Here is a 57671-nt window from a genome sequence, read left to right as displayed (position 1 = left end):
CGCCCACTTCACTACCCCGATCATTGCGCCAGCGGCTGCCGGAACCTGCGCGGCCATCGCGTCGACCGAGCCGTGCACCTGTGGTTTCGCGCCGGCCGCCCGGGCGGCGAGCTCCAGGCCCAAACCCTGCTTGGCCACATCCGGGCCAAACGCTGGCAACAGGCTCAGGTCGATCGGCAAGTTCAGCTCATCGGCGCCGAAGTGCAGGCCGGCCAACCCGCAGTTGCCGAAATCATCGACCACCACCCGCTGGTAACCGACAGTCGCATCGCTGCTGGCTTCCCCCGGCTCCGGCAAGTCGGAATCGGTGGGCAGCACGTCTCCGGCGTGATTCGGGTCGGGGAACAGTCGCAGCACCCGGCCCTTTCTGGTGATCGCAAGGACCTCTTTGAGGCCGGCGATCGGGGAGCGGTGCAGCGCCGCGCGAAGCTCTTCGATATCGAAACTGGTAGCGGCCAGGTTCAATACAATCCGGTCGGCCTGCTGCTTGGCCACCACCTTCCGATGAATATTGCGGAGAACGGTTCTGAGGGTGCTGTCCGCCCCGGGCGAAGCGATGTCAAAGACTCGCCCCTCCGCCGCGGGGCCGAGTCGCAGATCCGGATTACGGTTACCCGGCACCTCCGGGTTCTGGAAGACCTCGAACCCGTACTCGGCGAGGCGGTCAGCCGCTTGCCGCTCGCGCCGCAGCGCCAGGCGCTTGGTCTCGTCGAAATTCCTGTGGACCGGAGCCGGCCGGCCGGCCGGTCTCGCATCCCGGTTGTACGCAAAGGAACGCTTGGTCGGTTCCAATGCTGCCTTGGCCGCCGCCAGACGCTCGGTATGGGACCGCGGTTCCGGTTCGACCCGAACCTGGTGGCGCGGCATCGAATACGGCGCGCCCTCAGCGATCTTCGGCGGCACTGTGTCCGGCTGAGCACCGTCCGCCGACTCGCCGGCGAGATCCGCCTCGTTGTCGCCCAGCAAGGTGTGGACCATCCCCCGGACCACAACCGCCTCGCCGGGCGCGATCTCCTCGACCATGTCCCGCAACGCATCCGGATCGCCGTCCAGCACATAGGTCGACTCCGATGCCGGATCACCGTTTTCCGCAGCCCCATCACCTACTGCCGGAATCGGGTCGGAATCACCGTCCCGGCCGCCGTCGGGCCCGGTCTGCGCCAACATCGCTACCAGCGGCAGCGCGATGATCGCGCTCATCAGGCTGCCGAATCCGCTGCCGCGCGTTTTCGGGCCGGGTTCGGAGCCTGGGTAGGCGGCCAAGCGGATCACGTCGAGTACTCGCACGCCGTCGCGGGAACGGGCGGAGCTGCGGCCGTCGAGCACCTTCTCGACCTGCTTCGGCTGCACCCTTGCCTCGGCGGTGAGAGCCGCGACGAGGTTCGGGTTGGTCAATATCTTGCGCAGCGCGGTGGGCGCTGCTTCCCAGCCCAATTGCACTGCGGCGGCCAGGATCGCCGAATCGTCCTGGTCCGGATTTCCGCTCAACTTCTCCTGTGCGAGCACCTCGGCGACCCGATCGGAGGAAACGCCTGCGGCCGTGGCCACCTGCTCGACGGTCACGGTGAACGCAGCACCTGTGGTCAGCACGGTTTCCGGCAGCGGCAGGCCGAACTGCTGGGCAGCGGTCCGGGCCTTCTGCAGCAGTTCTGGTGCCAGCGGCCCACCTTCGACCGCAGAGAGCACCACGTGGACCGGCACATCGGCCTTGGCGGCGATCGCGGTCCACAGCGGCAGCTGTGGCAACTCGAAGCCGAGCACCCGGGCCGCCGCGTAGATCCGCGTCTGCTTTTCCTGGAACTGGATGGTGTTGCCCCGATTCGCCGTGCTGACCGACTTGTCGTCGACGCCTGCCACCGCGGCCACCGCGGCCTGAGTCGCCTCGGTCCCGAACCGCGGCAACGGCAGCGGGTATTCGAGGTCAATGGCCGCCTGCACAATCTGCTGCTTGGCCGCTTCAACGACCGGGCGGCCGGCGAACAGGTCGCAGACAACCGCCAGGGACACCCCGGCCCGGGCGGCGACCTGATTCGCCTTGGCTGTCTCCGGGAAAAACACGACCTCGAAGTTCGGATCCGGTTGGGACGATTCGACTCCCGCGGTGCCATCGCCCACCACGGGCAGCTCGCTGCCATCCCGGCCCACGAAGGCATCCGTGCCTGCGGCGGCCGGTTTAGCTTGCCCGGCACGGTCGGCGAGACGGCGCCTTGTGATGATGTCTGTGATCGCGTCGAGCACCGGGCGGCCCTGCTGCGACAACGGCGAAATCTCACCCCGCAGCACCTCGGTGGCCAGCTCCGGAAGCACACCGGCCGCCCGGGCGAGCTCATCGACTCCGACGTGCAGCCCGCGCAACAACCCGGGGAGGACCTTGTGTCGCAGCTGTAGTTCGGCCGCAAGGATCAGCCATTCCCGCTGATTCGCGGGTAGCTCGTTGCCGGTCAGCACCCGCCGCACCAGCTCGAGATCATCGATACCGGCCGCCAGAGCCACATCCGCGACGGTGATGTGGTCCGGCCCGGCCTCCGGCGCCGTCTCGGACTCCACGACCGCAGGCAGTTCCAGGCCGAATTCCGCTGCCGCCACGAGCACCGGCCCAAGCATCTGCGGGTGCACCGGGCGGCCTGCGACCGCCGCCGCGACCACATCCGCGGGTGCTCCGGCGGCATCTCCGACCACGGTCCACAGTGGCAGCTGCGGCAATTCGATTCCGGCCGCCGTGGCCGCGTCGTGTACATCCTTCGCATTCGCCGGGTCCAGCAACACGTCGTGCGCAAAGGGTGGCAGGGCCTGCCAGGCCGCCGCATCGACCGGCCCCGGCCGACCGATCCATGCCATCGCCGCCGCAACCACCTGCCCTGGGGCGCCGGGCCACGGCGAGTCGGCGGCTTCGCGGTTGTCCAATACCGGGCGCACCCGCCGGTTGCGCAGCCGGGGATCGCGCACCGCGTCCTCAACCTGCCGGATCGCGCCACGACGCGCACTCAACAAGACGTCCGGCCTGAAAACCGGATCGGCATGTCCGGCAACGAACTTCGCGACATCATCGGCCAGTGTCTCGGCCGGGCCGAAGCGCAACACCGACAACCCGCCCAGCCCCTGGTTCAGGCGATGCGCCGCCATGGTCATCATCCGGGCCAGATCCGGGTCGACCGGCGAGAACCGCGCCTTGTTGCGATGCACCGAGTCAGCCGCGGGCCCGGCGGCATCATGCATATCGATCCAGTGCCGGGCCATCCCGTCCCCGACTACCAGGATCGTCGAGCCCGCCTCTCCAGGCAGCGCGAAGCGGATCAGCCGCACCGGCGGGCGCCCAGACATCGGCGGACGCGCGGTCAGCTGCGCCGCCCACCGCTGCGCCACGGTCAGCCGGTTGTGCCACGCATCCAGCTCCGCCGACACAGCCAGGTTCTCCGGCGTAGGCTCGGCCTGCTGCAGTTGCGCCAGCGCCAGCGCCAGCCGGGCCCGATTCACCTGGTCGGCCTGCGCATCGGACATGTCCTCGATGCGCACCCCGGCCACCTGGTCGAGGACGGCCTGCGGATCGGCGGGCAAGGTCGGGCGCGCCGGAACGACGGGCCGCTCGGTGTGGGCACTGCCATCGCCGACGCCCGCCGGAATCGGCCCGGGTCGGCGGCCCCGCCTGCCACCGCCGGCCCGATTCTCGAACAGCAGCGTCGTAGCCAGCACGGTCATGCCGAACGTCAGGCCGAGAGGGCCAGGCGGCTTGCGGGGCGGCTCGGTCGGCGATTTGTCCGGTGCCTGCCCCGGGTCCGGCAATGGGTAGCCGACGATCCGGGCCGCCAGGCGAACCCGCTGTTCCATGTTCGCGCTCACCCGCTGGCCATGACGCACATCGGCGACCGACTTGGTCGTGCATCCGGCCAGCCAGGCCGCCGCTTCTTGCGTCCCCGGCCCCGGAATGCGGTGGTGGCCCAGCTCGTCGGCAACTGCCCGGATCCGCTGCTCTGGCTGCGCAGCGTCCGCCTCTTCCACGGTAGTCACCAGGCGGCCGGCCAGGACGTTTGCGACCTGCTCAACCTGCACCTTCGCGGCAGTCGCCACCTGCTGCGCCACGGATGTCTTGGACTTACCGAGCAGTCGCTGTATCTCCTGCAGCCCCTCCCGAACTTCGGCCGCCGTGAGCTCCGGCGCGGGCACCTCGACCGCACCATCGCCGTGATCGACCGCCGGCGCGGATACCGAGTCGCCGGTGCTGCTGCGCGCCAGCCCGGTGAACATCCGCCCGGCACCGATCATCGCGGCCAGCCCGTCGAGCGAAGCCGGAGCCCAGTTCGCTGTTTCCTGGATCGCCTCGAAAACCTTCCCGCCGTTCGGGGTTTCCAAGCCGATATGCCCGTCCAGGAACAGCCGGACCGTCGCGGCGCTCACAACGGCCGCAGCGGCCACCCGCGCCACCCGATCCCCGTTTCCGACCCCACCCGGGTCGGCGGACCGCTCCCGGTAGCCCAGCTGCAGCATCGCGGTCAGCGCACGACGGTGCGACAGGTCGCGCACCGGCCGCTGCCGGGACACCACCTCTTGCACCGTCGCGACCGAAACCCCAGCCGCGGCAGCCACTTCCTGCGGCGTGGCATACGGGTACGGGGCCTTCGCCGCCTCCGGGTCCACCACGACCGCCGTCGGCAAGCTCAGCCCGTGCTGCTCTGCTGCCTCGGTGACCGCGGCAGCGATCTCCGGCTGCACCGCAATGCCTTTCTGCACGCACAGCACCGTCTGCACCGGCACCCCGGCATCCACGGCCACTGCCTGCCACAACGGCAGCTGCGGCACCCGGTCATAACCGAATTCCTCAGCCGCAGCCTGCAATTGCGCTGCGGCCTCGAGATCCACTCCACCACCGGCCAGCCAGCGCACGACGACATCGGGCGCGATGTCCCGTGCCGCCGCTCGCAATTCGACCCGCGAACGTATGGCCGCCACTTCGCGCGGATCCACCGGCGTCACGGTTTCCAGCGACCGGGTATCGCCGCGTGGGCTGCCGAACAGTTCGGCGATCAGGTCTTGGTCGCCGACTTCGGTAACGACATTCTGCGTCGCACCGAGGGAGACCGGCGTGATCGGTGCGCTGTTGACCTGGACACTGATCGCGCCACTGCGCTCGGTATAGGTGAACTCGGTCTTGTCGGGTCTGTGGACAGCCGGAGTGAATGTCAGCGTCATCGATCGGTCGCCCACCTCGCCGGTCAGCTCGATATCCACGTCGAGCTCGCCGTACTCCGGCGCCGTCAGTTCCTCGAGCTTGCCCAACATGGCCGCGACCGCAACGTCGCGATCCCCGAAGTCTCGCCAGCCGCCGACCATCTCGATCAGTCGCACCACCGCGCGCAGGCGAACCTGGTCTGCATCGGCCAGTTTCAGCATGATCTTGGCTCTGCCGTCGTGCGGATCCACCTCGAACACCAGCTCGTTGCCGATAGCGACGGACACGACGCCGAGAACGTCGAGCTGCCAGGAGGCGTCGTTGGGCAGCGCCGAGAAAAGCTCCCGCAGCCAATCCCGGGTGTCCTGGTCGAAATGCGTCTGACGGTCGAGCCACACAGTCCGCCTGGCGGCCACCACGCGGGACCGGTCGAAACCGAGTTGCTCGGCCACCCGCCGCAGCTGCTGTGCGAGTTCGGCATCCACTTCGCCACCGACCAGCCAGGTCGCGACCACCTCGGCGGGCACCTCATCCGCCCGGGCTCGCGCCTGGAACTGCTCCAGCAGCGATATCACCGCATTGGCATCGCCGTCCCGTGCCTTCGCGACGAGCTCCTCCGGTCGCACGAACTGCGGCTCATCGGTCGTGGCATTGAACAGACCGAGCAGATCGGAGTGAACCGTGACCGACCCCCGCGAGCTACCGCGGCGCGAACTGGACGAGTCCAGCTCGGTCATCTTCGCTGCACGCTCGCCGTAGCGGAGCTTCCTGGTAGTGCCGCCGTCGACCTGGATCCCCAGTTCCAGCCGACGGTTGCCCATCGTGTTCGTCGCGTCAATCGCTTCCGGGCCGCGCACCTCGACGGTCACCGTGGCCGTGCCGAAGTCCGTCTCCTGCAGCGTATCCAGCTCGCCCAGCAGGGCTTGCCGGGATTCCTCGTGCTCCCCGTAGCGCGCCCAGGCATCCATCAGCCGGATCACCCGGCGCGCCATGTCCATCCGGGCCGGGTCTACGCCGGACAGCTCCAGTCTGAATTCGATCGACGAGCTACCGGGATGCATGGCCACCGTCAGCAACTTCGCGCCCTGCGAATCCACGATGTGCAGGGTGCCCTTGCCCTCGTCGGTGACCATGGTGGACACCTCGGGCCGCCCGCCCTGGGCCACCAGGTTCTCGGCCAACCTCCGCGCGAGTGACCGGGCGGCCGAGTCGATACTCCACACCAGCGGCACCGGTCGCACGTTTTCTGGCAGCAACCCATTTGTTTCGGTTAGTAGCCGACCCTCCTCGTCCCGCTTGGGCCGGGCGAAGAATTCGCCGAGCACATATCCCGGCTCACCGGTGACCGCCGGAACGGGAACCTGCAGTCGCGGCGGGCCGACCGGTCCCCGTTCCGGCGGCTGCTGCGGCCCGGTCACCTCGTCGTAATAGGTCCACTCGCGTTGGGAGTTCACCTGAATCATCATGGCCAGTCGCCGCTTCGCCTCGGCACCAGATACCTTGGCTTCCACGGTGATTCGGTCATATCCCGACGGCAACCTGCTCTGGATCCGGTTCATCAGGGCACCGTGCACACCGTCCCGGTTCTCGTGCTCGTTCCACCCGGCGAGCAGCCCGGCCACCCGCAACCCGGCATCCACCCGCACCGCAGCCTCGGCCTCGGCCGTCTCCGCATTCAGGTTCGCCAAAAGCGTGATCTGGTTGCTGTTTTCGTCCAAGTATGCCGAGAACACCACCCGATTGAACTGGTCGGAAACACTCAGGTACTTGTCGGAAACCTTCAGTCCCAACCCGGTGGCAGTCAATATCGGGACAACCTCGGCCACAATGCCCCGAGCCACCGGATCGACCCCCGGGAACTTCGCCAGGAACTCCGCAACTCCGGGCGGCACCGGTTCGACCGGCGGACCATCAGCCGCCGCATCCTGCGGTCCGGCGCGCGGAGCGCGACTGCCGCGGGCCGGGCCTTCCGCGCCGATATTCGGCAACTGCTCGCTGCTCGGCGCCACGGCGGTGGTGGCAGTGTAGGGCACCGTCGGCTCGCCGTTGCCGTGGCGGAAGAGGACGACGGTTTCCAGGACGCCTTCCCGGAGCCGCTCGGCGACCTCCGGGGTGTAGAGCTCGTCGTGCCCAGTGACGGCGGGAGGCTCGAGTGCGGCGCTGTCGGTCGATTCGTCTCGGCCCCAGGAGCGGACCCGTACCTCGCCGTCGCGGTCGACGTACATCTCGTAGGCATGCGAGCCGACCTCGAACGGGTCGGCCGGATTAAAATGGGCGGAACGGTCGACGACCGCGGCAGTGGCGAAGGCGCCCGTTTCTCGATACAGGGCGCGCAGCTCGTCGGCAATCCGGTCATGCGCGGTGTGCCCGTCGATCACCTCAGGACCGAACGACTCCGGGTGATAGCCGGCGCGCAGCAGGTCGGCGAATTGAGTATCGGTACGCCCGGCCGCCCCGGCGTCCGTCGGCTCGGGCAGGTCCAACCCCAGCCAGGTCGCGCGCTGGGAGTTGACGACATGGGTGGTGCAGTTGGCCGAGAAACCCTCGAGTTCCTGCTCCAACAAGGCCAGGTCGACAGTGTCCGGCAATTCGTATGCCGTCTCGCCTTCGTCGGTGAAGACCCGAGCGAGTCCCCATTCCACATCGAGGACGGTCGGCTGCAGGATCGACCTGTAGTTCAGCGCGGCATCGAAAATGTCCTGGCCTGCGGGCAGCGTGTCTACTTCGAGTCCGGCTACGCTCCGGCCGAATTCGAGCTTCCGATGCTCGGCTTGCACCGTCATCATCCTGGCGAGGTTGCGCGCCAGCATGCGGCCCGCCGTCTCACTCGATTCGACCACGCTCGGGTCGAACGAGCTCAGGTAGGCGACCGAGGCCTGTCCCGGGACGAAAATGCTTCCGGCGTGCTCCAGAACCCTCAGCAGCTGCTGTTCGTTGTCCGGGTCGACTTGCCCGCCCACGGTCAGCTTGACTCGTTCGGCGATATCGACGTCACCGAAGGTCACGACCGCTTCCCCGGTGCCGAAGTTCCCGTCCGTACCGGGTCCCGCACCCAGTCCCAGACTCAGCACATGCACCGGCGGGTGACCAGGCAGCTGCGCGGCCATCTGCTCGGCACCACGCAGCTGCATCACCCGGTTTTTCAGCTGTAGCCACCGGGCACGCAGTTGCGGATCCGGATCGCCGTCCTGTTCCCAGACGGCCAGTTCCCATTCCAGGGCAGCGAGTTCCTGCGCCAGGATCATCCGGTTGGCACGGTTACGCCACCGCGCCGGAATCCCGGGCTGTTCAGCGATTCTCCAGGGCAGTCCCCGCGCCAGCAGCCACCGGTCTTCTCGGCTCAGCGCGGTCCACTTGGGCGCCAGGTCGGTGGCACGGACGACGGTCGCATCGCCGAACATGTCGTGCCACAACGCTGCGGCCTGGTCTGCCACATCCGGGTCGTTCAGCAGTTGCGGCAACACCTGCTCCCGTGGCATCACCGGGTCGATGCGGGCCGAGGAAGGGACCTCCGGTACCGACGGATCGGCAGTGACTTCGCCTTCGCCGATCTCGAACCGACCCGCAGAGTCGCCGAGCCACTCGTCTTCCAGCGCCTCGTGGATCAGCCGAGCGTCCGCGCCATCCTCGGAAGCCGGGGCGAGTCGGATCGTCATCCCGGGGTACGCCATCGCCAACCTGGCCAGATCCCCGGCCAGCTGGCCGCTGTCGGTTCCGTGCCATAGCCCGACCGCATGGGGTGCGCCGAGCATCTGCACGATTGCCCGCTCGAATGTTCCTAGCGCGTCTGCCCGCAGTATCTCCGGAGTCGGCGGAGTATCGGTGACGAACACCGTGATCTCGGTCAGGAGGGTCTCCTGCTCACCAGCCAGCAGGAAGGTCCGGCTGCCGGAACTTGCCCGCAACGGCAGCGCCATCGGATGCAGCCGCAAGCCGAAACCCTCGACGACGCCGGTGGTGATATCCAGGCTCCGTCGCAGCGCCGCCAGCCGTAATGCGTCGACCCGTCCACGTGGCTCCGCCAGCACCGCCGCGAACCATTGCAGCAGCGCCCGCTCCCGGTCGCTCTCGGCGACACCGTCGAGCTCGGCAACGAACTCAGCTGCCCCCGCGATCAGCAAGTCCGTCTGACCGGCCTCCTGCCACAGGCGCATCACATCGGACGGAGTAAGACCGAACCTCTCGAATTCCCGACGCAATTCGTCGGCTGCCGTCTGCGCCGCCGGGGCGAGCGGCTGATGTGGCGGCACCGGGAATTCGATATTCGGGACGGAGAAAATAGACGGGATGGGCTCCACGGCCGGCAGCTCCCGAGCAGCTGCGACCGCCTCCGCCAACATCTCTTGTGCGCCGCGCGTGACCTCGACACCATCGCCGTAGCCGACGAGCTCGAACCGGGGTGGCGTATCCCGGCGCAACTGCCGCACCTGTTCCAGCTCTCGGAACAGGACACCCGCATCCGCGGCAACCAGGTCGTCGGTGTGCGGCGCGCGCCCGCGGACGCCAGTCGTGTCGTCGTGGCGGAACATCACGACCAAAGCCACCGAACCGGGTGGCTGGGCGGCTGCCTGCAGGTCGAGCATCATCTCGGCCTGCTGATACAGCGGACCCACTTCGGTCGTGTTGTCGACCACGACGCCGATCACCGTGGCCGCGGTGGCCGTATCACCGTATTCGAAGACGACCCGGCCGCGGTCGATGTCGTCGTCCTGCTGGTTGAACTCCAGCAACCGCACCGGCCCGAGCCCCCGGTCCTCGGCATAGCGGGCAGTCTGCTCCCGGAGCCGGTCGACTGTGCCCAGTTCACGCAGGTGTTGCGAACCATACTGCGTCCCGAGCAACTCCAGTTTCTCCCGCAATACCGCCTGGTTGCGGATATCGCGTTCGATATTCGGGTTCTGCGGGCCCAGGTCGTCGCGGGAAAACATGGGCATTCCGGCCAGCGGGACATCGGGGCGGGCGTCGGATACGGACAACCGGTCATCAGTGATGGTCGACGGGTCGTTCGCCACATACGGGACTGCGGCATCGCCGTTTTCGTCGACGCGGATGGCGTGCACCCGTAGCGCGACCTTCTTGCGGGCCAGCACCCACCGCCACACGTTGGTGTCGCCGCGGATGATCCGCTCTTCGCCGTCGACCCATTCGTGGACAACCATCTGGCTGCCTTCGTATTCCATCTCGAAGGTGTGTCCGCCATATCGGGATACGACGGCCCCGAGTGCAGCGCCATGGTTCTTCTTGATTTCCCAGTAGAGCCGCTCCAGCGCGGGGACTTCCTCCCAGTCCGCATCGACCGCCTCGGCGGTGACCAGTTCCGATGTTCCGGCCAAGCCGGAGTCGGTGATCTCGGCCATCAACGGCCAACTCTCGGGCAGCTTTCCGCGACGCTGCCGTAAGCGGATCAGCCGGTTCGCCGCGGTCGGAACACAGTTGGGCACACCGTCGTGCCGCGGGCGATCCGGCGCCGCCGTGCCATCCGGGGCGAACCGGGCGGTGATCTCGTCCAGCACGGTGCGGATCTGCTCGTCGGTACTCGCCCGAGCCGCGGGATCGGGGGCGTCTGTGCGCTGCTGCGCCAGGGCCTGCAACCGGTCGACGTACCCCCGCAGCTGCTGGTGACGGCCCTCGGTCTGCAGGTACTGGTCGATCGCTGCGGTGCGGCTGCGCTGGCGCAGGTATCGACCGATCAGATCCGCCGCCATCTGCTCCGATAGATCAGCGGTGGTCAGCAGCCGCTCCTGCTCGTTCTCCAGGTAGCTCACGGTCAACTGTGACTGCGGCACCTGCAAGGCCATGGCCACGTCCCGGTGCAGCGCGGCGCGGCGGTGACGTTCCCGGCGCAGGGTTTTCGCATCGACCTGTCCCGAGGTCAGCTCCTCGGCGACGAGATTCATCTGCGCTGCCGCTGCTTCCAGTGGCATCGCCCGGAACTGGTCGAACAGCGTGTCGAGAGCCGAGACTCGAGCCGAGCGAGCGAAATGCCGGGCTTCGATATCGGCGATCACCAAATCCGGGATCACCTTCAGCAACGCTGCGGCCCGTTCTTGCTGCTGCTGCGAGCGCGCCTGCCATACCAATGTGGACAGGATCTCGGCCAGGGCTGGGCGCCCGGTGCGTTCCCGTTTCTCGGCAGCAGACAGCGTGTCCAGGTGGTCGAGAGTCAACGGCAGATCCAGTGCCCGCCGCAGGTTTTCCCGGTCTTCCTGAGTCCCGGATTCCGCGGCGGCGAGTGCCTCGATCATGTCCATGGTCTGCAACCGCCAGTGCAGTTGCCGAGCCTGGGCGGCAACCAGTTCCGCGGTCGCATCCGCATCGGCCGGAGTCCAGTGGCCGGGTCGGTGCGCCTCGTCGAGGTAGTGCGAGTACTGACGCACCGCCGCGTCAGCAATCACCACCTGGGGGGCGAGTGCAAACAGGTGGTCGATGATCCCCGCTTCCAGATCGGTCACGCGCCACAACAGCTCGTGCACCGTCTGCAGCACCCGGTCCGGTGCCAGTTGTGCCAGGTCGACCGGCTCACCAATGCCCGAGAACACATCGGCGATTCGGCCGATATATTCCTGGCGCAGGTCGCGCGCGAGCTCGAGTTCTTCTCGCAGCTGCAGCTCGGGGGTCCGATACCAGGCATCATCACCGTCGTATGCCACGTCGAGGTCCTCGGACATCCACGCCAGCCGCACCGATACCTGGGGATCGGTGACCGCGTCCCCGCCGACTATCGCGTAGTTCTCCAGGTGGTTCTCCGGCCGCCGATCGTACGGATCGCGTTGCTGCCGGGTGGCATTGCGTTCGGCGATCAGCCGTTCCAGCTCCGTTGCGGCCCCGGTGCGGAGATCCGCGGCAGGCGGGGTGGGGTTGAGGCCGTAGGCCCGCACCACCGCGACCAACGCGTCGCCTTCATCCAGACCCAGGAACATGCTCCGAGCCTCGGCCAGTCCCCCGTCCAGCTCGACAACGTCGAATACCATGTAGTGCACCCGCTGCGCGGTCTCGGGGGCGCCGAATGCCACGGTCAATTCCCGGGTATCACCGTCCACCCGATGTGACAACCGTTGCGCCGACGGGATTTCCGCTGTTGTGGCCAAGAGCACCCGGAGGATTTCCTGATGGCCGGTAGCCCACCGACTGTCCCGGTCGGGTCGACTGGTGTCCACCCCTTCGCCGGTCAGAACGAGTTGGCCGGCCAGGTTGCGCACGGCATCGGGCAACCCGGGTGCGTCGGCCAGCACCTCCGGGTACTCCCCGATCAGCGCCTCGTGCACATAGGACGGCCAGGTGTGCCAGAGGTGGGAGTTGACCGCGGCCCGGTGGCGCATCTGCGCCAGATCCGCATCCAGCGGCAACGCCAGGTCGTAGACGCCGTCCAACCCGGCCCAGTGCACGGCCGCAGCCACCACCGCCAGCGGGCCTTGTAACTGCACCTCGACGTCGAATTTCGGCTGGAGGGCTTTGGTTTGCGGTTCGACACCGATGGCTTCGAGTCCGAAGGGCAGCCAGCCGTCATGGTCCGGTTGCATCAGCTGGTGCGCTTGATCCGCCAATTGCCTGGTCGGCTCGTCGTTTCCGACCAGGTGGATGTTGCGCGGATTCTTGGTTGCTGGGGACCGGGTCTCGAATAGCCCGGTGACCGCAGCAACCAGGGCATCGGCATCCGTCGGGTAGCACAACACCACCGCGGCCGAGCCGTTCTCGGGGTCCGTCACCACGTTCATGGTGCGCACCAGATCCGGGTCGGTGATCGGGAAACCGTCTGCCGCGGTAGCAGTCTCGGCGTGTACCGGCCCGGACCCGACCTGCACATACAGCTCGGCAGCAGTGCGCACATCGCCGACCGCGAGTTTCACGGTGCCCGGTTCCCCGGCCCGCGGGAACTCCAACAGCTGTACCAGCGGGTGCCCAGGCAGCTGGGTGGCCCACCGCTCCGCGATGTCCAACCGGTCGGCCCAAACATCCAACTCCGCCAGCCGGGCGACGTTCTCCGGAGTGGGGTTTTCGATCCCACGCAGCTTGTCGCGCTCTTGCGCCAGCCGCATCCGGTTCACCTGGTCGGCCATCGCAGGCGGCAGGTCCTGCGTGGCCATTTCCTCGGCAATGGTGTTCAGGATCAGATCATGGTTGACCGTGAACCTGGGCGTGCTCCAGCGCGCTTCGAGGTGTTCCAGCCGAAACCGGCGACGGGCAAGCGCCCGGTCGTCGGGGGCCAGCCCGTCGAATTGCTCGTCGGCCTCGGCGGCAGCGAGCGCCACGTCTGTCTTCAGCCCCAGCGACTGCCACGCCGTACCGGCAATATCCCGGTGCTCGTCGAAGCGCGGGTTGATCGTCGGCAATCCTGGCCGCGGCTCGACATACCCGGGCAGCTGCCGACGCTGTGCCCCGATCCGGACGTTCTTGAAGTCCAGCCCGGCCACCGCCTGTGACTTTCCGTCCGGGGCGAGTGGCCGGGCCGCGTCGCCATCGGCTTTCAGCGCCATCAGCGACAGCGTGTCGATATCGGCATGGTTTCTGGCGACCCATCTCCAGTACTCGGTCACCTCACCGTCGTCGTCCACCATGACGGCGTTGCCTTCGCGGTATATGGCCACCGCATGGGCACCGATTTCATTCGAGTTGTCGAGCCCGTGCAGGCCGAATACCGCGAGCACCACGTCCCGGATGTGCCACACCCGGCTGTACAACGCGTCGAACGACTCCGTGCCCTCTTGTTCCCAGTCGGAACCGAAGACCTCCGGTGCCAGCCTGGGGTCGTTGCCGGGCAGGCCGGAAGTGTCGACGGGCCGGCCCGGGGGTTGCTTGCCCACCTTCGCATAGGCAGCGTCGGTGGCCCGGAACAGACAGGCTCCATCCGCCGCTTTCACGTGCCTGCGAGCGAGCGTGTCCGGGTGCAGATACCGGGCCAGATCCCGCGGCCGGGGTGCCTCGGCAAGCAACGCTTCCAAATCCACCTCGAGGCCATGACGCAAGGCCGCGTCGATCCTGGCCACGTTCTCGGTCATGGTGTCGAAGCTCGCCGAGCCCGGCATGGTCTGGGTCAGTTCCGCCCGTACCCGCCGGTATTCGTGGGCGAGGGTGTCCATTCGCGCGGCCAGCGAGGCCAACCGATTGTTCCGCGCCTGCCACCCGTTTTTCTCCAGCACCCGGGCCTCTTCCTGCCGCACCCGCCGTCCGGCGACATGCACCAGCTGCCCCACATCCGACAGCTGCGCACGATCCAGCGCATGTTGGATCTGGGCCTGCCGCGCGGCCGAGGCGCCCGGATCCGGATCCCCGGCCACGGTCGCCTCGACCAGCCGCCCCTGCTCGTCCACCACCCCCGGCATGTCCTCGCCGACCGCACCGACGAACCCGTCTTCGCCCACCGGCCGGTGCGGCACCCAACGCGTGTTGCCGTCCGCATCTTCAACCGAGACCAATCGGATTCCGTGCTTCTCCCCGCTCGGCTGCTCCCACTTCGCGAATCGGACATCGATGACCTCGTGGCCCTTACGTTCGTGCACCCACACCATGTCGTCTTCGCCGCGGTAGAGCACGAACATATGTGCGCCGGCATCGCCGTGGGTGACCGAACCCAGCACGATCTCGCCGCTCGCGGCCAGCGCGCGCATCTGCTCGATACCAGTGCGGCCGTTTTCGGCATCCGGGAAGCCGTTCTTTTCCCACCTCGCGCCCAGGCGCTTGCCGATGTCGCTCGGTAACATGCCATCGGCCCAGATCCCGGAGTCCAACAGCGACGGCAGGTCACCGGGGATCCCGACGCCGAGTACCTCCCGGATGAACCACAGTGAGTCGAGGGCACAGATCTTCGGTACCCCGGCCAGGTTCGCTTGCCGTTCCCCGCCCAACTCCCTGAACTCCGCGAGCCACTCGGTGTCTCCCTCCACCAGCGCCTCGAGCGAATCGGGCACCGTCAATCCATCGGGCAGCGGCGGCAATTCAGGTTGCTCAGCCACCTCCCGAATACCGTCGGTGCGGGCGGCCGACGGTAGATTCCAGCGCTCACCCGGTTCGCTGAACGGGATTTCACCTGCTTGGAACAGGGCGGAGTCGATCTGGCCGTCGAGGTCGGCGGCCAAGGCGGCATCATCGGCGAGTGTGGCCGCATGACGCCGGCCGGCGAGGTCGTCCAACTGTTCGGCGGCAGCGGCCAAGTTGTAGAACTGCTGCCGCTCGCGGTTGTGATTTTCGACAAAGCTGATCAGTTCCCGCAGCATGCCGATCCGCCACTGGGCACCGCGGGCCGTCTCGACAGCGGCCTCGAGCCGGCCCTGCAACTGCGTCAGGGTGTCCGGCCCCCAACCCAGATATTCGGCATCGCCGAGGGATTCCGCAACCAGGTACGTTCGGATTTCGAGGAAATTCCGCTTGGCGGCCAGCATCTGCGCGCGAGCTTGTTTCAGGTGGTTCGACAGTTGCTCGAGTCGATTGCTGCGGGTCGTGAAAGGCTGGAAGTATTGCCCCGTTTCCTGGTTGCGCATCGCATCGGCTTCGACCCGCAGCACATGCAGGTTGCTGCCGAACTCGACCCCCGGCTCGGCGGGCGGGCGGCGCCCCGCTTGCTGGGCCAGTTCGACCAGCCGCTGGTCGAACAGGTTGCGCAACAGGTGCATCCGGGTTTCGCGCCCAGCTCCCCGCTCTGCGAGCGCCATCAGTCGCTCGAGACCGGATACCAGCTGGCCGTTCTGTGTTCCGCCGAAGACGTCCCGCTCGAGCCGGGCCGCCTCGAGCTGCTGCGCCCATCGATCCATGGACTTCCAGATCAGGCGCGGGTCATCCGGATCCAGGCCATATGCTTCCACCAGGGCACGGTCGGACTCCGCCAGTTCATCCAGCTCATGTCGGGCCGCGACGAACCGCTGAGACAGCTTGTGCAGCTCCACCGTCTGCGCGGCGAGCCGGTCGAACTCGTCGCGGGTATCGCGGCCCTCATCGAACCGAGTCTTGGCGGCCCGCATGCCCCGGTCCACACCGACCAGATGCCGAATCCAACGGTCGACCCAGTCGTATTCCGCTAGAGCGAAATTCAATGTGTGGTACTGCAGCAGCGTGTAATGCGCCGCCGACAGCTCTGAATCCACTGCCAGTCGGTCCCGCTGCAACGCCGGCCAATGCAATATCTGTTCGGCCAACAAAGGGTCGTCCAAAGCCGCGGACAACCGCTGCGTCTCGGCGCTGATATCCGCCACGGTGGCATTCGCGCCGAGCCGGTCGGTGGCCAACAAGGCGGCCATCGCGTCCCGCGCGATCCGGTGCAGCTCAGCCAGCTTCGCCCGTTCCGGCTGCAGGCGTCTCGAGCCCTCGCGCAACAACTCGGCCCAGTCAAGCGCCGCTTCCCCGCTGGTGTTGTCCTCGTCGACTTCCGTGACCAGAGTGCGCACGTTCGTGGTCAGATCAACACGATCCCGTGCCCAGAAAACAGCCTGTTGCACCAATCCCTGGTCGAGCGCAGTCGGCGCATCGGGAGCAACCACCTGCACCGACCACGAGCTGTCCGCCTGGATTTCCATCGGCGGCTGCGCCTCGAAAACCTGAGTGACGGCACCGATCATCTGCTGCAGGTCGGCGCCCACACTCGACAACGACAGTCGCCGCGGTGGCTCCGGGTTTTTCGCCGCTGCCACCAATGCCGCATGATGCGACTGGACGACGAACTGCATCTCCTGGTCGGCGGAAACCTTGTTCTCGGGAACTACCGCCGGGTAGATGACGATCTCCGTGGGCTCTTCGACTGCCCCCAGGGCGAACACCGAACCGTCGTCCGCCAATACCGATATCTCGTTCGCGCCCGGCAGCCGGGCCACCGACCGCTGCAACCGCCGCAGTAGCTCATAGGTGGCGTCGAGTTGCCGAGCTCGCGGGGTGTCCGCACCGGACACCTGGGCCTGCAAGAGCTCGGCGGCGAACAACAGCTTGCCGGCGATGTGCCGGGCACGCAGCGGCGCGCCGCGTAGGTTCGCGATCAGTTCCGGGTCGCAGCGCGCCACATCGACGAGGTCCTCGGGGCCGAGGCCGAGGTCCAGGAGCAGCTTCCGGACCTGCCATACCGTGTGATTTATCGGCAGCTTCCGCAACTGCGCAGCCAATGCCTCGGCCGTGGCCCGGCGGGTGGCGTCGATTTCGACATCCGCCGGACGGGGCAGCGGGTTCCACGGATCGTCGATGTCGATGTCGACGAACCCGCCGAGCTCGATGGTCATGCCCGGCAGCTGGGTGACGGCATCGACGACGGCACTGCCCTCGCCTCGACCGACCAACACCATGGTTGGCTGATTCCCGTCGCTACGGGAATTGATCATGGTCACGATATGTTGAGCCAGGTGTCCAGCGTCCCGGGACTCCCGGTTTGCCAACACCGTGGCCCAGGTGGTGAAGGGTCCTTCGGCAGTGGCGAAGTCGTAGTCGACCGTCACAATCATCGCCACTGTGCGCGGCGGCTTACCCGCTCCTTCGACCCGCTGCCGCTCCCGCAGCACGCCGGTCGCTTCCGCGACGGCCTGCTCGATCCCCTTCGAATCGGATACTGCGCCTGCTTGATACCACAGCACCACGTCGGCGTTCGCCAGGTCACCGACACTCGCCCGCGTCTGGTAACGGCCCCCGGGCGACAGTCTTTCGACCGACGACCAGTCCGGCAGGTGTTCGCCCGACAGCAAATGCACCGGCATGCCAGGCATCGCCTGGGCGAGACCCTCCAACAGGGTCGGCACAATCTCCGCATCGGCCCTGGCCAAGTGCCGCGCCAGCTGATCCTGGCCCGCGTTGCGCCCGTCCTCGGGCAGCGCTCGCAGCCGCGCCGCCGCTTCCCGCAGTGCCTGCTCGACCATCGGGTGCACGACGCCCGCTGGGAGCACTCCGAACACTCGACGTAATTGCGGGTACTGCCGCAGCAGTTCCGTCGTCAGACCGGCGTCGACCGCTGCCTGCCACAGCTGTCCGATCCCGTGGGCAAGGGCGCGGGCTTCCGTTACCTTTGCCGCATTGCCCAGGAACGGGGCCAACAGCTGCTCCACCCAGCGGCTTTCGGTGTTCCGCAGTACGGCACGCACCAACGGGATCAGCTCCGGATCGGGCGCGGCAAACTCGATCCGGACATCCCGCCCGGTTTTCGATCGACGTACTTCGGAGCGATACTCGCCTCTCGCTTTCGCGCCGGGAGCGGGAACCAGCTCGGTCCCCTTGTCCAACAGCATTATTCGTACCGCTGTGTCGGTCGCTTGCAGTTCTATCCGGATATCGGCGCCACCGGTTGCGCGCATGCTGTCGAGCGCGACCTCCAATTCGTTGTTGGCGCCGACGCGATATTGCTCAGGCCAGCCGAACATCTGCTCGGCCAGCCATTTCCGAGCCTCGTGTCGAGCGGCCCGGTATTCGTCGGCGTCAGCGGTCATCGTCACCATGAGACGGAGGTGCGGATCAAATTCCGGTGACTGCTCGACGACGCGCCCGCGGCGCGGGGTCGGCACCTCCGCACTGTCCTCGGCCCAGGCCGCGCCCGACCGAGTCAGCCAGTCGGTGATCCCGCCGTGCAGTTTCTGCAGTGCCTGCGTGAATCGCTCAGCACCCCAGCTCACGTCGACCAGCCGATAACGCGCGACGACCCGGCCGTCGACGTGGTCCAGTTCCACGATGACCCGGGCCGTTCGCAACTTCCCGAGGCGGAGCAGCAACTCCACCGCCACGCCGGTCTCCGTGCTCTGCACCCCGGCCACCGACACCTGGAAACGCTTGCCGTCCACCATGTCCGAGCCGGCAAACACCAGATCGGCATTCGCGCCGCGCGATGCCAGCACCTTGGCGGGCTGTGCATCCGGCAGCACAACCCCGTCATTGCGCCAGATCGCACCCACCCCGCCGGGCGGCAAGGCGCCGATCCGGGTGTCCTTGAAGTCCAACTCCGCCACCGCCAGCGAGGCATGGGTGTCGTCCACCCGGAACTCGGGTTCCCCGGCCTGGCCGACGGTACCGGCTTTCAGCCACATGCCGTCTACCCGTTCGATATCCGCCGGGGTGACGCCGCGCTCGGCGAGTTTCGCAAGCCATTCTTCGTAGGGGATGCCCTCGTCGTCCGGATCGACGTCCGCATCGGCTATCGCACTGTCGACGACTCGCACTTGACCGTCGACCAGCTTCGCGGCGATCGCGTGCTGACCGACCTCCCTTGTGCCATCGATGCCTTTGAAGGCCAGCATCGCGATCACCGCGCCACCGTTGTTCTGCACGAACGCGTGCAGCCCGGCCAGGTCCCCGAAGCCGTCGGTGTGCCAGTCCACACCGACCAGAGCCGCCGCTTCCCGGGCATCCACGCCCTTCGACCCGGCAATAAAATCGACCAACTGTCCCGGTATTTCTCCGCCCACCGCACGCCATGCCGCTCGCGCCGCCCGCGGCAGGCAGTTGAGCGGTTGCTTGGCCGGGACGGTCCAGTGCAGCTGCATGTTCAAGGGCGCGCTCGGGGCCGGACTCGCCGCGGGTCGGGTCAGATCGGTGGAACCCAGCTCCAAGCCTGCGGTCAGTCGCTGCCGGACGAGATCGGCCGGGACCAACCGCAGCCCGTCGGTCAGCTCCTTCTCGATGCGGGCCAGCTGCCGGGCCAGGCGGGCCTGATCGGCCCGGACGCCCGGCGACTGCAACCGTTCGTATTCGGCGGCCAGTTCGGCGAACCGAGCGGCGGAACGTTCGATCCGATCGATGCGAAGTTGTTGTCTACGAGCGTGTTTGACGGATCCGGACAGCTGCTCCCAGGTGTACGCCTGTTCCCGTTGGTTCGGGTGCGGGGTGAATCGAGACCGGTAGCCGAGTACCCGGACCTGGACATCCAGGTCAGCCAGGTTGTCGACGAACTGGAGACGTTCACCCTGGTACAGCAAGATCAGAAAGCGCTGGTGCCGGGCGATAATTTCCCGATCGAAGCGCAAGCGAGCGTGCGCGGCCCGATATTCGCGGTGCAGGGCAGCGATGCCCTCGGCCCGATGCCCGGCCGCGAGGTACTTCTCGGCCAAGTCGATCACCGAGTCCACCGCCGGACCGGGCAGCTGCCCACGCAGCCGGTACAGCCGCTTCAGCTCGCTGTTGTTCAGCGTCACCGGGTCGATGTCGAACTCCGGGTCCACCCGATCCAACGCGTCGGCCAGCCGATCCAGCTCCGCCCGGGTGTCCAGTTCGAGGTAACGCAACCCCTCCGGCAGCGTTTTCGGCGGCAGCAACGCCATCGTGTTGAGCTCATGCGCCTCGAACGCCACGGCCGCCGACCCCAGTTCGGCTGGCTGCCCACCGGTTTCGGCCTTGTTGAGCGTGCCCGCCAAGACCTCGAGGCCGGCCAGCTGCGACTGGCGTTTCCGGAATTCCGCCTGCTGCTTGCGGTCGTTTTCCTGATCGGCGAACGCTGAATAGAGCAACTGCTCTTGGGCGTCGATGCGCTCGACGCGTCGCATCAGTTGCTGGGCCTGCTCATCAGTCAGCTCGGCGATCCGGGTCCGGTAGTCCGCCAGCGCACGACGGCGCAACAGCTGCAGCTGTGGTCCCAACTCCGGGAGCGCGGACCCGCTCACCCGGACCAGCGACTGCCAGACCGCGGCAGGCAGCCGGTCGGCCGCCTGCAACAACCGCTCCCGCATCGGCGGTCCCCGCCTCATCGGCAACTGTCCCAACAGGGTCTGCGGGATGTCGTCACCGGTGGCCAACCGGCCGGAGCCTTCGACGTACGGGATCACCACATTGCCCTCGGCATCGGCGACAATGCCGTGCACGCTGAGCAGGTTGCTCTCCGTCGGGCCGTCGTCGTCCGGCCTGCCTTCCCGCTCCTCGACCCACGCGTCCACCTCGGCGCGGGTGCTGAGCACGATCTCCTCGTTGTCGACCCATTCCCGGACCGTCACATTGCCCGCTGCGTCGGCTTCGACGTGGAACATGTGCCCGCCGATCGGGCCGGCATGACGGAACACCATCGCGCCCGCGACCGCCCCACCGAATTCCCGGACATGCGCCACCAATTCGGCCAGCGACGCGAACCGCTGCCAGTCACCGCCCAGCGCACGGGCCACCAGGCGTTCGGGCACCCCGTCCAATATCCGACGGGTGATCTCGGCGGGCATGGCCGGAACGGATGCCAGCGCACCGTTGTTCACCTGGAACTGCCAGAAGTTGTCGATCGTCGTCGGCGCACAGTACGGCTGATCCGAATTATGCAGTCGGACAAACATGTCCGAGGGCACTTCGGCGGTCGGCACGACCTCCTCATAACGCTCGACAACCCTGGCGAGAGTCTTGTCGATCGCGATGTCGATGTCGGACGCAGTAGCCAAACCCAGCTCCTGCTGCTGGAAATATCCTTCGAGCTCGCTGACCCGATCGCGCAGCCAGGTGTAGTCGCGGTCCACCTGGTGGTATGCCTCGACCGCATCGACCAACCGCCAACTGACCCGGTACCGATCGGCCAGGTCGCGCTGCTCGGCAGACAGATTCCGGTACTCCGCCGTCCCCGGTTCCACCGGCGTCAACCCTGCCGCAGGCTTACCGATCGCCTCGGCCAATTCTCGGTGCAGCGCTGCCCGTTCCACCCGCAGCGCCCGCAGTCGGCGGGCACGATCCCGACGTGGACCGACCACCTCGTCGAACTGTGCCAACTGGGAAATTTGCTGCCGGAGCCCGACGAGAACCCGATCTTCGGCCCGCAGCTCCCGCTCCAGAATGCTCAGCCCGGGTGCCTGAATCGGGTTTGCCGTCAAGCCGGCGGTATACGCGGCATCCTCCAGGAAACGGCGCTCGATGACCCGGATCGACCACTGCATCTGGGCACCGAGCAGCCCGGTGATCCGATGGATAGCGTCGGCTTCGGCATGGAAGGCCAACCGTGCCGGCAAGATATCCGCCTGGGGAGCCGAATCCTGCAGCAGGTCCAACCGCAGGTTCTTGAAGTCCTCGAGCTCCACTGAATTGTCAGCCCCGAGTATGTGCTCGGCCAACTGGACCAACTCGGACCGGAATCGGAATGCGGCCATCAGGTTGTCGATGACCCGGGTGACCAATTCCTGCTTCGCCGTTGTCGGCGAGGCGATCAGCCGCTCGGGCTGCCGGTCGCTGTCCAGGTATTGCCGCAATAGCTGTTCCAGCGCGGCCTGCTGCACGTAGACCGTGGCCATTCCGAACAGACCCCGCACAGCATCCGAGATCCCGGGATTCTCCATGGCCGGGCCCAAAACCACGATCAGCTGGCGCAGCGTGGACAGCACCTCGTTCGGGCGCAGCTGCTGCGAGGTCAGCTCGACCGGATCACCCGTGGGCAAGCGCAGCGTCGCGACAATTCGAGTCATGTCGCTCTCGACCGCGGCCAAGCCACGCCGGATCGGCGGCAGCATCGCGCGGATCTGCGCCTGCGGGGTCCGGAACCAGGATTGATTGGCAGTCGGCATGGCGATCGAATCGGCCTCCCGACGTAATCCGGCCATGAAGACTTCGCGGCCGACCTGTTCGTGGGCGGATCTGATATTCACATCCGTCTGCGGGCGACGTCGAAGGGGATCGCGTTGTTCCCGAACGGCATTGTCCGCGGCAACGACGCGGGTCAGATCATTGCCGTCGACCTTGCCGTGAGTCATGGTTCGGCGGAAGGGCGGCTCGCGCACCAGCACCACTACGGCGGCTTCGGGATCGGCCAGTTGTAACTGGTGGACCGTGTCGCGCAACGTGTTCCCCGCCGCCCGCAGACCGGCCCGGTAGAGCGTTTCGTTCAGCGAGTAGGTCAGGCCAGTCCGGTCGATGCTCGGCGGCAGGATCAGCCCGTCCAGTTCCACTATCGTGTATTGCACCCGCGGCGCCCGGTCCGGGTCGCCGAACGCGAAGCTCAGCTGCAACCGGCCGTCCGTGGTCTGTCCATAGCCGAGCCGATAGGCTGGTCCGACCTCAGCCTGGAATCGCGGTGTATCGACCCAATTCGACAGGTCGGCTACCCGGCGCACATCTATTTCCGGCAATCGCACTGCACCGGAATGCAGTTCTCCGGACTGTGCCCACTGCAGTGTCTCTTTGCTCGCGGCGTCCCGGACCGCAGCCGGGATACCGGGTGCCGCGGCGAGCACATCCGGATACCGATTCTGCAGATGCCGGCGCACATAGGGCGGCCACTGCTGCCAAGCCCGATAGTTCCGTTCCCCGATCCGACGCGCAGCGGCCGGCATGATATTCACCGGCACCAACATTTCCTCGATACTGGTGAATCCGGCCCAGGACAACGCGGCATCCAGCACATCCCACGACGATCCGGCCTGCGCCGGACGTCGACCGGCATCCGTCTGCTCCTCGTTTACGGGTTGCGGCGGCGGAAGCTGACCGTCCGACACCCGGCTACCTGCCGCCGCGGTGGCCAGGGTCGCGCCGTCGCCCAGGCCGAGGGTGAACTGCGCCAGTTGCACCGGCTCCGACCGGCCGAACAGCACCCGGCTGAACAGGTCTGCGGCCAGCTGCTCCCCGGCCGCCTGAAGATCGCCGGTCTCCGGGGCACCGGCCGATTCCACCCACAACACCGCAGCGACCGCACCGGCGGGGGCATCGGCCAACTCGTTCATCAGCCGAACCAGGTCGGTTTCCGCCACCTCACCCATGCCTGTCTCCGAGGCCGCGGTGACATGAGTGACCAAATTCGGTGCGGTGCGGGTATTGCCGACCGAGATCATGGTGGCCGCAGGTCGCCCAGGCAGATCGATCGACAGCAGGTGGATCGGCGGATGCCCGGGCAGTTGGCTCGCCCAGTTCTCCAGCATGGTCAACCGGTCCACCACCGCGTCCAGCTCGGCCAGAGCCGCCACGTTCTCCGGCGTGGGCGCCATGGTCAGCAAAGCGCGCCGCGCCAGTTCCAGCCGGGTCCGGTTCGCCTGGTCCACCAGCGAATCCGGCATCCCGATCTCGAGCATCAGATCATGCGCGGCAAACAACAGCTCCCGCTGGTTGCGCTCGTCGAGGTCATTCCACCACTGCTCGATCGCCGCTGCCCGGTCCAGCTCGCCCGCGACCTCATCCAGCAGGTCGCCCCACTGCCGTCCCTGCTCTGCGCGCCGCGCCTCGGACAGCTCCAGCGGCAGTCTCGGCATCCCCGGTCGTGGCGAGATATACGGCAGCGGCTCCGGGGTGGCACCGACCTTGAAGTCCTGGTCACCGCGGAAGGCTGGGACGGACCCATCCGCGTGCTTCGCCACCTCCGGGTAGCCCTGTTCGTCCAGGAACAGCGCCAACACCGGGCGGTTGCGCTCCTCCGGTCCGATCACGAAATCGGGTTCCACCAGACCAGTTCCGACATCGCGGCGGTCGAAGTGCTCGTCGCCATTGTCGTCGACCCAGCGCACGACCCAGTACATATGGCCGAGGTCGCCGTTGCCCTCGACTCCCGCCACCGTAGGCACGAACACAAAGGCACCGATTCCGTCGCTGCTGCCGGGCAGACGCTCCGCTCGAGCCCGAAGCAGATCCACCACCTCGGCGATATCGTGCATCTGTTGCGCGGGTAGCGCCTGGTCGGTGCGGCCGCCGGCCGCCTGCTCCACCCTGCTGACATACCGCCCGTTCCCGTCGGCCGGTCCCAGATCCCCGTAATCACGGTGGTAGAACCGCCCGGCATCGTCGAGCACCGCATCGGCACACCGGTTGAGCCGGTGTGCGAGCAACACATCCGGTGGGGCGATCAATTGCCCGGTGTCCGGAAGCGCGTATTCCGTCACGCCGTGGCCCGGTCGCGTGACCACCGCCGCGAGCGCCGCCTCCGCGGTCGGGTTGCCCAGCAGCAGGTCCAGCTGAGTTTCGACGTGTTCGAGATGTTCTGTCGCGCGCAGGAATTCGTTGACAGCCAACCGGGTTTCCCGCAACAGTCGCAACTCGTCGACGGTGATGTTGTCCTGGGCGGCAATCCGCAACAACAGGGTTTCCTCGGCGGCCACCTGGTCACGTAGCGCGAACACCTGCTGTTGCCACCGCGTCGGGTCCACAATGTCGAAGGCCGACAAACCGGCATTATGGGCCGCAGCGATCAGCGCACGGTAGGCGTGTTCCCGCCGCGCGATCGCCGCCGGGTACTCCCGTGCGTAACCATCCACCCACTGCGACCAGGTTTCCAGCTGCGTCGCCCACCGAGTCCAATCCCGTTGCTGCTGCGCCGTAGCCACCATTTCGGTCAGCACCTGGTAGCGATGCTTCGCTGTTCCGATGTCCAAGAACCGTGACGGATATTCGACAAAATCGCGTCCCAGCCTGGTGCGCAACTTGTCCAAGTGCCCCAATGGGCCCTCGGCCCCGGAATAGGTGGGATCCGGAGGCAGCAGAAAATTTTCCACAGCATCCGGGAACAGCCTGCGGTAGGCACCGCGAACTATGGCATAGCGGTCGGTGGCTTCCTGCTGTCGATCGGATGCCTGCGCCAGTGCCTGACTCAGCGCATCCAACCCGGTCGACCAAGCCGTCTGTCTGTGTACTGTGGCTATCCGAGCCAACAGCCGCTCGAGCACCAGATAGGTCTCGGCCGCTGTTTCAGCTGCACCTGGCTGCTCCCGATCCAGGATATCCCGGGCCAGCAGGGCATCGACCTTGGTCGGCGCAACGTTTTCCGCTTCGGCGATCTCCATTTGCGCGCGTAGCATCCGCGCTGTCGCCCACCGCACCGCGGCCGGGCTGGTGTCCGCCGAATTCGGCCGCAATTGTCCATCGGGCAACTCGGCAAGCTCTCGGGCCGTTTCGCTCAGCGCCGCGACCGCCGCGGCCTGTCGCGATACGAGATCCGTAGCGAATGCGACAGTTTGTTCACTCGGCGTGAACTCGGATTGTGTCGGAAAGGACTGCGCCGCGGTCAAAGCCCGATCGAATGCCGCGATCGCCGTCTGCCGGTATACCGCACGGTTGGAGGCACGCTGATCGTTTTCCTGGAAGATCTGGGCAATGGTCCACAACTCAGCGAGCTCATGTGCCGTCGCCCGTACTTCGGGGGACAACTTCGCGACTGCCTGTTCCAACTGCTCGATTCGCGGCACTGGTCCATGAAGCAGATCGCGCAGGGTCAGATAGGTCCGGACCAAATCCTGCTCTATCCGGTCTCGCAACTGCCGCCCAGGTACGGCGACCAGATCCTCGGGCGTCAGCTCGTGCAGCTTCAGGCGAAGTGGAACTCCGAAAACCGTGGGGATCGAGGGGCTCCGAGCAGGTTGCACCCCAGGCAGATTCACGCGCGCTGCCAAGTCGTTCAGCCGCACGACCTGAGCCGCCGATACCAGGTAGGTCTGGGCGGATCCCGGGTCGTCATTCCGGTGGCGGTACGCGGTCTGTAGCGCCTGCGCCAGCGTTCCCAGTTGTTGGTCCCAAGCAAAGAGCCGACGTGCTTCGTCATCATCCGGATCCTCGATGGAATTCGAGACTTCTTCCACCAGTTCCCGGTACCGGGCCCGAGCCTGTTCGCGCAGCGCCGACAACCTTGGGCCCAACTCCGGCAGCAGATGGACGGCACTTGGCCCCTGCGGTTGCGACTGCTCATCGCGGCCCCTCCCGAACCGCGCCCCCAGGTTGCGTTCCGGGTGATCCTTGCCCGGGTTGCGCGGCGGGGTTTCGCCTGGCCGCAGCGGGTGCAGCGGTCGGAAATTCCCATTCTGGCCTTTGTCGAAAACGATGCCGTACAGCGGGCCTTCGGGCCGGTCCCAGTCGTCGAACGGAATATCGGCGACTCGATTGTCGACGAATTCGTGCACCCGCACTTCGCCGTCGGCGCCCTGATACACCACGAATAGATGCGCGCCGACATCGCCGAAGTCCACCGCACCGAACACCACACCGCCCTCGGCGGCGATCGCATACATCTCGTCGAGCGATTCGAAGCCGTCCGGTTGCCATTTCGCCCGGGCCGCGAACGCGACCTCGGCCGGGGTCATACCGTGTAATTGGCGCATGCGGTCCTGCACCGGCGGCGGGTCCACTGGCAGCCCGAGGAATTTCCCGAACCACAGGTCTTCGACCGCACACAGCTTCGGGGTGTCGCCGCGCAGGTGCAGCACCTGCGGCATGGTCGGTGGCCGCGCCGGGACCGCGCCGTCGGCGAATTCCGTGGATACCGGAGTCCGGGAGCTCGATGGTGTCCCCACGGTCGGGCCCGCGGGCGGACGCACCATGTCGGGCGGGCGAAGCGGGCCGTCGGCGAATTGGGTCAGCTCGGCTTCGACCTGCGTCAGCTGCTCGGTCAGCTCGCGGTCGAGGGTGTCGACCTGTCGCGCCAGCTCCCGGCGACGGGCGACCGGGTCTTCGACCTCCGGCCCGGCCGGGGTGGCGAGTTCCTGGCGAGCCCGGCGCAGATTCCCGGCCGTTTCGTCCAGTCGCCGGGTATGCCGGTCGAGGATGTCGAGCTGCTGGGCCCACTGTGTGCGAGCATCGGCGGCATCGGCGAGTTCCCGCAGTAGCTGGGCCACCCGCTGTTGCTCAGGGCCCGACGTCGACTCGCCGACGACCTCGGCGTGAGTTCGCAGCATCTGCCGCCACGAGTAATTCGACCAGTTCGGCCGTTCCCCTCCCCTGAGGGTGAGTTCCGGCGCCAGATCGGCGGTGATCGTCCGCAGCAGATCGTCGAATCGAACTGCTGCACCGGCATTTTCCGTTTCCACCCGGCGGCGCGCCGCGGACAGCGCTTCGATTCGACCGATTCGCTCGCCGAGCGCCAGATACTGTTCCAGCTCTCCGACCTCGCGGGCTTGCTGTTGCAATGCCTCGAGCTGTTGCCGTTCTCGGACATTCGGTTGCCACTCGTCGCGCCCCTGCTCGGCAAGCAGGCCACGGATCCAACCGGTCAATTGCCGGAAACTGCCCCGCAACTGCGCGTCGGTGGGCATGCCCAAACCCATGTCCGCCAGCCACGCCTCGACCGGCGCGGCGAGCTGCTGTTGGCGCGCCTGCAACTCGGTCAACTGTCGCGGTCCCAGCGGTCCGGGACTCGCATTGTTGTTGCGCGCGATCAGGTCCTGCCGATATCCCACCTGATCCCCGGCCGCCCCGCGACGGATCCGGACCAGTTCCGGGCCCACCTCGCCGCGGCGCGCAACCGGGGTCCGCCGCGGGTCGCGCACCACCTCGGCCAGCCCGCTGTCGATCAGCTCGTCGAGCACCCGAATGGTCATGGCGTGCCCGTCAACTTCCCGGTCCCATTCCAGCAGGTCCCGCAGTTCCCGGAATTGCGTTGCCAACCGGGCCCGTTCGACCGCGGTTTGTTCTTCCAGGGTCAGCGGTTCCCGGTCGACGAGGTCTGCAGACGGCCGCGAGAGCTCCGACAACTCGGCGCGCGAGAGCCACTCCGGTGGAGTATCGGTCTCCAGCAGCGCGCCCAATGCGGTGCTGATGTTGTCGTAGTCACTGCCCAGCCGAGCCTGCATCCGCTGTTGCGCGGCCCGGCTCAGGTGCAAGCCCCCGGCCATGGCCGCGCCGTCCAGTCGGTCTCGATCCGCGACCAGCTCCGCGATCTGCTCCGCCTTGGCCGTCAACCGCGCCACCGTGGCGCCGTCGCCGTGCTCGCTCGCGATCCGCAGCTGCCGGTTCAGTTCGACGACCTGCTGTTCCCGCCATTGCATCCGGTCGAGTCGGTGCAGCGTCCGAGTGATGTCGTAGCGCCACCGGAATTCCTGCTCCGCTTCGGCGAGTACCCGGGATTTGTCGCCGCGCTCGCGCAGATCGACCAGCTCCTGATCAACCAACACCGGATCGGCCAAGGTCATCGCCGGGATCTGCAACAGCCCGGCCAGCCGTTCCCGCTCCCTGGCGAGTTGGGCGTCCCACTCGGCGCGCGTGTCGGATTTCGGTTGCAGCAACTCCGGATTCAGCTTCAGCTGCGAATCCAGTGTCCCGTGCCTGTTTCTTTCGCGCCGAACGAGTGGGTCCCTGCGTGCCTGCAATTGCAGCCGAACGCCGGCCACCAAGCCCCGGCGGCGCAGCACATCCTCGTCCATCATCCTGGTCAATGCTTCGGGAAGCTCAGAAGACGCGAGATCGAGTCGAGCACCCATATTACCCACCGCGTACGCCCTGCCCGCGATGCCGTGTGAGCGACCGTCCGAGCGGAGCCGGTGCAGCGGGTTGCCGTGCTCGTCATAGCCTGCGCCGTGGAACGACACCACCCCGGACAAGCCTCGCCGCCAGGCCCCCAGAGTCTGCGGCCTCAGGTTGCCGTGGCTCACCATGATCTGACCGTGTTCTCGGTAGACCGCCACTGCGTGCGCGCCGACCACACCCTCGCGCTGGAAACCGTCGAAGCCCACCGACACGAACAACGTCCCGCCCTCGGCAGGCACCGCCGCGGCCAGCTCGTCGAGGTTACGGAATCCGACCGGATCCCAGTCCGCACCCAGCAAGTTCGCGCCGAGTTGACCGTCCACCCCGTTCTCCGGCGCGGACATCGACCGCAGGACCTGGAGTCGCCACCACAAATCACGGACGATCGTGTCGGTCCTGGGGTTCACCCCCGACACCCGTAGCCGGGCCGCCAGCGCGCGCTCCACCACGATCCGCGATGCTTGCGGATAGCAGTTGTTGGCAACACCTTCCACTCGGTGCGAGTCGATCCAGGCCGTGTTGCCCTGGTCCGGGAACTCGACCGTGATCTGGTCGCGCCCGGCCAGGGTTTCGTGGCCGCGGGCTCGTTCGACCAGGTGCATATCCGCGACTCGCGCCGTCTCGGCATCCGCGGCATGGTGGCCGACCAGCCGCACGGCCTGCGCAGGTCGCGCGTCCTTCAGCTCGGCCACCGCCCGGGCCAGGTCCGCGTGCTCCTTGCCGATCCACACCACGGCCGCCGTCGGCCGCTCCTGGGCGGTGACCCCGTGCACCGCTGCCGCCGCGGCCCGCCGCACGGCCGCTTCCAGATCAGGCGAATTCTCGGACACTACATGGATATTCACCACTTCGGCGGTATCCAGGTCGCCGATCACCAACATCGATCCGGTGGTGCCGAGCATCTGCACATCCGGGTGACCGGGCACCTGCGCGGTCCACCGCTGGGTGGCGGCCAACAAGTCGATCCGGGAGTTCACGAGCGCGGCTTGCTGCAGCTGCTCCGGGACCCGCGGATCCGGGCGGTGCCACTTTTCCCGCTCGCGCAACAGCAGCAACCGGGTCGCCTGGTCCCGGGCGGCACGTGGGAAACCTTCGGACTCGGCGACTTCTCGGGGCATCGAGCGGATCATCGCCTGCTGCGTCACCGGATCGGTCCAGTCCCACGCGATCGCGTGGTCACGCGCGGTCACCGCCCAGAACTTGATGCTGCGCATCCGCGCCTGCGCCCGCTGGTACCCGAAGGCTTGCTCGTCCACCGGCAAGGTCGGACGCGGCTCGGCTTGCAGCGAGTCCACGGGTGCGGGTTCGGGTGCGGGTTCGGTCGCCGCACACGACACCGCGACACCGGCCAAAGCCCGGTCTTGCGGGGAGTTGTCGGCCAGCGCGGTCATCGCCGTGCTCAGATCATCCGGATGCCTAGCGAACTCCCCGGCCAGCGACGCCACCGAACGCGAGGTCCCCCCCAACCCGGCGGTACGCGCCAACAGTATGTGGGACTCGGTGACCGCACCACTACTGATGTATCGACCCGGATCGGTCGGCGGCCCACCCGCAGTCACAACACCAGCACCAGCACCGGTGTCGGTGTTGTTGAGGTCCGGCACACTGAAGCCGAGGGTGTGACCGACCCCGGAAACATCGGTGTCGGTGTCGGTGTCGGTGGTGATGGTGTGGGAGTTGTCCGGGTTGTTCGGGTCGAGTACATCGACCCGGTCACCGCCGACCGAGCCCGCGGTGAACTGTCCCGGCTGGCCATCGATCCCGGTATCCAACACGACCACCGCGATACTGGCCTGTGGTGGCCGAACACCCTCGAGTAGTTCGGTGTCGATCTGGCGGCGCACCCGCGCACGGATCTGCGCTTGGGCGGGTTCACTCAACGGGTCAGCGTCTTCGGGCAGTTGTGCTTGCGCCGCGGCCAGCGCCTCACTGATCCGGCGGGTGTGATCTCGGCGGGTCAAACGCACGACCGCGGCCTGCGCGGCATCGATCGCGGCACGCACCATCTCGGCCCGATCGGCTTCGGTGACCGGTGTCGCGGGGTCATGCTCCTGCAACGAGGTCCGCAGACTGTCCCGCGCCGCCGCGGCCGCGACCGGCGCCGCCCGATACCCCTCCACACTGTCGGGCACCCCCGCCGAAGTGACCGCCAACCGGAACGGGCGACCAGCCACCATGACGACCTCACCGACCATCACACCCCGATCGGCGTCACGCTGCTGGTTCGTGTCGGTGACCCCGGCCACCGAACCCAGATCCAGCTGCTCACGCTCCAGCTTCTGCCACGAATCCCCCAACGCATCAGAACAATCGAAAACCCGACGGATCAGCTTGCCCATCTCCGCCTCCGACACCCGCCCACCCCACGCCCGCAGCCCACCATCACGGTCGGTATCAGGGCCGGCAGCCGTATCAGGGCCGGAATCGGGGTCGGTGGCCGTATCGGGGCCGGTGGCCGTATCAGGGCCGGAATCGGGGTCGGTGGCCGGGGTCGGGGGTGGTTGGACGGGTAGTTGTGCTTGGAGCTGGCCGATCCGGTGTCCGAGTTCGTTGATCTGTTGCTGGGTTTCTGATTCTTCCAGTGCACGCAGTTGCGTGGTCAGCCGCTGTCTGGAGCGGGCAAGGCTATCCCGCTGCCGTTGCAGCATCCGCTGGCGTTCACCCAGCTGCTGCTGCTGGCGGGCCAACTGCCCCTCTCGCCGGGCCAGCTCTTGCGGCGACAACGCCGGCCCGTCGCGCCACCGGGGCCCCCCTGCCGCGAGGTCACGTTCGGCCTGTAACCGGCGATGCTGGGTAGCCGACACGGTCCGGTCGGAATCCAGCGCGGCCAGGTCGGATTCCCGCTGCGTGATCTGCGCGGCGGCCTGAGCGATCGCGGTTCCCAACCTTTCCTGCTCGGTCTGCAGCCGCGCGCGCGCCTGCTCCCGCAGCTCACCCAACCGCGCGATCTCCGCACGAAGCGCTTGCGGGGTGCGGGCCTGCCCCCGCGCATCAGGCAGCCCGTCGGGACCGGTCACATCCGGAGTCGCGTCCGGGGTGGGTTGGGGTCTGCCGTAGGTCGTGGCCTCGTGCATGGCCTGTACTGCCGCAGCCCATGCCAGTGCCTGCGTCGCGTAGGTGGTGGTATCGGTCAGCCATTGCGGGGAATGCCGGGTGCGGTCGTTGATCCGCGACAGCAGCCCGGTGCATTGGTCGGCGATAGCGGAAAGCTCGTGGTAGTAGTGCGCGTTCGCCGACACCACCCGCCACTGCGAGGAATCCGGTGACCGGGCCAGCGTGGTCTCGAATTCCGGGGACAGCAACCCCGCGTGGGTGTCCTCGTCCACACCCAACCCTGCTGCCGCGGTATTCAATTGCCTACGGGCGGTATCCAACTGCTGGTTCAACCGCGCCAGCACAAAACCCACCTGCCGGCTCACCTGACTCTGCAATCCAGCCCCAGCCCCAGCCCCGGCCCCGGCCCCGGCCTGCCCGGCCCCGGCCTGCCTGGTGGGGGTCGGGTTCGCGAACCTGGCCAGCAACTCCTGGGCGGTCTGCAGGTTCTCGGCCATCACCGGGGCGCGGCGCACCACCGCCGCCAACCTACCCAACCGCTCACCGGGCCTGGTCTCGTCGGGCCTGGTCTCGTCGGGCCTGGTCTCGTTCAGCCAGGCCAGTTCTGCTTCGAAGTCTCCGGCCAGCAACCGGTGTAGTTGGGCTTGTGGCACGCCCGCGGCCAAGGTCCGGATATCCTCGAGCGCTCCGACCCAGTCGGTGACCGCGCCCAGCAGCCCCACCACCCGCTGCTGGTGGCGGGACTGCTGGGCAGGGGTCGCTGTCGGGTCCGGTGGCTGCCCCAACGCTTCCTGTAACGAGTCCATGGTCTGCTCGACCTTGTGCAGGTGAGCGACGCTGTCACGCAACCGGTCCCGTGCCTCGAGCAGACGCACCTGCTCCGCGACGGTCATTGTCTCGGTGAGCGCGGGCGCGGGAAGCCGGGCCAGCGCATCGGTGTAGCGGTCGGGGTCGCGTAACGCATCCAGCACGTCCGGGTCGCTGACTCCCGCCGCCCGCGCGAGGTCATCGAATTGCGTACGGGTATCGCGATGCTCGGCGCGTAACCGGTCCAACGCGTAATCCAGTTGCCGTTTCAACCGGTCTTGTTCATCCGCGTCGAGGAACCGCCGCACCCGGTCACGCTCGTCTTCGTCGTCGGCGCCGTTGACGACATTCACGGTGTAAGGGGTCAGCTTCGAGCCGTCGAACCGGATCGCGGTCACCCAGATCTTGTCGGTGACCTCCGGGATCGCCTCCGGAGTGAAAACCTTCTTCAACCCGGTCTCCGGGTCGTAGATCATCACCACACCATGCTCAACAGATAAATGGACCACATGCCCACCGACGGTGTTGTCCCCGGAGGTATCGAAAGCCAGCACCGTCACCAAGGTGGCGCCCTCACCCAGAACCATCGTCTGGTGTTCGAGCTGATCGAACCGCGACATCCGCCGCCACCGCTCACCAGTGACCTGCCCGGTATCCCGAGACAGTTTCAGCAGCCGGTCTCTTTCCGTACCGGCCTTGGTCTCCAGCTCTTGTTCACGCTCCCGGGTCCGCTGCCCCTCGACCCGCTCACGGCTCTGGGCACGGTCCTGCAGTTGCTGGATACGCTGTGTCAACACCTGCTCGGTGGTTCGACCCGTACGCGCGGACACCCGATCCAACTGCTGCCGCAAACCCGCAGCGATCGGCTGCCCGTCCCGCACCCGCGCCAACGCGGTCTCCAACCGCCCCTGCACACGCCCGACCCGCCTCGTGCGTTTCTTCTGACGCGTACGCTGCTGCCCTTTGACCCGCTCGGCTTCCTCCCGCAACCGGTTACGCTCAGCCGCAGCCTCGCTATACAACCGTTTCGACTCCAACGACGCACTCGGCGCCAACCCACTCCCCGACCGGACCAACTCCGCACCGATCTGCCTCTGATACACATCCGAACCCACACCAGCAGGATCCGACGACCCCACCGGCCGAATACCCGCAGTCGGATACTGCGCAGCCAACACATTCGTCGACCGAGCAGCACACTGCCCCGTCAAATCGACACTGCCCACCTCCGGACCCGGACCAACCCCATCACCCCGACCACCCGAACCCGAATCACCATCCGAACCAGCCCGAGACCCACCATCAGACTCCGGCCCGACCTCACCATCAGACTCCGGCCCGACCTCACCATCGGACTGTGCGTCATCCGGAGTGCGCGAATCCGAATCCGAATCACCATCCGGATCAATCGAAGACTCACCATCAGCCCGAGCGCCGCCATCAGTGTCCGAACCAGCCCGAGACTCACCCTCGGACTCCGGCCCGACCTCACCATCGGACTCCGGCTTGACCTCACCGTCGGACCGCGTGTCATCCGGAGTGCGCGAATCCGAATCACCACCCCTGGCCGGGTCATCCGAAGTCGCGCCATCAGCCCGAGTGCCGCCATCAGTGTCCGAACCAGCCCGAGGCTCACCGTGGGATTCCGGTCCGGTCTCGCCGTTGTACTGGGTGGTTGTGGCGGGGTCGGGCGAGTGGGTTGGGGCCTGTTGGTCATCTGCCAGCCCCCCGCCGGTCTCGCTCGTGTCCGGTTGCGCGGTCGAGGAATCGGCCGCCGATTCGGGGATAGTGGCCGATTCGGGGGTGGCGGTTGATTCGGCCTGGGTGCCAGCTGTGTCGCTGGTGGTGTCGCTGGTGGTGTCGCTGGTGGCGTGGCTGGGCGCGCTGGCCGCTTGTATTTCTGCGACGATTCCGGTGGTGTCTCTCATGATGTTGCGGAAAGCGGCCGCTGCGTCGGATCCGGCGGCCCCGGCACCGGCAGCGCGTGGCGTTGTTCGTGGCTCGGTATCGGAGGTATCCGGTACCGCGCTCGACCGTGACCGGTCCGCGCTCGTACCGCGCCGACCCGACGCGGCAGACGACGAGCGCCCGGCACCGGCAGTACTCGATGCACTACCGCTACCGGCCTGGCTCGAGCCACCCGGCACTGCCGCCGAACTCCTGCCCGCACCCGACCCCGACGCCGGTCCACCAGCAGCAGGCCCACCAGCAACAGACCCACCAGCACCGGCGGCAGGGGCGCCGGCGGCAGGCCCACCAGTGGCAGGGGTGTCGGTGGCGGGGGTGTCGGTGGCGGGGGCGCCGGTGGCGGGGGCAGGGGTGTCGGCGTGTGTGGTGGCTTGCCCGTCGACCGGGGTGGGGTCTGCGGCTGTGTTCCCGGTGGATCCGAGGCCTGCTGTGGGTTCGCTGTGCTGGGTTCCGGTGACCAGCGCCCCACCGTGCGGGTCGGTGCCTACCGCACCACCAGCCGGTCCGGCACCGGTCTCGGTAGTGGTGGTGGCTGCCGCGGCAGGCGGCGCGGTCGACGCCGAGGCTTGCGATGCTTGTGGGGATCCGTCCTCGGTGGTGTTCGATGCCGCCGCAGTATCGGACCCGTTCCCCTCGGCGTGGCCGGGCTCGGTGGTGGTGTTGCTGTGCCCTTGATTCGTGGTCGTGTTCGCTGTCGGCGAGGTATCGCCGGACGCCCGACCGTTCCCGACCCCGACCCCGGTGCCGGCCCCGGTGTTGGTGCCGGTGCCGGTGTTGGTGTTGGTGTTGGTGCCGGTGTTGGTGTTGGTGTTTATCGGGGGGGTTGTGGTGGTGGTTGTCGGGTTGCTGGTTGTGGTGCCGTCACCGATATCGGGTTGTCCGGCGATGAGGGTGAAGTCGCTGCGGCGCATCCGTTGGCCTTCACCGACCCGGGGTGCGCGGAACCCGCCGATCACTCCGGGGACCGCGCCACCGGCGACGCCACCGGACCACGCGTAGATATCGGTCTGCCAGTTGTTGTAGATCAGGCCGTTGGAGACCATCGCTCCGACCTGGCCGATGAGCCCCGCGCCACCACCGACGACGACACCGGTTCGTATCCGGTCCCAGCGGGCGCCGCTGTTCCAGTTGAATTTCTGGGTCAGCTTCTGCATACCGAGCCCACCGATACCGCCGATACCGCCGGCGATGGTGGAGATCACCGCGTTCTGTTTGATCGCTTCCCAGTCCAGTTTTTCTTGATAACCCTCACGGATCATCTCGGCCTCGACGAGAAGCTCCTGCCCGGTCCCCTGGTAGAACTCTTGGAACGCTTCCTTCCCCATGTGTTTGAAGATTTCTTTCGCCACGTCACTGGTGATCCACTGCACCAGCCGTGGGGTGTCCTCGATCGCGATCCTGGTGGCCATACGCGCCAGGATCTCCGCGGTTTCCTGTGTCACACGCGAGGCCAGCCAGCGGAAGAAGATCCGGGTCGAGGCGACCGCGTACGCCTGTTGCAACGGCGCACCCGGACCCCACAGACTACTGCTGGCGAACTCGGTGCCCATCCAGATCAGCCCGAAGATACCGTTCAGCTTCGCCGAGACGACCTGACCGCGGTAACTGTGAATCCCTTTGGCCAGCTCACCATAGCCACCCGCGACACTTTTGTTGTGCGAGATGATCCGCGCCAAATATTTGTCGATACCATCCGCGCCGTCACCCTCCGGATACGCCCGACGCGATTTGTTCCGCGCCATGGCCACCACCGGAATCACCGTGCCGTTGATGTTCTGCTGCAGATGCTCGAAACCCTGCTGCACCTGGCCGACGTCGTCTTCATCGATCGTCGGCAGCTTGACACCGACCAGATAACTGAGCCACGCCATCCCCGGAGGAGGAAACGGAATACCCATGTCAGATCACCCGGACCCGACGGAAATAAGATCGGACACACAGCCCGAAATACTCAGGGACGGACCGACCACACCACACACACGCTACCGAAACCCCATCGAAATTCGATAGCACCGAATCAGCGGACATGGCAACCCATCTCAGGTCACCAGCTGGAATCGTAAACTCCAGAAGACCGATCCGACGGCCTTACCCGACCCGAAGCCGACACGGTCAACCGGGCCCGCTGCTGCTGTAACCCCGAAATCAACTGCATCTGCTGGGTAAAGGAATCCATCGCTTCCGCGAAGGAAGCGTCGGCAAAATCATCCGCCATGCCTCAACCCTTCACCGTGACGTTCGGGACAGTGTTGGCGATGGTGTGACCGGACCCGATATCGACATTCTTCAACGAATCCGCCGCATCGACCTGCCCCTTGGACGCGTCACCGACCACCTCGGCGGCACTGTTGTTTCCGTCGTGCACCGCGGTGAACTGTGTCCGCAGGCCTTGCTGCCCGCCCTTGTCTCGGATGAAGTCCTCGCTGAAATCATCACCCGCGGCGACGGTCAGGAACTTGCCCCACAACGACGCCGCTGTCCTGCTGTGGTTGATCAACGCTTCCTGGGCCTCGGCGAGAGCACCGCCGGCTTCTTTCAAAGCTGTGGTGTCGACGTCGAGGCTTTCGTTCTGCGTCATGCGCAACCCTCATCTTTCCCGCGTAACCGAGCTGGACCTGGTCATACCTGCGCGCCTTGGCGTTGCTGGAAACGCTGCTCGAAACCCTTCACGAACGTGGTCGGAGCGATCGAGGACGACGAGTGTTCCAGCACTCCGTCATCAGCGATGTAGAAGATGGCCCGGCCGATCGCGATCTCACCCCGAGGTACCGGCACATACACCATCCAGCCGCAACTGAACCGGTCACCGACCAGCTGATCGAGTGGGTAACCCGTCGTGTCCAAACCACGACCCTCGACATAGGAACGGACCCGGAAGATCGCTTCCTCTTCCGGCATCTGCTGTGGCAGCGACGCCACCACCCCCGCCAGCGTCAACTGATACATCGCGCCATCGATATCGAACCGGTCGTCCTCGGCGAACAGGTTCACCACCGTGTCCCGGGTCACCACACCCACCTCGGCGGCAGACACCAAAGCCGCCGCGGCGCTGCGGTGTTGCGCGCTCGGTGGCTGCGCGGCCAAACCCGCGACGATCCCGACCACCGTGTTCGCCGTCCACACCCCCGGCACCGCCGTAGCGCACTGCTCCGCCGACGGGGACTCACCCCGATACCAACGCCCACCCTCCCACCAATAAACAAACGACATCAACCCCGTCGCTGCCCGCGGGTTCAGCACCGGATTAGCCACCCACTCCGGTGCGCCCGCATAAAACCTCGGCATCGGCGCACCATCGTTATAGGTGGCATCCAGATTCGCCGACTCCCACACCCCACCCGACAACACCGCACGACCACCCGGCAGCGAATACAACGTGCACCCACCACGCCGCGAGCTTTCGAACCAGCCCATCGACGGCAACACCCGCGGACCCCAATCCGAACCCGCCGCGACGAAAGCCGCCGAAATACACGCCCACCGCGCCCACATCTCCGGGAAATCAGGAAACTCGTTCTCCGCCAACGACGGCCACACCTTGCCCGCCCGGTCGGCCCGAGCCCCTACCGCCGCGTCCTGCGGGGTACGCGCCTGCCGCCCACCATGCCCGATATACGCAGCCAGCCACACCGGCAACGTCTCACGCGGGAACACTTCCACATCCGCGCGATAAGACTCGGGCTCGAACAACTGCCCATCCGGGAACGGCTCATCACCGAAGTCGTAATCGACCTCGAACTCCCCCACCGCACTCAACCGGACCAGCAACCGCCACCACGGCTCCCCATCCAACTCCGCGACCAACCCCCGATGCTCCCGCACCCGCTCCAACACCACCGCAGGCGGCTCCGCGCGCATCGAACGCTCACCATCGGTATAAACCACCTCGGCATACCCATTGACCGTGGTCAACGCGAACACCGCATCCAACTGCCGCCACCCCTCCGGAGCAGCCCCAGCCAACACATCCGCGATCTCCCGCGCCAACACCCGATCCCGGCCCTCAGCCGCCTCACCACCCCCCTCAGAAACCACGACACCCTCAACTACATCCGACGCATCCGCAACATCCGGCGCATCCGCAACATCCGGCGCATCCGCAGCATCCGGCGCATCCGCAGCATCCGGGGCATCCGGCGACAAACTGAAACCGACATCCGGCTCGCTGTTCTCGCCTACCCCATCCGCCGGGTCGTCCTTGTTGTGATCGCTCACAGCCCGCTCCCACCCGTCATCCACCTCACCCCGATATTTTCACTTATCCCCTCCCCGCCACCAACTCCCATGACAGGGAAGTCTTTTAGCTTGCGTTTAAGCTGCTTGTCTCTGTCTGCCCTTGATGGCTGGGGGTGCTTTCCGGGATCGCGTCGGTGGGCTCGTTGGGTGTTTCGCGATCCTGGATGCCGAGGTCGAGGTCGCCTACAGTTGTACGAGGCTGTGATATCTGGGCGTCGGTGTGGAGGCGGCTGGAATGCCGACCGGGAAGACAAAGTACGGACAGCAAGGTGCGGACGGCAGCCCGTACCCCTCGTCGGCCCCGGCTTGCCCCGCCGAACAGCGGTTTTCGCAGTGGTGTCCAGTCACCGTCTACGAGCACCAACCTGCCACCGGCACAGGAGCATTCATAGCGCTCGACGGCCACGCCCTTGAATCAATCGTCATACTCGGCGTCTCCCTTGACGCACTCCACGCCGCATCACACCCGGTGCCAGGGTTCCGATTTCGCTACCTGCCCGACGGGCCCAACGCCGTCCGCAGCCAAGGGCACCGCCACTACGCTCGAACAGAACTCATACGGGCACTGAGTGATTCGCTTCCGACGCAGCCGCGGACATCCGCTACGACTCCCGATCACCGACCTCGACCCCACCACCGCAGCCCTCTACTCCACAAACACCCCCCGTCGCCGCCGACGACTTGATAGCGAGTCCACGCAATTCGTCCCCGCTTGCTCTCGTGCGACCCCCGCACCGAGGGCTGACCTGGAGAGCCGTGGGTCGGCTACGTCACGGCCGTGGGCTGCGACCGCCGTGCTACCACTGCCACCGGCAAGTTCCTTGTCGACGCACTGTGATCAGCCCGCGACACGTCGTGGCAGCATGCACCTCACCCCCACACTCGCGATCTTGAAGCGGCCGCGCCTCCCGGAGAGATCAATCGCGCATCCAGGCGAGCATGATCCGTGCCTCGCGGAATCGCCAGCCCGCCGGCGTCCGTACTGCGGTGCAGGCCAGTCGCAGTCCGCTTGTTTGGTGGGGTGGTTGGCCCTCGCGGTAGAAGTACACGAGCGAGTTCCCCGAGGCCACGGCCTGGTCGCCGTTAATGTTCACCAACAGATCAGTGTTGATGTGCTGAGTGCGTTCGCTCTCGACCTGAGCCTGTCGCATATAGTCGACAACCTTGTCGATGCCACGGAGTTGGCTTCGCGGCGAATAGACCTCCACATCGTCGGTGTAGATGGTGCCGGCATCCTCATATCGCCCCTCGTCGAGCAGGCGAGCGAAGCGGGCGAACAGGTCGGCGATCTCGATACGGTCGGCGATCAGAGTGTCCGTGAACATAGCATCCCATTTCATTGGCGTATCCAATATTGGCATCCCCAACTATATGGGCATTCATTGGCTGCGCCAACATGTATGGTGGCTGTCGTGGAGGAAACGCCCGCACGCCTGACCGTGAAGCCGAGTTGGCTGCTCACCCAGTTGGCAGTGCACGCCCACCGGTTGGCGTCCGACAGCTTCGGCGAGTTGGGTGCGCGTGGGTACCACTACCGCATTCTGGCCGCGCTGGATGAGTTCGGCGCGGCCAGCCAGACCGAGCTCGGTCGCCGGTGCAGCATGGACCGCAGCGACGTGGTGGCGGCGATCAACGAACTGGCTGAGCAGGGTTTTGTCGAGCGGACGCCGGATCCGAATGACCGAAGGCGCAACATCGTGACCCTCACAGAGGCAGGTGATCGGCAACTGCGACGAATGGACCGAGCGCTCGACAAGGTACAGGACGACCTACTCGGACCGCTTCCGGCCGAGGACCGACAGACCTTGACCCGCCTCCTCACTCGACTGCTCAACCACCACCAACGGAGGTAAGAGTGTTCCGGATCGAACGGCACCCGGTCTACGCTCGGTATCGCCGAACACGGCAACTGTCCGGGCCTCGGCGTGTTCCGGGGCGGGCAGCCACCGACATCAGGGAGTCACTCTCGCGACCGCGACATAGCGCCAGGTCGTGACCTCGCCCTCATCCTCTTCGGTGCACGACTCGGCGTCGTCGCTGTCCAGGTTCAGGGCCACGCCCGCCGGTTCGAGTGTTCCCGCAGTCGGGAGAGAGCATCACCGGGCTGAGGTAATTGTGATGCATATCAAGGGATTTCAGATGGGCAAGTGATCGACCGTCGAGCAGTGCCGCTGCACCGTCGTCGGTCAGCACGCCCATGGAGACGTCCAGCCGGTCCACCACGGGCGCCGAAGCGCGCGCGGCGCGATCTCATCCTGGATTTCGCTGTTGCGCAATGCCAGGTACTTCACGCTCGGCAGGTGGTCGCCTGCCAGGATCGATGCCAGATCCGCCACGCTGCTGTCCCCGCCGTAATCCGATGTGCCCAACCACAGGTCTAGATGGGTGAGAGCGGGTAAGTCGCTCGCTGCGAAACCGCGCACGGCGTCCGCGAGCAGGCCATCGCTCTGCACGGCTAGCTTGCGCAGCCGTTCGTGCCGGACAGCGGTGAAAGTCAAGCCATCGCCGCCACGCATCCCGAACACCCCTGAGGAGCTGTTGATCGGCGGCCCGCTGTGGACCCGCGCCCTGGTTGCCGAGCTGATCCGCATGGTCGTCGGCGTCGTCAGGACCGAGCAGGTGTGGGCAAATGGCTGCGCCGCCACGGGTTCACTCCGCAACGCCCCGCGCGGCGGTCGTACCGGCAGAAATCGGAGAAGGTGGCCCAGTGGCTGGAGGTCGAGTATCCCGCCATCGTCGCACGCGCCCGCGGCGAGCACGCCGTGGTGACATGGGCCGATCAGTGCGGGCTGCGCAGCGACACCGCCCCACCGGGCCGGTCCTGGGCACCGAAGGGCAGCACTCCGCTGGTGCGGGTCAACGGCAAGCGCCTGCGCGTGAATGTCATGTCTGCCATCGCTTTTCGTGGCGCACTGCGGTTTTCGGTGTTCACCGGCCGGTTCACCGCGAAGGTGTTCATCACGTTCCTGGATCGGCTGCCCCGTCAAGCCGGACGCAAGGTCCATGTGATCGCCGACCGGCACCCGGTGCACCGCAGCAAAGCCGTGACTGCGTGGCTGGCCGAAACGCCCACCGCGTCGAGTTGCACCTGATGCCCGGCTACAGCCCCGAACTCAACCCAGACGAGATCCTTCGTTGACGGCGACACCTCATGGCATTGTGCAGTTCGGCTCTGACAGAAACGCCGAGCACACCTGAACGATCACGTGCGGGCAGGGGTGCGAGAGCATCCGAAGCGCTCCGATCTGTCGATCAGCAAGACATACTCGGATCCGCACGGTTACAACGAGCACAGGGGGTTGATGTGGCTTCCGAGAGTGGTTGGTGCGCACGGGCAACGGAACCAGTTGGACAAGGATGTCGCGCGTTTCGTCGACCCATACGACGACGTCGACAGCATCGAAGACGGAGACCCGTCGCTGTGAACCCGAGCGCGGTGCTGGACAAGACCAGAGTGGTCACGGAACGCATCGAGATGGCGCCGCAGGAGGCGATCCGGCTCGACAGCATCACCAGCCCGAAGACCTGGTACGCGGTCGTCCAGACCGGGCTCGCGCCGATGGCGGTCTCCCACATCGCCACCACCGCACCCAAGATCGTCGAAGCCCGCCACCTATGGCTGCTCGACGACCGCGAATCCCACATCGAGCAACCCGAGCCGCTCGCCGGTGCAAAGGTCGTGATCGAAGTTCGTGTGTGTCGACCTTGCGGAGAGGAAGGCTGAAGAGCTGATGCGTATCGGTTTCTTGTTACGCGGCGCCGTACTGGCGGCCGCGATCGGGCTCGGGCTTGCCTGCGCCGGTCCTGCCGGAGCGTCGGAATGGGATGGCTATGGCTACCTGGATCTGCCGCTGGTCAATCGGAATGCTGCCGCCGGTCCCGGCGGTGTCGATCCGGAATTGCCCTACGACATAGCGCAACTGCGGTCCCTGCTGGACGAGGCGCGCGGCCGTGGTATCGCGCCCACCAGGTATGCGGCCCTGCTGTACCAGTACTGGCTGGTCGACGCCACAATCAAGGCGGGCATCGACCTGCGGTCATGGGATCCACGCGCGGGCGTGGCGGCGAACCGGAACAACCTGGTCAAGTCCTACCGCTACTACGAAGATCTGCAACTGGCCCATCGGGAATTGCAATGGGCAGGTATGGGCGGCCAGGTCGGTGCCGATTTCGGCGGCGGACTCGTCGATTTCGAATTGCTCGGCGGTATCTACGGGCTGCCCGGTATGTCCGAAACAGCGCGCGGTGTCCTCGCCGCGGTCGAACAGGTCGCCGGTCCGCAGGCCGTCACGATGCTACCGCGCGGACTCACCGCGCTCGCCGAGGCAGGCCCACAGATCACGCCACAGGATCTGCGGTATGTCATCGGGTTGATCCTCGTCATGCAGAAGAACATCTTCTCCGATCTGATGCCCATGCACGACGCCCTTGTCACCGAAGGTCTGCCCGCGCTCGCCGAATTCCAGGCCGCTGGATTGTTCGGCGACGACATCATGAACGCGTGGCGCGATATCACCTCCGGTGACTCCGAACGTATCGCGGCGGGCAACGCGACCCTGCTACGGCGCGAACAGGATTGGGCGATCGGCGCCCAGTGGGACGAGGCGCGCGGCTACAAGGGATCGGTCGGGGAGGCCATCACCTATCTCAGCGGTGCGGTGGGTTCACCATCGGTCGCGGGTGTCGTGCCGCCGCGCCAATTCCGGCCGGTGCGTATCCCGTTCACGATGGCCGACGACCACCCGGCGCTGCTGACACTGCCGCTGCCGGACTGGAACTGGTCCGGACTCGATCCGAGGTGGGACTACATCACCACCGAATTGCTGCCGAAGTACAAATATCAGGTCGAAAACAATTGGCCAGTACTGGAAGCCCAGCTACGCACGCCGTACGAGGTGCAGTTGGAATCGCACCGGCCGCTGCTGAACATCCCGCAGCTGCTGGATTCGGCGATCAGGCAGATCCAGGTGATACCGGTCGACGCGGGCACAGCGGCCGGAATGCCGGTCGTTGCCGGAACGGCGGTGCGCTGAGATGCGCGGAAACGGAGTCGATATGCGCGGAAATAGTGTCGGGACAAGTGGACCCGGCCCGCAGAGAAGCCGTGGACATGGCCTGGGCCGGAAACGGTGGACGGTGCTCGCGGCGCTCGGCGTGGCGATGATCGTGTTCACCGGCGCAGGTGCGGCGGTGGCCCAACCGGCGCCGCCCCCTCGGCCGGACCCACCGGCCCAGCCTGCTCCGCCCGAACCGCTCGCCCCGCCGCGTACACCGGGTCTCGGTGAGGTGTTCAACGGTTACGTGGTCGGCACCCTGCGGGACGCGACCGCCGCCTCCCCTGAGGAGGCGTTCCAGGCGCTGCAAGGCAACGACCCCTTCTATCAGGAGCCGCCGCTCACCGGGAACGAGCGCCCCGGCACCGTGCTGAAATTCAAGAAGGTCGACGTGCTGTTCACCGGCGTGAAACCGGCGCACCTGGACGCATACAAACTGATGTACGTCACCACCGGAAACGACGGTGTCACACCCGTGATCAGCACCGGAATCCTGATGATCCCGGTCGACGGCACACCGAATTCCGAACGCCGCCTCATCTCCTACCAGGAGGCCAACGACAGCGTCGGCTGGAGCTGTCACCCGAGCACCCAGTGGACCGGCGGCGCCCCGATCGACGGCGCCTCGTGGTCTGCTCTCGGCCCACTGACGTTGCTGTTCGGCAAGGGATACGCGGTGATGATCTCCGATGTCGGCAATGACGCCGACCGTAGGCCGCACGGCGTTTTCGCCGGGAAATTCGCCGCGCACGCCCAGCTCGACGGCGCCCGCGCGGCATTGAACTTTCGCGAGGCCGGTCTGGACCCGAAAGCACAGACGGCGCTGTTCGGTATCGCCGGTGGCGGGGTGGGGGCCGGGTTCTCGGCCGAACAGCAGCCCGAGTACGCGCCGGAACTGAACGTGAAATCGACTGTGCTGGAAGGCATGGTGGTGAAGCCGCGGAACTTCATGCGGATCGCAGGCGGTTCGGTCGGTTCCGGTTTCGCCTTCGCCACCCTGCTCGGACTCGAACCGTGGTATCCGGAAATGCGCGTCGACGAAAAGTTGAACCCGGCCGGTAAAACGCTCGCCGACCTCTTCCGCACGCAGTGCCAGACGCCCGCGTACTTCGGATTGCCGTTCGTCCCGTTGAACACATTGTTCAACACCGGGCGAAACCCAGCCGACGAACCCGCGTTCCAGCATGTGTTCGACGACAATGTGCTCGGTCGTGGCGACCCGCCGAAATCCAAGGTGCTCATCGCCTCATGCGCGGCCGACGATTCGTTCATGTCGCTGGTGCCCGCCCGCGATGCGCGTGAACTGGCCGACCAGTACCGCGCCCAGGGCACCGATGTGACCTACGCGCCAACCAATTGCAGCATGGTGCGGATGACCACCGATCTCTACGGCTGGGGCACAGATCTGTTCGGTATGCAGACGATCGACTGGCTCGACAGCACCTTCGACTGAGTCCACGCCTACGCCCGATCAGGGATTGGCGGATCACCTGCGCGCCAGGTGAGAAGTACCCGCCAGTCGGTCAGCCAGAAATTCGTGAACCTGCGCATGCAGCGCATCGGGTGCAGCGGCGACCGGATCCTCCACGAAGCTCTCACCATCGCACCCGACCCGCTGAACCTGACATTGGTCTCGGTTGGCTCGCGGTCAGATGCGTATCAGGACGATTCTCACGTTGTAGCCTGCGCGACGAGATAGAACACCGTGTCAGGGGCGTGACAGGTGGGTGTCAGGCCGGGTGCCGATGGTGGTCGCATGAGAAATTCAGCGATTGCGGTTTCAGGGCTGCGGAAGACATACGGGGACAAGATTGTGCTCGATAGCATCGATCTAGATGTTCGTGCGGGTACGGTTTTTTCCCTGCTCGGTCCGAATGGGGCGGGAAAGACAACGACGGTGAACGTGCTGAGCACGTTGATGAAGGCCGACGGCGGGTCGGTACGCGTTGCCGGCCATGACGTCACGACCGAGGCCAAGGCGGTACGCGCGGCGATCGGGGTCACCGGTCAGTTCGCGGCGGTGGACGATCTACTGACGGGACAGGAGAACCTGCAACTGATGGTGGACCTCAACGGGGTCCCCTCCACAGAAGGCAAGCGGACCGTCACAGAGCTGCTGGAACGCTTCGATCTGGTGGAGGCGGCGCAGAAGCCTGCGTCGACCTACTCCGGCGGCATGCGCCGGAAGCTGGATCTGGCGATGACGCTGGTCGGCAACCCGAAGATCATCTTCCTGGACGAGCCGACAACTGGACTTGACCCGCGCAGCCGTCGCACGATGTGGTCGATCATCCGCGACCTGGTGACCGACGGCGTGACCATCTTCCTCACCACCCAGTACCTCGAGGAAGCCGATCAGCTCGCCGACCACATCGCGGTACTCGACCAGGGCCGCCTGGTCGCCCAGGGCACCCCCGACGAGCTCAAGCGCCAGATCCCCGGGACACACGTCCGGCTCCGGTTCACCAACATCTCCCGAATCGACGCGGCCGCGCACCTGTTCCCAGACTCCAAGCGGGACGACGAGGCATTGACCCTGCGGGTTCCCAGCGATGGCGGGACGAAATCGCTCCGGGCTCTGCTGGACAGGCTCGACGAGTACTCACTCAGCGCCGAAGAGTTCTCCGTGCACACACCCGACCTCGACGATGTTTTCCTCGCGCTGACGGGCCACGACACGGAGGTGGTCGGAAACGACGCAGCCACCCCGGTGGTCATGCCGGAGCCGAGCGGCAGCGAGGTGGAGGCATGAGCACCAAGTCCCATTCCATGGTCATGTTGCGCCGCAACTTCAAACACATCGCCCGGAACCCGACCTCGGTGTTCAACGCGGTCCTGATGCCGATCATCATCATGTTGATGTTCGTGTACATGTTCGGAGACGCTTTCAACGTCGGTGTCGACTACATCGACTATGCGACGCCGGGACTGATCCTGCTGGCCGTCTGTTACGGGCTGGGGGCCACCGCGACGTCGGTGAACTCCGACATGACGAAGGGCATCATCAACCGGTTCAAGGTCATGGACGTCTCCCGTGGTGCGGTGTTGACCGGTCACGTCATCGCCAGTGTGCTGACCAACCTGGTCGCTATCGTGGCCCTCATCGGGGTGGCCTTCCTGCTGGGATTCAGCCCGGCGGCGAGTTTCCTCGATTGGCTCGGTGTGGCCGGCATCGTCGTGCTGCTCGGTTTCGCGGCCGGCTGGCTCACGGTCGCCTTGGGATTGGCGGCGAAGTCGGTGGAAACGGCGGGTCTGGCCGCCGTGCCACTGGTCATGCTGCCGTTCTTCAGCAGCGCGATCGTACCGGCGGAGAAGATGGGGCCGGGTCTCCGGCAGTTCGCGGAGTACCAGCCCTTCACGCCGATCATCGAAACCATGCGCGGGTTGCTCAACGGCGCACCGGACACCGGCGACACAATCGCCGCCATCGCCTGGTGCGTCGGGATCGCTCTCGTCGGGTACCTGTGGGCGTCCTCCACGTTCAAGAAGCGAGCGTGACCGCGACCAACTCACGCCAGCTCGCCTGCTCCCCCTCTCCAGTCGCCTCGGTGAACCGCGTGTCACCGAGGCGACTTCGCGTGGCGTGCTCGATCCGGGCCACATCGGGTTGGGAACGGTCGGGCAGACCGCGCACGCCGGCGCTCGCCGCGAGCAGCCGCGCGGCCTGCTCGTACTGTTGGTCACGCAGCGCCAGATCCGCGATCCCGACGAGCACCTGCGCGATCAGGAGCGCATGCCCCGCCTCCGACGCCGCCTGGAAGGCCGCGACACGGTGTTCACGGGCCTCGTCGAGATCCTCGGCAAGGTAGCCGAGCAGGTCTTGTATCACTGCGCGGGCGTTTGCCCCTTCGGCGTCATCGCCCAGCATCGCTGTCGCGACGTCGAGTTGCCGATGCGCCTGCTCGGCATCGCCGCTCCAGCGCGCGAGCGTCGCCTTCGACAGGGCCAGCTCGGCGAGCGCATTCGGCCAGGCGACTCGTTCCGCGGCCAGCTGCGCCTCGGCCATAGCAGCCACGCTGGAGTCCTCATCCCCCAACAGCCAGTACAACTGGGCCTGCCGCGACCGCATCGGCGCGACATCCTCGATGGCACCGACCTCGGTGACGACCGCGATCGCCTGTTCGTAGTGCTCGCACGCACCGGCGAACTCACCGCGCATGGCGATTCGATTCGCCAGCTCGGTCAGCGCGAACGAAATCCCCCACCGTTCGCCGAGCGCGCGAAACTCGGTGAGCGCCGTCTCGAGATATGTGTCCGCATCCCGGCCGTCGTGGCCGAGCTGGATCCGCATCTTGCCGAGGTGTAGCCGGGCAAGGGCGCGTACCCAGGGGTCCTCGTCGACCAGCAGTGATTCCCACGCGGGCAGGAACGCGTCCGGCGCTTGCAACATGCGCTCCAGTGGGGCGGCGAACCTCAGCGCCGGGTGACGGTTCTGAACGCGCTGGCTGATTTCGTAAGCCTTGTGGATCCACTCCTCAGCCTGGTATTGGTCACCCTGCTGCCCGGAGGTCACGAACTGTACGACGAACGCGTACACCACGCCCCTGATCTCGTCCGCCACCTCGCCGGGCACGGCAGTGGCCGCCATGATCAGCTCGTTGCCCTCGGCCTTGTGCCCGCCGAGCCACCAGTACCAGCCGGCGGCCGCGGCGAGCCGCATCGCCCCGTCTGCCTCGCCGGCCGCGAGCGCACCGCGCATCGCGGCAGCGATGTTGTCATGCTCGACCTCGAGCGTGGCAAGCCAATCCAGTTGCTCGGCGCGGCGAAGATGCGGCTCCGCGATGTCGGCGAAGCCGGTGAAATACGCGAGATGCGCACGGCGCGTCAGATCCGACTCCCCTGCCTCCGCGAGACGCTGCTCGGCGTACTCCTTGATCGTGCCGAGCATCCGGTAGCGCGGCGCCCGGTCGCCCTCGGTGACCACCAGCGATTTCTCGGTCAGCGCGGTCAGCAACTCGAGTACCTGACCCGTCTCGACCGCATCGCTGGCGACTGCTCGCAGGTCGCTCGAAAGGGTCGGTCCGACGCAGACCCGCTCGGCCGCTTCCAGACTCGCCCCACCGGAGAACACCGAGAGCCTGCGCAGGACTACTCGTTCGGCGTCGGTGAGCAGCTCCCAGCTCCAGTCGATCAGCGCACGCAGCGTCCTGTGCCGCGGCAGCGCGGTACGGCTGCCGCCGGTCAGCAGGCGGAACCGGTCGTCGAGCCGGTTGGCGAGCTGATCGAGGGACATGGTGCGCAACCTGGCCGCGGCGAGTTCGATCGCCAGTGGCATCCCGTCCAGCGCCCGGCAGACGCGCGCCGAGATCGACAATGTGTTGGCGTCGGTCGTGAGGTCCTTGCGCACCGCGCCGGCTCGGTCCAGCAGCAGCCGGATGGCCGGAGCGGACTCGATCTCGCCGGGGTCGGCATCTTCCGCGGGTACGACCAACGGTACGACCGGCCATAGTGCCTCACCGGTGATGCCTAGGGGTTCCCTGCTCGTCGCGATGATCCGCAGCCGCCGGCACTCTCCGAGCACTCGATGGGCGAATATCGCCGCGGACTCGATCACGTGCTCGCAGTTGTCCAGAATCAGCAATATCGCCCGCTCGCGGACCGCGGCGATGACCCGATCCGTCGGCTCCGCGTCCGGTGCCTCGCCGAGCAGCGCATCCCGCAGTTTGAGCGCGGCGAGCGTCGCTTGCGCGACGTTCTTCCCGCCCCCCTGCCCCTCGGGCCCGCCCCCATTGTCACCGTCGGCGCCGATGGCCGCGAGTTCGACCAGCCAGACCCCGTCCGGCAGGTCGCCGAGCAGCGTGCGCGCGGTTTCCGTGGCCAGTCTGGTCTTCCCCGAGCCGCCCGGCCCGATCAGGGTGGTGAGCCGATGTTCGGCATTGAGTTCGCGGACCGCGGCGACATCGGCGTCCTTGCCGACGAAGCTGGTCAGCTCGGCACGCAAGTTGGTCTTCCGGTTCTCCTCCCGCCGCCCCAACTCGCCCCGCAGCAACGCGACGTGCAGTGCGGACAGCTCCGGTGAGGGGTCGACGCCCAGCTCGTCGGCCAGGGTTTCTCTCGTGCGCTCGTACACGAGCAGCGCCTCGGTGTCGCGACCGGTCGCGACATGGGCACGCATCAACGCGGCGACAAGCCGTTCTCGCACCGGATGCGCGGCCACCAGGTCGGCCAGTTCCGTGACCAGCTCCGCACCGTGGCCGAGGCTGATCTCCGCATCGAACCGATCCTCCATGGCTGTCAGGCGTAGCCCCTCGAGCCGGGTGACCGCCGCGTCGAATGCCGCGCTTTCTTGCAGACCGATGTCCTGCATGGCCGCACCGCGCCACAATGCGAGGGCCTCGCGCAGCCGCCTTACGCCCCGTGGATCCTCGTCATTGCGGGCTTGGGCGACGAGGCGTTCGAACCGCACGGCGTCGACGGCGTCGGGTTCCACCCTCAACCGGTAGCCGTCCGTCTGCCCCTCGACCACTCCTTCCGGCAGCGCCTTCCGCAGCCGGGAAACCAGGCGGTGCAAGGAATTCGCCGCGTCGGAGGGCGGGTTTTCACCCCAGATCCAGTCGATGAGCGTCGCCCTCGGGACTGCGTGACCAGGTTCGAGTGCGAGGGCGATCAACAGCCCGCGCAGCCGCGCGCCCGGCACGTCGGCGAAAACGCCGTCGTCCGTGCGTATCTCGAATGGTCCAAGTATCCCGATCTGCACCTGGCTGATCTTGCCATGGGCAATTGGCAGGCGTTTCGTCGTCGCACGGGGCCAGCCGACCAGGTCTCCGGCATGGTCGGTGTCAGAGCCGTGACAGTCGTATGTCAGATCCGTCGGCGACTGTGGTCGAAACAAGCCGCCACGAAAGGAACCCAGATGAGTCAAACGGCTCCCATCCCGCACGGCCTCCCCATGGAGCGCAATGCGGGCCCCTTCGACCCACCCTGCGAGATCACCCGACTGCGCGAGGCTCGCCCGGTCAGTCCCATGGTCTTCCCCGACGGTCACGAGGGCTGGCTCGTCACCGGCTACGACGCGGTCCGCCAGCTCATGGCCGATACCCGGTTCAGCTCCCGCCAGGACATCGGCATTCTCCACGTACCGTACGAGACCCCCGGCATGCCTGTCGCCACCGAACCGTCCCCGCAGATTCCGGGCTTGTTCGTCGCCATGGACCCGCCGGACCACACCCGGCTGCGGCGCATGCTCACCGGCGCCTTCACCGTCAGACGCATGAAGCAGCTCGAAGAGCACATCATCGACATCACCGAGCGGCAACTGGACGAGATGGCGCGCCGCACCCCGCCGGTCGACCTGGTCGAGGAGTTCGCGCTGCCGGTGCCCTCGCTGGTGATCTGCGAACTGCTCGGTGTCCCCTACACGGACCGGGAGACCTTCCAGGTCAACTCCGCCAAATTCTTGGTCAAGGACCAGCCGCTCGACGAGAAGATGGCCGCGTACGGCGCAATGACCACATACCTCGCCGAACTGGTCACGCGCAAACGCACCGAACCCGGCGACGACATACTGTCCGACCTGGCCCGCCAGGACGACCTGACCATCGAGGAGCTGGTCGGCATCGCCTTCCTGCTGCTGCTCGCGGGCCACGAGACCACCGCCAACATGCTGGCACTGGGCACCTTCGCGCTCCTGGAGCACCCTGAGCAGCTGGCCGAACTGCGCGCCGACCCGGATCTGATGCCCGATGCCGTCGAGGAACTCCTGCGCTACCTGTCCGTCGCCGATATCTTCTATCGCTACACCACCGAGGACATCGAACTCGGCGGTGCAACAATCGGCAAGGGATCGACCGTTGTTGTCTCCCTGCTGGCCGCCAACCACGACCCCCAGCGCTTCGACAACCCCGACACTCTCGACATCCGCCGCGAGGCCCGCGGTCGCCTGGCCTTCGGCCACGGCATCCACACCTGCCTCGGCCAGCAACTGGCCCGCATCGAGATGCGCGCCGGTTTCGAGGGACTGCTGCGTCGCTTCCCCACCCTCGCGCTCGCCATCCCCGCCGACGAGGTGAAACTCAAGACCGACATGAATATCTACGGCGTCCACGAACTGCCGGTCACCTGGACGGAAACGGGCCAGTAGAACCATCGGCCGAGCGCGTCAACTGTGCAGGAACGCGCATTCATGGCCTGTCTTGTGGATCATTTCGGTTAGTCACGAAAGGAGATAACGAAAGTGCGAATCTCTGTGGATCGGGAGCGCTGTATCGGCTCGGGCATGTGCGCCCTTATCGCGCCGGAGGTCTTTGATCAGGACGAGGACGACGGCAGGGTGCGGTTGCTCGACCCAAGACCGCGGCGCAATCACTCAGCAGTGCGGGAGGCCCTGGATGCTTGCCCGTCCGTGGCACTCGACATCGACGAATCCTGGGACCAGAGGTACACCGGGGGAAGTTGATGAACGGGTCATGATCAGGCAGGCGGCATTCCCGGCGTCGCTGGTGGATGACCGCGACCAGGAACTCCGACAGCCACGCATACTCCGAGCTTGCATATACGCATACGTATAGCACACGCGACGTCGTTGTGGTCGGCGGCGGATTCATCGGCCTGGAAATCGCCCAGGTCGCAGCCGCGCACGGAGCAACCGTGACCGTGGTGGAAGTGGCTGACCGATTGTTGGGCCGAGCCGTTTCCTCCAGCTGGAACCACATCTACGCGAACAACATGAGCGTAGTGGCGTCCGTGTGCTGACCGGAGTCAGCGTTCGCGGGATCGCCGGCAACGGGCAGGTTCGTGCGGTGACCACCGATCTGGAGTCGCTGCCTGCCGACCTCGTCGTCTACGGGATCGGCGCGGCACCCAGAGACGAACTCGCACGAGGTGCCGACTTGGCGACCGACAACGGAATCGTGGTAGACGAGCAGTTGCGCTCGGACAGATCGAGCGGTTCGGACGCGCCGTGTGCGAGCAGCGTCCCGAACCCGCTCACATCGGCGACGACACCCGCGCACGAGGCCGGGACAGCGCATATCATTCCGGCATGCGCCGTCGTGGGTGGCTTCGAGCCGCGGTGTGTTCGATCGTGTTGGGCACCACCGGATGTGTAGGGGCGGTGGACCGCGCGGATTTCGAGCACGAGATGCGCACCCGGGGTGGCGGATTGGTGAGTGCCCTACCGGAGGCGGCGATCGCCGCCGTGCGCGAACGGTTGGGGGTCACCGACGTTCAGGCGAACGTCATTATCCTGACCGCACCGGATTCGAGACAGTTCCGGCTGGTCCTCGCCGAGCAACCGACGCAAGTGACCCGGTTCCTGGCGGGACGCGGCGATCTGGCGGCACGACAATCGGTGGTGCGGCTGCGGATCCGCCATCCGGACGGGTCACGCGCGCTGGACGACTATTCGTTCACGCTCGGCGAGCTCAGTGCGCCGCAGCCGGTACGCGTTTCGGCGTTCGACGACCTCGACGGCGAGGGATTCGCGGTGAGCGAAGTTCCCGGCCTGGCACGCATCGAGGACATCGTCGACACCGCCCTCGCCCGGAGCGGGCTCCCGGACGCCCAGGTGACGATCATCGTGGTGAGCCGGTTCGACAGCGACATCCGCATCGTCGCCAATGTGGTTTCACCTCGGTCGGAGATCATCGCCGAATTCGACCACACCGGTACCTTCCTCCGTACCAGGCAGGCCTGAGCGATGGCCAGACTGCTCACGACAGCGCTGACGACCGGGCTCGGCGTGGGAGCCTTCAGCACCGTACTACCCGTTGCGATCTGGCCCGGCGAAGCGAAACTCACTGCACCGCTGTTCTGTTCGGCTCCCTATAGTGAGCCGATCGTAGTGTCGGACACGACCCACGATTCCGAGGGGACGTCGGTGAACTACACCCTGTACTGCGTAGGCGACCGCGGTGCCGCCACCGACGAAGGCTTCGTCCTGCCATTCCTGGTGCTCATGGCAGCCCACGTGCTGATCGTGACCGTCGTCATCCTCGTGGCCGGCCTTTGGTCGCGGCTGCGCACCGACCCACCCGAGGATTCGCCCACCGACGTCGTCGAGTACTGACCCCAGACGGGGACGGCAGGCAGACTCACCCACCGATCCGCGACGGCCCGATCGAGGCGTTGCCGAAACCCTGGGATCACCGGGATGACAGCGAGCTACCACTCCACCGATCCCAACTCCCAGGTACCCCGGCGAAAGCCGGAACTCGGAGTCGCTGTACGACCTACCCGGAAGGCTCGGATGCGCTTCGCACCAGAAACATTCGGTTATCAAACGGATGCAAATTCTCCGCCTCGCCCGCCCGGATGCCCTGTACGGCAAATATTCTCGGCACAGACGACAATGGCCGACGGCGACCGCGCCGACGGCTCGCGGAATCACCCTTTCACGCGTATCGAGAGAAGCCGACGATGGCCCGGCCCACTGCTCCCGACCCGACCACGCACACCCCGCCCTCCGCCGGGATCCGACCCGGCCTGATCCGCGATCCCTTCCGCTTCGTCATGGACGCTGCCGCGCACCATGACGGCCTCGTGCGGATCGGCGCGGGACCGCTGGAAACCTTATCGTGAGCCACCCCGAGTATGTGCGCCGCATCCTGGCGGCCAACGCCGCGAACTATGTCAAGGGTTCGCTGATAAAACCGTTCCGCGCTGCGCTCGGCAACGGGTTGGTCACCAGTGAGGGCGAGCACTGGAAGCGACAGCGCCGCCTGATGCAACCAGCCTTTCACGTCGCGCAGCTGCGGACGATGGAGGGGCATATCACTGCGTGTGTAGAGCGTGCCGTGCGGCGCTGGGAATCCGCGGCCGACGCGGGCCGGCATCACGACAGTCAACGGTGCTCCCGCGCCGCGCTGGATCAGTACGTCCTGCAGATTCCAGACGCTGACCGGCGCTTCCTGACGCCGGATCCGCAGATACAGATCGCTGGGATTGGCGACATAGTCTTTCGTGTTGCGGTCCAGTGCGCGCAGATACGCGTACCCGACCTGCGGATCGCCGGATCGCGCGATCAACGCGGAGATAATACTCCGCATCGTCCCCGATGCCGCGACGTCGCGAATCAGTAGCTTTTCCTTCATATTCGGGGTGATCAGATCGTCCCAGTCCTTCGGCGCCCGGTCCGCGGTGAGCATCGTGCTGTTATAGAAGATGATCTCGGCGTGCGCATCTCCGCCGGCCACAGCTTGTCCGGCCCCCGGTACCGTTCCGGCACCCGCGCGACGATATCCCGGCGAGCCACGGTCAGCACACCGGTCTGTATCCCCTGCGCGAACTGTTGCGACGTGCCTCCCCACCACACATCGGCCTGCGGGCGGTGTGTCTCCGTGCAGCCGCGATACACCAACTCGCTCGCCCCCAGGGTGAGTATCCGAACCCGGCCCCGGATCATGGTCGAGCCCAGCACCTCGTCGACCATCTCGAACGGCACGATCTGGGTCAACTCGCCGAAATGGCCAGGGGCGAACGCACCCGGTGCAACCGCAGCAGCGCGAGGAATGGCAGACTGAGCAGACAGCGGAACTCCAGTGGTAGCGGCGGGCGTCTTGGTAGGACAACCCATCAATACCCGGAGTTCCGCTGTCTTCGCTTCACTGACACACCTTGGCGGACAACATAATTCGCCACCCAGATCGACCGCAGCCGGTCGACCACGGCGAGCCACCCACAGAGTTGACGACCGGAACCGCCGCCTTGACTTCCCGGCATTGCTGCTAGCCCGGGTGTTCCGCCGGGTGCGCACCGATCCGTACCAGCACCACGGCGGCGTCGTATTCGACGCCAACGGGATGCTGCTCGGACTGCGCCCAGTCGCCCCGCCAGCGACCGCCTCAACTCCGACCCCCCTGCGGTCACGGCGGACATCCTAACCGTGTGCATATAAATTTGCACAACTCAGGTCTGATGCAATTAGATTTGCATTAGGCTACAGGGTTGTCTTCCCACCACGAACGGGCTTGTACATGACCACTCTTCAACTAACCGCACTAACGGTCATCGCCGTGGAGGTACTCTTCATCCTGACAGCCCTGTGCTGGCCGCAGCGGGGCGGCTCGGCTCGCCGACGGCCTACGACTCCGGATCGCCTTCGCAGACGAGAACACCAGGTCCATCGCTGACCAGCATCCGGTGCACACGTCGCAGGGCAACTCCACCTCAAAATGCGGTAAGTTTTCGGATTTCACTGGAAGTCATGGCCTTTGGCGACCATATACTCTTGATGGGAGTCGGCAGCCCCCTCATCCTGCCGACTCCCATCCCTGCGGTGGCTGGTCTTTCGAGACGGCAAGGTCAGCTACCTCGACCGATCCCGCAGTTCGGTCGCTTACCACGTCCGCGACGCACAACGCAACCACAGCCCGCCGCGGATTCGCCGAGACAATTCACGCAACTCGTTGTATGCCAATGCCTCCCTGGTACGCGATCACGATGCCACATCGACACGATCCCGGCCGTCCATCCGGAATCGGCTCACCGGACAACGCGGAGCTCGTCGCGGCGGCGCACGGTCCGCAGACCGCACGCCTGCCCGACGCCGCCACCTTCTTCCGCCATCGCCATCACGACAAGCAGGACGAAGCCGGCCGGTCGCTGCTGCAACTCGCAGGTTTGTCTCCCTGACTGGGCGTAGGCGGACATGTACCGATGCTTCCAGCGGGCGATCTACACCCATCGAATACTTCTTACAATTACTTGATGCCACCAGGGGATGCGGGGAAGTACCCGATCTGAATAGAATGTAAAAAATAGTCCCGCTGTTTGCCTAGCGGAGCTGCTCCCACCAGAATCGCTACTCGGGGACGTTCCGATCCGAAGTGACGACTCGGCAACGGCGCCGAATGCGTCGGGGCGAAGATCGCCGACCACCGCGCACCCGGAGACGAAATGACTGCAGCCACAGTGAAGCTCGCCATCCTCCTGGTCGTGGCCGCTACGCGGCCAGCCTGATGAAGGTCTTGTCGCTGGTCACGCACCTGCTCGTCGACGACCTGGCCGTAAAACGCCATCGACGCCCGGTCTTCGGCGCTCTGTCAGCGGTCGCGGCCCTCCACAGTTCTATACATTTGCAGCCCCGAAGGTGACTCTTGAATTCTTTTTCCGGTCGGATGCGCAACATTCTTCACTGCTTGTATCGAATCGCAGGCCGGGTCGGTGGTCAACCCAGCAAAGTTGTCGGTGCAGCTTTTCGTCGAGATTCTGGCAGCAACGACCACCGATCATGCGGCAAGTCCATCTTTTGGACACCGTCGATCACCGCATACGGCCGACGGCGAACTCGGCGTCGCCGCAAAGTCCACGACATGAAAACGCCGCCACAACGGGAGGCGGCCCTTGCGGCGACACTGCACGATATCCACACCGGCCCACAGGGTTCCGGCGTCGGAGCGTTT

25 protein-coding genes (2 of these 25 running past the window's edge) are annotated in these 57671 nt (G+C 66.3%); 18 read left to right on the top strand and 7 right to left on the bottom strand.

Going from position 1 to position 57671, the window contains the following annotated elements:
• From OHB12_RS02880 to OHB12_RS02860, 5 genes are all read right to left on the bottom strand, one after another.
• On the bottom strand, positions 1-36939 hold the 5' portion of the coding sequence (locus OHB12_RS02880) for an MFS transporter (protein WP_327115875.1). Its footprint begins 14412 nt before the window's first position; 36939 of the gene's 51351 nt are visible here — the first part of the coding sequence; it begins with the start codon at positions 36937-36939; its stop codon lies beyond the left edge, outside the window.
• 146 nt (positions 36940-37085) lie between these two features.
• Positions 37086-37256, bottom strand: a complete 171-nt coding sequence (locus OHB12_RS02875) for a hypothetical protein (RefSeq protein ID WP_327115873.1) — start codon at positions 37254-37256, stop codon at positions 37086-37088.
• A 3-nt stretch (positions 37257-37259) separates the two neighbouring features.
• A complete protein-coding gene (locus OHB12_RS02870; protein ID WP_327115871.1) occupies positions 37260-37619 on the bottom strand; it encodes a hypothetical protein in 360 nt (119 codons plus the stop codon).
• 41 nt (positions 37620-37660) lie between these two features.
• On the bottom strand, positions 37661-39256 hold the full coding sequence (locus OHB12_RS02865; protein ID WP_327115869.1) for a hypothetical protein: 1596 nt from the start codon (positions 39254-39256) through the stop codon (positions 37661-37663).
• A 938-nt stretch (positions 39257-40194) separates the two neighbouring features.
• A complete protein-coding gene (locus tag OHB12_RS02860) occupies positions 40195-40617 on the bottom strand; it encodes a nuclear transport factor 2 family protein (protein WP_327115867.1) in 423 nt (140 codons plus the stop codon).
• A gap of 72 nt (positions 40618-40689) precedes the next feature.
• Between OHB12_RS02860 and OHB12_RS02855 the strand changes: the two genes are divergently transcribed.
• Positions 40690-41130 carry a MarR family winged helix-turn-helix transcriptional regulator gene (locus OHB12_RS02855; protein ID WP_327115865.1) on the top strand — a complete coding sequence of 147 codons (441 nt, stop codon included), beginning with the start codon at positions 40690-40692 and terminating at the stop codon, positions 41128-41130.
• Between the two features lie 333 nt (positions 41131-41463).
• Here the strand turns inward: OHB12_RS02855 and OHB12_RS02850 are convergent, their stop codons facing one another.
• Positions 41464-41922, bottom strand: a complete 459-nt coding sequence (locus OHB12_RS02850) for a hypothetical protein (RefSeq protein ID WP_327115863.1) — start codon at positions 41920-41922, stop codon at positions 41464-41466.
• On the opposite strand from OHB12_RS02850, the gene OHB12_RS02845 reads away from it, so the two are divergent.
• The 7 genes from OHB12_RS02845 (at position 41899) to OHB12_RS02815 (ending at position 47829) form a co-directional block, all read left to right on the top strand.
• Positions 41899-42369, top strand: a complete 471-nt coding sequence (locus tag OHB12_RS02845; protein WP_327115861.1) for an IS630 family transposase — start codon at positions 41899-41901, stop codon at positions 42367-42369. The two genes, OHB12_RS02850 and OHB12_RS02845, sit on opposite strands and share 24 nt — an antisense overlap.
• Before the next feature lie 126 nt (positions 42370-42495).
• Positions 42496-42702 carry a hypothetical protein gene (locus OHB12_RS02840; RefSeq protein ID WP_327115859.1) on the top strand — a complete coding sequence of 69 codons (207 nt, stop codon included), beginning with the start codon at positions 42496-42498 and terminating at the stop codon, positions 42700-42702.
• On the top strand, positions 42699-43001 hold the full coding sequence (locus OHB12_RS02835; RefSeq protein ID WP_327115857.1) for a hypothetical protein: 303 nt from the start codon (positions 42699-42701) through the stop codon (positions 42999-43001). Before OHB12_RS02840 ends, OHB12_RS02835 begins: the two co-directional genes overlap by 4 nt.
• A gap of 7 nt (positions 43002-43008) precedes the next feature.
• On the top strand, positions 43009-44310 hold the full coding sequence (locus OHB12_RS02830) for a hypothetical protein (RefSeq protein WP_327115855.1): 1302 nt from the start codon (positions 43009-43011) through the stop codon (positions 44308-44310).
• A gap of 127 nt (positions 44311-44437) precedes the next feature.
• Positions 44438-45784 (top strand): lipase family protein, encoded by a 1347-nt coding sequence (locus tag OHB12_RS02825; protein WP_327120849.1) that lies wholly within the window; start codon positions 44438-44440, stop codon positions 45782-45784.
• Positions 45785-46087: 303 nt separating this feature from the next.
• A complete protein-coding gene (locus tag OHB12_RS02820; protein ID WP_327115853.1) occupies positions 46088-47083 on the top strand; it encodes an ATP-binding cassette domain-containing protein in 996 nt (331 codons plus the stop codon).
• Positions 47080-47829 (top strand): ABC transporter permease, encoded by a 750-nt coding sequence (locus OHB12_RS02815; protein ID WP_327115851.1) that lies wholly within the window; start codon positions 47080-47082, stop codon positions 47827-47829. Before OHB12_RS02820 ends, OHB12_RS02815 begins: the two co-directional genes overlap by 4 nt.
• Here OHB12_RS02815 and OHB12_RS02810 read toward each other — a convergent pair.
• On the bottom strand, positions 47813-51028 hold the full coding sequence (locus OHB12_RS02810) for a BTAD domain-containing putative transcriptional regulator (protein WP_327115849.1): 3216 nt from the start codon (positions 51026-51028) through the stop codon (positions 47813-47815). The two genes, OHB12_RS02815 and OHB12_RS02810, sit on opposite strands and share 17 nt — an antisense overlap.
• A gap of 156 nt (positions 51029-51184) precedes the next feature.
• On the opposite strand from OHB12_RS02810, the gene OHB12_RS02805 reads away from it, so the two are divergent.
• From OHB12_RS02805 to OHB12_RS02770, 10 genes are all read left to right on the top strand, one after another.
• Positions 51185-52411 carry a cytochrome P450 gene (locus OHB12_RS02805; protein ID WP_327115847.1) on the top strand — a complete coding sequence of 409 codons (1227 nt, stop codon included), beginning with the start codon at positions 51185-51187 and terminating at the stop codon, positions 52409-52411.
• 93 nt (positions 52412-52504) lie between these two features.
• On the top strand, positions 52505-52726 hold the full coding sequence (locus OHB12_RS02800; RefSeq protein ID WP_327115845.1) for a ferredoxin: 222 nt from the start codon (positions 52505-52507) through the stop codon (positions 52724-52726).
• Positions 52727-52773: 47 nt separating this feature from the next.
• On the top strand, positions 52774-53022 hold the full coding sequence (locus OHB12_RS36030) for an FAD-dependent oxidoreductase (RefSeq protein WP_442799952.1): 249 nt from the start codon (positions 52774-52776) through the stop codon (positions 53020-53022).
• Positions 53016-53378, top strand: coding sequence for an FAD-dependent oxidoreductase (locus OHB12_RS02795; RefSeq protein WP_442799951.1), 363 nt, complete (start codon positions 53016-53018; stop codon positions 53376-53378). The genes OHB12_RS36030 and OHB12_RS02795 overlap by 7 nt, the downstream gene beginning before the upstream one ends.
• Positions 53379-53383: 5 nt before the next feature.
• Positions 53384-53965, top strand: a complete 582-nt coding sequence (locus OHB12_RS02790; RefSeq protein WP_327115843.1) for a hypothetical protein — start codon at positions 53384-53386, stop codon at positions 53963-53965.
• A 183-nt stretch (positions 53966-54148) separates the two neighbouring features.
• Positions 54149-54337 carry a hypothetical protein gene (locus OHB12_RS02785; RefSeq protein WP_327115841.1) on the top strand — a complete coding sequence of 63 codons (189 nt, stop codon included), beginning with the start codon at positions 54149-54151 and terminating at the stop codon, positions 54335-54337.
• 350 nt (positions 54338-54687) lie between these two features.
• Positions 54688-54849, top strand: coding sequence for a hypothetical protein (locus OHB12_RS36025; protein ID WP_442799950.1), 162 nt, complete (start codon positions 54688-54690; stop codon positions 54847-54849).
• On the top strand, positions 54846-55349 hold the full coding sequence (locus OHB12_RS36020) for a cytochrome P450 (RefSeq protein ID WP_442799949.1): 504 nt from the start codon (positions 54846-54848) through the stop codon (positions 55347-55349). The genes OHB12_RS36025 and OHB12_RS36020 overlap by 4 nt, the downstream gene beginning before the upstream one ends.
• Positions 55350-56709: 1360 nt before the next feature.
• A complete protein-coding gene (locus tag OHB12_RS02775; protein WP_327115839.1) occupies positions 56710-56901 on the top strand; it encodes a hypothetical protein in 192 nt (63 codons plus the stop codon).
• 680 nt (positions 56902-57581) lie between these two features.
• Positions 57582-57671 carry the start of an HAD-IB family hydrolase gene (locus tag OHB12_RS02770; RefSeq protein WP_327115837.1) on the top strand. The gene runs 1419 nt beyond the window's last position, so the window shows 90 of its 1509 coding nt (coding positions 1-90); its start codon is at positions 57582-57584; the stop codon falls past the right edge of the window.

The sequence above is a fragment of the Nocardia sp. NBC_01730 genome, from assembly GCF_035920445.1.
Taxonomy (GTDB): domain Bacteria; phylum Actinomycetota; class Actinomycetes; order Mycobacteriales; family Mycobacteriaceae; genus Nocardia.
The sequence above is the reverse complement of the archived record's forward strand: the minus strand, read 5'-3'. Positions and strand labels throughout refer to the sequence as shown.

Coding starts and splice junctions, on each gene's coding strand:
- OHB12_RS36025 (WP_442799950.1), top strand. CDS start 54,688: ATGGCCCGGCCCACTGCTCCCGACCCGACCACGCACACCCCGCCCTCC.
- OHB12_RS02860 (WP_327115867.1), bottom strand. CDS start 40,617: ATGAAATGGGATGCTATGTTCACGGACACTCTGATCGCCGACCGTATC.
- OHB12_RS02870 (WP_327115871.1), bottom strand. CDS start 37,619: ATGACGCAGAACGAAAGCCTCGACGTCGACACCACAGCTTTGAAAGAA.
- OHB12_RS02775 (WP_327115839.1), top strand. CDS start 56,710: ATGCCACATCGACACGATCCCGGCCGTCCATCCGGAATCGGCTCACCG.
- OHB12_RS02830 (WP_327115855.1), top strand. CDS start 43,009: ATGCGTATCGGTTTCTTGTTACGCGGCGCCGTACTGGCGGCCGCGATC.
- OHB12_RS36030 (WP_442799952.1), top strand. CDS start 52,774: ATGACCGCGACCAGGAACTCCGACAGCCACGCATACTCCGAGCTTGCA.
- OHB12_RS02875 (WP_327115873.1), bottom strand. CDS start 37,256: ATGGCGGATGATTTTGCCGACGCTTCCTTCGCGGAAGCGATGGATTCC.
- OHB12_RS02805 (WP_327115847.1), top strand. CDS start 51,185: ATGAGTCAAACGGCTCCCATCCCGCACGGCCTCCCCATGGAGCGCAAT.
- OHB12_RS02820 (WP_327115853.1), top strand. CDS start 46,088: ATGAGAAATTCAGCGATTGCGGTTTCAGGGCTGCGGAAGACATACGGG.
- OHB12_RS02815 (WP_327115851.1), top strand. CDS start 47,080: ATGAGCACCAAGTCCCATTCCATGGTCATGTTGCGCCGCAACTTCAAA.
- OHB12_RS02825 (WP_327120849.1), top strand. CDS start 44,438: ATGATCGTGTTCACCGGCGCAGGTGCGGCGGTGGCCCAACCGGCGCCG.